General features: G+C 46.6%; 44 protein-coding genes, 1 tRNA gene, 2 rRNA genes and 1 riboswitch (1 of these 48 only partly in view). Of the genes, 32 read left to right on the top strand and 15 right to left on the bottom strand.

Annotated elements, in window-relative coordinates; genetic code table 11:
- The 12 genes from VRK_RS19410 (at position 1) to thiH (ending at position 13,554) form a co-directional block, all read left to right on the top strand.
- Positions 1 to 2,872 (top strand): 23S ribosomal RNA (locus VRK_RS19410).
- Between the two features lie 85 nt (positions 2,873 to 2,957).
- Positions 2,958 to 3,073: ribosomal RNA gene (gene rrf, locus VRK_RS19405) — 5S ribosomal RNA — on the top strand.
- 91 nt (positions 3,074 to 3,164) lie between these two features.
- Positions 3,165 to 3,241: transfer RNA gene (locus VRK_RS19400), tRNA-Asp, on the top strand.
- A gap of 397 nt (positions 3,242 to 3,638) precedes the next feature.
- Complete coding sequence (locus VRK_RS19395; RefSeq protein WP_059123141.1) at positions 3,639 to 5,039, top strand: MFS transporter; 1,401 nt, start codon at positions 3,639 to 3,641, stop codon at positions 5,037 to 5,039.
- 9 nt (positions 5,040 to 5,048) lie between these two features.
- On the top strand, positions 5,049 to 5,990 hold the full coding sequence (locus VRK_RS19390; protein WP_059123140.1) for a glycoside hydrolase family 43 protein: 942 nt from the start codon (positions 5,049 to 5,051) through the stop codon (positions 5,988 to 5,990).
- A gap of 446 nt (positions 5,991 to 6,436) precedes the next feature.
- Positions 6,437 to 6,820: a fluoride efflux transporter CrcB gene (gene crcB, locus VRK_RS19385; protein ID WP_059123139.1), complete on the top strand. Its 384-nt coding sequence runs from the start codon at positions 6,437 to 6,439 to the stop codon at positions 6,818 to 6,820.
- 44 nt (positions 6,821 to 6,864) lie between these two features.
- Positions 6,865 to 6,963, top strand: a riboswitch (TPP riboswitch).
- A 151-nt stretch (positions 6,964 to 7,114) separates the two neighbouring features.
- On the top strand, positions 7,115 to 9,076 hold the full coding sequence (thiC, locus tag VRK_RS19380; RefSeq protein WP_059123138.1) for a phosphomethylpyrimidine synthase ThiC: 1,962 nt from the start codon (positions 7,115 to 7,117) through the stop codon (positions 9,074 to 9,076).
- A gap of 1 nt (position 9,077) precedes the next feature.
- The gene (gene thiE, locus VRK_RS19375; protein ID WP_059123137.1) at positions 9,078 to 10,526 is read left to right on the top strand and encodes a thiamine phosphate synthase; all 1,449 of its coding nucleotides are present in this window, start codon (positions 9,078 to 9,080) and stop codon (positions 10,524 to 10,526) included.
- Entirely contained in the window at positions 10,510 to 11,412 is a 903-nt protein-coding gene (locus VRK_RS19370; RefSeq protein WP_059123136.1) for a HesA/MoeB/ThiF family protein, read from the top strand. Before thiE ends, VRK_RS19370 begins: the two co-directional genes overlap by 17 nt.
- Before the next feature lies 1 nt (position 11,413).
- Complete coding sequence (gene thiS / locus VRK_RS19365) at positions 11,414 to 11,620, top strand: sulfur carrier protein ThiS (protein WP_059123135.1); 207 nt, start codon at positions 11,414 to 11,416, stop codon at positions 11,618 to 11,620.
- A gap of 43 nt (positions 11,621 to 11,663) precedes the next feature.
- Positions 11,664 to 12,440: a thiazole synthase gene (locus VRK_RS19360; protein WP_059123236.1), complete on the top strand. Its 777-nt coding sequence runs from the start codon at positions 11,664 to 11,666 to the stop codon at positions 12,438 to 12,440.
- A gap of 1 nt (position 12,441) precedes the next feature.
- The gene (thiH, locus tag VRK_RS19355) at positions 12,442 to 13,554 is read left to right on the top strand and encodes a 2-iminoacetate synthase ThiH (RefSeq protein WP_059123134.1); all 1,113 of its coding nucleotides are present in this window, start codon (positions 12,442 to 12,444) and stop codon (positions 13,552 to 13,554) included.
- A 325-nt stretch (positions 13,555 to 13,879) separates the two neighbouring features.
- Here thiH and choV read toward each other — a convergent pair whose 3' ends face one another.
- From choV to VRK_RS19320, 7 genes are all read right to left on the bottom strand, one after another.
- Positions 13,880 to 15,094 carry a choline ABC transporter ATP-binding protein gene (gene choV, locus VRK_RS19350; RefSeq protein ID WP_059123133.1) on the bottom strand — a complete coding sequence of 405 codons (1,215 nt, stop codon included), beginning with the start codon at positions 15,092 to 15,094 and terminating at the stop codon, positions 13,880 to 13,882.
- A gap of 1 nt (position 15,095) precedes the next feature.
- Complete coding sequence (gene choW, locus VRK_RS19345; protein ID WP_059123132.1) at positions 15,096 to 15,944, bottom strand: choline ABC transporter permease subunit; 849 nt, start codon at positions 15,942 to 15,944, stop codon at positions 15,096 to 15,098.
- A gap of 73 nt (positions 15,945 to 16,017) precedes the next feature.
- Positions 16,018 to 16,974 (bottom strand): choline ABC transporter substrate-binding protein, encoded by a 957-nt coding sequence (locus tag VRK_RS19340; RefSeq protein ID WP_059123131.1) that lies wholly within the window; start codon positions 16,972 to 16,974, stop codon positions 16,018 to 16,020.
- Between the two features lie 24 nt (positions 16,975 to 16,998).
- Positions 16,999 to 18,702, bottom strand: a complete 1,704-nt coding sequence (gene betA / locus VRK_RS19335) for a choline dehydrogenase (protein ID WP_059123130.1) — start codon at positions 18,700 to 18,702, stop codon at positions 16,999 to 17,001.
- The gene (betB, locus tag VRK_RS19330) at positions 18,686 to 20,170 is read right to left on the bottom strand and encodes a betaine-aldehyde dehydrogenase (protein ID WP_059123129.1); all 1,485 of its coding nucleotides are present in this window, start codon (positions 20,168 to 20,170) and stop codon (positions 18,686 to 18,688) included. Before betB ends, betA begins: the two co-directional genes overlap by 17 nt.
- Positions 20,171 to 20,187: 17 nt before the next feature.
- Entirely contained in the window at positions 20,188 to 20,784 is a 597-nt protein-coding gene (betI, locus tag VRK_RS19325; RefSeq protein ID WP_059123128.1) for a transcriptional regulator BetI, read from the bottom strand.
- A gap of 319 nt (positions 20,785 to 21,103) precedes the next feature.
- Positions 21,104 to 22,888, bottom strand: coding sequence for an aminopeptidase P family protein (locus tag VRK_RS19320; RefSeq protein ID WP_059123127.1), 1,785 nt, complete (start codon positions 22,886 to 22,888; stop codon positions 21,104 to 21,106).
- 252 nt (positions 22,889 to 23,140) lie between these two features.
- Here VRK_RS19320 and tsrA point away from each other — a divergent pair, with 252 nt between their 5' ends.
- Positions 23,141 to 23,425 (top strand): H-NS-like global regulator TsrA, encoded by a 285-nt coding sequence (tsrA, locus tag VRK_RS19315; protein WP_059123126.1) that lies wholly within the window; start codon positions 23,141 to 23,143, stop codon positions 23,423 to 23,425.
- A 45-nt stretch (positions 23,426 to 23,470) separates the two neighbouring features.
- Here the strand turns inward: tsrA and asnC are convergent, their stop codons facing one another.
- Entirely contained in the window at positions 23,471 to 23,935 is a 465-nt protein-coding gene (gene asnC / locus VRK_RS19310; protein ID WP_038185337.1) for a transcriptional regulator AsnC, read from the bottom strand.
- 258 nt (positions 23,936 to 24,193) lie between these two features.
- Here asnC and VRK_RS19305 point away from each other — a divergent pair, with 258 nt between their 5' ends.
- Together VRK_RS19305 and VRK_RS21175 are read left to right on the top strand one after the other, a co-directional pair.
- A complete protein-coding gene (locus tag VRK_RS19305) occupies positions 24,194 to 24,928 on the top strand; it encodes a class I SAM-dependent methyltransferase (protein ID WP_197413197.1) in 735 nt (244 codons plus the stop codon).
- Between the two features lie 117 nt (positions 24,929 to 25,045).
- Positions 25,046 to 25,408, top strand: a complete 363-nt coding sequence (locus VRK_RS21175) for a hypothetical protein (protein ID WP_157372041.1) — start codon at positions 25,046 to 25,048, stop codon at positions 25,406 to 25,408.
- Between the two features lie 118 nt (positions 25,409 to 25,526).
- On the opposite strand, the gene VRK_RS19300 is transcribed toward VRK_RS21175, so the two are convergent.
- Positions 25,527 to 26,405 carry a carboxylate/amino acid/amine transporter gene (locus VRK_RS19300; RefSeq protein WP_059123124.1) on the bottom strand — a complete coding sequence of 293 codons (879 nt, stop codon included), beginning with the start codon at positions 26,403 to 26,405 and terminating at the stop codon, positions 25,527 to 25,529.
- 58 nt (positions 26,406 to 26,463) lie between these two features.
- The gene (gene uspA, locus VRK_RS19295; protein WP_059123123.1) at positions 26,464 to 26,889 is read right to left on the bottom strand and encodes a universal stress protein UspA; all 426 of its coding nucleotides are present in this window, start codon (positions 26,887 to 26,889) and stop codon (positions 26,464 to 26,466) included.
- A 158-nt stretch (positions 26,890 to 27,047) separates the two neighbouring features.
- On the opposite strand from uspA, the gene ftnA reads away from it, so the two are divergent.
- The 3 genes from ftnA to VRK_RS19280 all read left to right on the top strand — a co-directional run bounded on the left by ftnA (position 27,048) and on the right by VRK_RS19280 (position 29,309).
- Complete coding sequence (gene ftnA, locus VRK_RS19290) at positions 27,048 to 27,575, top strand: non-heme ferritin (RefSeq protein WP_059123122.1); 528 nt, start codon at positions 27,048 to 27,050, stop codon at positions 27,573 to 27,575.
- A 67-nt stretch (positions 27,576 to 27,642) separates the two neighbouring features.
- On the top strand, positions 27,643 to 27,966 hold the full coding sequence (gene uspB / locus VRK_RS19285; RefSeq protein WP_059123121.1) for a universal stress protein UspB: 324 nt from the start codon (positions 27,643 to 27,645) through the stop codon (positions 27,964 to 27,966).
- Between the two features lie 155 nt (positions 27,967 to 28,121).
- Positions 28,122 to 29,309, top strand: coding sequence for a BaiN/RdsA family NAD(P)/FAD-dependent oxidoreductase (locus VRK_RS19280; RefSeq protein WP_059123120.1), 1,188 nt, complete (start codon positions 28,122 to 28,124; stop codon positions 29,307 to 29,309).
- A gap of 66 nt (positions 29,310 to 29,375) precedes the next feature.
- Here VRK_RS19280 and VRK_RS19275 read toward each other — a convergent pair whose 3' ends face one another.
- Complete coding sequence (locus VRK_RS19275; protein WP_231735831.1) at positions 29,376 to 29,834, bottom strand: nuclear transport factor 2 family protein; 459 nt, start codon at positions 29,832 to 29,834, stop codon at positions 29,376 to 29,378.
- 571 nt (positions 29,835 to 30,405) lie between these two features.
- Here VRK_RS19275 and VRK_RS19265 point away from each other — a divergent pair.
- The 3 genes from VRK_RS19265 to VRK_RS19255 all read left to right on the top strand — a co-directional run bounded on the left by VRK_RS19265 (position 30,406) and on the right by VRK_RS19255 (position 38,602).
- Complete coding sequence (locus tag VRK_RS19265; RefSeq protein ID WP_059123117.1) at positions 30,406 to 30,732, top strand: hypothetical protein; 327 nt, start codon at positions 30,406 to 30,408, stop codon at positions 30,730 to 30,732.
- A 38-nt stretch (positions 30,733 to 30,770) separates the two neighbouring features.
- The gene (locus VRK_RS19260; RefSeq protein ID WP_197413194.1) at positions 30,771 to 38,120 is read left to right on the top strand and encodes an RHS repeat-associated core domain-containing protein; all 7,350 of its coding nucleotides are present in this window, start codon (positions 30,771 to 30,773) and stop codon (positions 38,118 to 38,120) included.
- A gap of 125 nt (positions 38,121 to 38,245) precedes the next feature.
- On the top strand, positions 38,246 to 38,602 hold the full coding sequence (locus VRK_RS19255; protein ID WP_157372039.1) for a hypothetical protein: 357 nt from the start codon (positions 38,246 to 38,248) through the stop codon (positions 38,600 to 38,602).
- A 145-nt stretch (positions 38,603 to 38,747) separates the two neighbouring features.
- Here VRK_RS19255 and VRK_RS19250 read toward each other — a convergent pair whose 3' ends face one another.
- The 4 genes from VRK_RS19250 to VRK_RS19235 form a co-directional block, all read right to left on the bottom strand.
- A complete protein-coding gene (locus VRK_RS19250; protein ID WP_231735830.1) occupies positions 38,748 to 39,176 on the bottom strand; it encodes a TM2 domain-containing protein in 429 nt (142 codons plus the stop codon).
- Entirely contained in the window at positions 39,176 to 39,400 is a 225-nt protein-coding gene (gene yidD, locus VRK_RS19245) for a membrane protein insertion efficiency factor YidD (RefSeq protein ID WP_059123113.1), read from the bottom strand. Before yidD ends, VRK_RS19250 begins: the two co-directional genes overlap by 1 nt.
- A 1-nt stretch (position 39,401) precedes the next feature.
- On the bottom strand, positions 39,402 to 39,617 hold the full coding sequence (locus tag VRK_RS19240) for a DUF4177 domain-containing protein (RefSeq protein WP_038185369.1): 216 nt from the start codon (positions 39,615 to 39,617) through the stop codon (positions 39,402 to 39,404).
- Positions 39,618 to 39,802: 185 nt separating this feature from the next.
- Positions 39,803 to 40,453 carry a Rossmann-fold NAD(P)-binding domain-containing protein gene (locus tag VRK_RS19235; RefSeq protein ID WP_059123112.1) on the bottom strand — a complete coding sequence of 217 codons (651 nt, stop codon included), beginning with the start codon at positions 40,451 to 40,453 and terminating at the stop codon, positions 39,803 to 39,805.
- A gap of 326 nt (positions 40,454 to 40,779) precedes the next feature.
- Between VRK_RS19235 and VRK_RS19230 the strand changes: the two genes are divergently transcribed.
- The 11 genes from VRK_RS19230 to VRK_RS19185 all read left to right on the top strand — a co-directional run.
- Positions 40,780 to 41,352: a Pvc16 family protein gene (locus VRK_RS19230; protein ID WP_059123111.1), complete on the top strand. Its 573-nt coding sequence runs from the start codon at positions 40,780 to 40,782 to the stop codon at positions 41,350 to 41,352.
- The gene (locus VRK_RS19225) at positions 41,352 to 42,176 is read left to right on the top strand and encodes a hypothetical protein (protein ID WP_059123110.1); all 825 of its coding nucleotides are present in this window, start codon (positions 41,352 to 41,354) and stop codon (positions 42,174 to 42,176) included. The genes VRK_RS19230 and VRK_RS19225 overlap by 1 nt, the downstream gene beginning before the upstream one ends.
- 250 nt (positions 42,177 to 42,426) lie before the next feature.
- Positions 42,427 to 44,007, top strand: a complete 1,581-nt coding sequence (locus tag VRK_RS19220; protein ID WP_197413193.1) for a phage tail sheath family protein — start codon at positions 42,427 to 42,429, stop codon at positions 44,005 to 44,007.
- A 122-nt stretch (positions 44,008 to 44,129) separates the two neighbouring features.
- Positions 44,130 to 44,594, top strand: coding sequence for a phage tail protein (locus VRK_RS19215; RefSeq protein WP_059123109.1), 465 nt, complete (start codon positions 44,130 to 44,132; stop codon positions 44,592 to 44,594).
- Between the two features lie 72 nt (positions 44,595 to 44,666).
- The gene (locus VRK_RS19210) at positions 44,667 to 45,143 is read left to right on the top strand and encodes a phage tail protein (RefSeq protein ID WP_059123108.1); all 477 of its coding nucleotides are present in this window, start codon (positions 44,667 to 44,669) and stop codon (positions 45,141 to 45,143) included.
- A gap of 11 nt (positions 45,144 to 45,154) precedes the next feature.
- Positions 45,155 to 45,328 carry a DUF5908 family protein gene (locus tag VRK_RS21170; protein WP_157372037.1) on the top strand — a complete coding sequence of 58 codons (174 nt, stop codon included), beginning with the start codon at positions 45,155 to 45,157 and terminating at the stop codon, positions 45,326 to 45,328.
- A gap of 38 nt (positions 45,329 to 45,366) precedes the next feature.
- Positions 45,367 to 46,041 (top strand): CIS tube protein, encoded by a 675-nt coding sequence (locus VRK_RS19205; RefSeq protein ID WP_197413192.1) that lies wholly within the window; start codon positions 45,367 to 45,369, stop codon positions 46,039 to 46,041.
- Complete coding sequence (gene vgrG / locus VRK_RS19200; protein ID WP_059123106.1) at positions 46,038 to 47,825, top strand: type VI secretion system tip protein VgrG; 1,788 nt, start codon at positions 46,038 to 46,040, stop codon at positions 47,823 to 47,825. Before VRK_RS19205 ends, vgrG begins: the two co-directional genes overlap by 4 nt.
- Before the next feature lie 85 nt (positions 47,826 to 47,910).
- Positions 47,911 to 48,210 (top strand): PAAR domain-containing protein, encoded by a 300-nt coding sequence (locus VRK_RS19195; RefSeq protein WP_059123105.1) that lies wholly within the window; start codon positions 47,911 to 47,913, stop codon positions 48,208 to 48,210.
- Between the two features lie 2 nt (positions 48,211 to 48,212).
- Positions 48,213 to 48,650 carry a GPW/gp25 family protein gene (locus VRK_RS19190; protein WP_059123104.1) on the top strand — a complete coding sequence of 146 codons (438 nt, stop codon included), beginning with the start codon at positions 48,213 to 48,215 and terminating at the stop codon, positions 48,648 to 48,650.
- A protein-coding gene (locus VRK_RS19185; RefSeq protein WP_059123103.1) for a baseplate J/gp47 family protein crosses the window boundary here: on the top strand, positions 48,634 to 49,745 show its 5' end (the start). The gene runs 2,803 nt beyond the window's last position; 1,112 of the gene's 3,915 nt are visible here — the first part of the coding sequence; its start codon is at positions 48,634 to 48,636; its stop codon lies beyond the right edge, outside the window. Before VRK_RS19190 ends, VRK_RS19185 begins: the two co-directional genes overlap by 17 nt.

Here is a 49,745-nt window from a genome sequence, read left to right as displayed (position 1 = left end):
CGTACACGGTGGATGCCTTGGCAGTCAGAGGCGATGAAGGACGTACTAACTTGCGATAAGCGTAGATGAGGCAGTAAGAGCCACTTGAGTCTGCGATTTCCGAATGGGGAAACCCAACTGCAGCAGCAGTTATCATTAACTGAATTCATAGGTTAATGAGGCGAACCGGGAGAACTGAAACATCTAAGTACCCCGAGGAAAAGAAATCAATCGAGATTCCGAAAGTAGCGGCGAGCGAAATCGGACTAGCCCTTAAGCTTTTACAGCGTTAGGTGAAGTGTCTGGAAAGGCACGCGAGAGAGGGTGATAGCCCCGTAACCGAAGGCGTTGTTTAAGTGAAAACGAGTAAGGCGGGACACGTGATATCCTGTCTGAAGATGGGGGGACCATCCTCCAAGGCTAAATACTCCTGACTGACCGATAGTGAACCAGTACCGTGAGGGAAAGGCGAAAAGAACCCCTGTGAGGGGAGTGAAATAGAACCTGAAACCGTGTACGTACAAGCAGTAGGAGCCTCTTTTATGGGGTGACTGCGTACCTTTTGTATAATGGGTCAGCGACTTATATTCAGTGGCAAGGTTAACCGATTAGGGGAGCCGTAGCGAAAGCGAGTGTTAACTGCGCGTTTAGTCTCTGGATATAGACCCGAAACCGAGTGATCTAGCCATGGGCAGGTTGAAGGTTGAGTAACATCAACTGGAGGACCGAACCGACTAATGTTGAAAAATTAGCGGATGACTTGTGGCTAGGGGTGAAAGGCCAATCAAACTCGGAGATAGCTGGTTCTCCCCGAAAGCTATTTAGGTAGCGCCTCGGACGAATACTACTGGGGGTAGAGCACTGTTAAGGCTAGGGGGTCATCCCGACTTACCAACCCTTTGCAAACTCCGAATACCAGTAAGTACTATCCAGACACACGGCGGGTGCTAACGTCCGTCGTGGAGAGGGAAACAACCCAGACCGCCAGCTAAGGTCCCAAATTACAGCTAAGTGGGAAACGATGTGGGAAGGCTCAGACAGCTAGGATGTTGGCTTAGAAGCAGCCATCATTTAAAGAAAGCGTAATAGCTCACTAGTCGAGTCGGCCTGCGCGGAAGATGTAACGGGGCTAAGCTGTAAACCGAAGCTGCGGCAATATGATTTATCATATTGGGTAGGGGAGCGTTCTGTAAGCCGTTGAAGGTGGATTGTAAAGTCTGCTGGAGGTATCAGAAGTGCGAATGCTGACATGAGTAACGACAAGGGGGGTGAAAAACCTCCCCGCCGGAAGACCAAGGGTTCCTGTCCAACGTTAATCGGGGCAGGGTGAGTCGACCCCTAAGGCGAGGCCGAAAGGCGTAGTCGATGGGAAACGGGTTAATATTCCCGTACTTGTTGTGAATGCGATGGGGGGACGGAGAAGGCTAGGTGGGCCTGGCGACGGTTGTCCAGGTTCAAGTGCGTAGGCTGTAGAGTTAGGCAAATCCGGCTCTACGATAGGCTGAGACACGATGTCGAGTCACTACGGTGATGAAGTCATTGATGCCATGCTTCCGGGAAAAGCCTCTAAGCTTCAGTTCACAAGAAATCGTACCCCAAACCGACACAGGTGGTCGGGTAGAGAATACCAAGGCGCTTGAGAGAACTCGGGTGAAGGAACTAGGCAAAATGGTACCGTAACTTCGGGAGAAGGTACGCTCTTGCTGGTGAAGTCCCTTGCGGATGGAGCTGATGAGAGTCGCAGATACCAGGTGGCTGCAACTGTTTATTAAAAACACAGCACTGTGCAAAATCGTAAGATGACGTATACGGTGTGACGCCTGCCCGGTGCCGGAAGGTTAATTGATGGGGTTAGCTTAGGCGAAGCTCTTGATCGAAGCCCCGGTAAACGGCGGCCGTAACTATAACGGTCCTAAGGTAGCGAAATTCCTTGTCGGGTAAGTTCCGACCTGCACGAATGGCGTAATGATGGCCACGCTGTCTCCACCCGAGACTCAGTGAAATTGAAATCGCTGTGAAGATGCAGTGTACCCGCGGCTAGACGGAAAGACCCCGTGAACCTTTACTACAGCTTGGCACTGAACATTGAGCCTACATGTGTAGGATAGGTGGGAGGCTTTGAAGCAGTCACGCTAGTGATTGTGGAGCCGACCTTGAAATACCACCCTTGTATGTTTGATGTTCTAACTTGGCCCCGTTATCCGGGGTGAGGACAGTGCCTGGTGGGTAGTTTGACTGGGGCGGTCTCCTCCCAAAGAGTAACGGAGGAGCACGAAGGTGGGCTAATCACGGTTGGACATCGTGAGGTTAGTGCAATGGCATAAGCCCGCTTAACTGCGAGAGTGACGGCTCGAGCAGGTGCGAAAGCAGGTCATAGTGATCCGGTGGTTCTGAATGGAAGGGCCAATCGCTCAACGGATAAAAGGTACTCCGGGGATAACAGGCTGATACCGCCCAAGAGTTCATATCGACGGCGGTGTTTGGCACCTCGATGTCGGCTCATCACATCCTGGGGCTGAAGTCGGTCCCAAGGGTATGGCTGTTCGCCATTTAAAGTGGTACGCGAGCTGGGTTTAGAACGTCGTGAGACAGTTCGGTCCCTATCTGCCGTGGGCGTTGGAGAATTGAAAGGGGCTGCTCCTAGTACGAGAGGACCGGAGTGGACGAACCTCTGGTGTTCGGGTTGTGATGCCAATCGCATTGCCCGGTAGCTAAGTTCGGGATCGATAACCGCTGAAAGCATCTAAGCGGGAAGCGAGCCTTGAGATGAGTTCTCCCTGGCAGTTTAACTGTCCTGAAGGGTTGTTCGAGACTAGAACGTTGATAGGCAGGGTGTGTAAGCGCTGTGAGGCGTTGAGCTAACCTGTACTAATTGCCCGTGAGACTTAACCATACAACACCGAAGGGGTTTTGTGGCTCAGTAGGAATAATTTGATTGTGTAGAGAACAAAAACAGCTTTCCGAATTTTAAGAATTTGCTTGGCGACGATAGCGTTTTGGACCCACCTGATTCCATGCCGAACTCAGTCGTGAAACGAAACAGCGCCGATGGTAGTGTGGGGTCTCCCCATGTGAGAGTAGGACATCGCCAGGCTTGCTTCCTTGTTTTCAGATTTTGAAAAATCTGAAGGCAAAACTAAATAAAGCATTTAATAAATAAGACTTTATCTAGTAAAAAATTTAGTGGAGCGGTAGTTCAGTTGGTTAGAATACCGGCCTGTCACGCCGGGGGTCGCGGGTTCGAGTCCCGTCCGCTCCGCCACTGATTTGAAGACCTCAGCAGCAATGCTGGGGTTTTTTCGTATCTGGCGGAGAGATTGATTCCGGTTTGTTTATTTAAAAATATCGTTTTATTCCAATTATTGAGCCTCAGTCGAAAGACTGGGGCTTTTTGCGTTTAGATGATGGCTTAGCCGTTCTATAGAAGAGGATTACATAGAGGCTGGCACATTACTGCTGAAGCCAAGAACACTATTTCAATAACAATAATGATATAAAAAGATTCGTTTTAGTAAGAATAGCTATATCGATGGACATATCCGCTGATTTATAGAATCTGCATATTATGCAGCTGATAGCATTCATTATTCAGATAATAATTCGGGGTCGAAATGACGAAGATACCTGATTTTATTTCTATCTGAACGAGGTCTATGACTATGTATAAGTTCAAACTCTCTGTGCTTGAGAAAGTTGGATTTGGCTCAGGGGATATGGCTGTTAATGTGGTGATTTCATCAATGATGCTGATTATCACATTTTTTTATACCGATATCTTTGGCCTTAAAGCCAGTGATCTGGCGATGTTATTCATTGTTGTTCGTTTGATTGATGCGGTGACCGACCCTATCATGGGGATGATTACGGATAAAGTGAATACCCGTTGGGGGCGCTATCGTCCTTATATGCTGTTTTTATCAATCCCCTTTGGCATTTCAGTGTTCTTAACCTTTAGTACGCCAGATTTGGATTACAACGGGAAATTAGCCTATGCCTATGCGACCTATATTTTTGTGACGGTGATGTTTACCGCTGTCACGATTCCGTATATTTCTTTAATCAGTGTGCTTACCGATGATCCGAAAGAGAAGCTATCAGCCAACGGATATCGGCTATTCTTTGCCAAAATTGCTGCGTTTCTGGTGACCATTATTGTTCCCTTACTCTCTGAAAGGTGGGGGAGTGAAAATATTCAATTAGGCTATCAGTATGCGATGGGATTAATGGCTTTCATGGGGACACTGTTGTTCTTATTTTGCTATTTTACGACGACGGAGCGTATCGACTATGTCATCGATAAAAAACCATTTACTCAGCAACTGAAATCTCTCATCAGCAATGATCAGTGGGTCATTTTATGTATGGTTTGTATCACCGGTACGGTTGGTTACACCGTGCGAGGGTCGGTTGCTGCGTATTATGCCAAATATTATCTGGGAGGAGATGCTGCGACGATTTCTGCATTCCTTGCGACAGGGGTTATCGCTGCGATTCTGGCGATGGTGGCGTCAACTTGGATAACGAAATACTACTGTAAGATTAAACTATTCCGTTACAGTCAGATTGCTGTGATGATCCTGAGCGCTGTGCTCTATTTTTCTGTCGGGCCGTCTGATTTCGTCCTCGCTTTTTTTCTCTATTTCCTGCTTTCTTTCATTGTTGATTTACACGCGCCTGTTTTCTGGTCAGCGATTGCTGAAGCGGTTGATTATGGTGAATTTAAATTGGGTCAACGAGTCTCTGGTTTATCGTTTGGCGGTATTTCATTCTGTCAAAAATTTGGAATGGGGATTGCCGGTGCGATTGTCGGATGGTTACTGACTTTCTTTGATTATGCACCGAATCAGGCACAGTCGAGCTTTACATTAACTGGGATTGCTTTAATGCTCACCCTCATTCCCGGTATATTCCATCTGCTCATGGGGCTTTTGATGTTCAGATATAAAGTGACAGACAGCTATTACACCGTAATGATTCATCAAGGGGCAGACAGCAAAGCGATGAGTGATGGTATCGATCATGTGCATGATAAAACACCGCTATCTGTTCCGGCAAAATGAGGTTATTCCATGGTATTTAAGATAAAAAACCCAGTTATTGAACAGCGAGCCGATCCACATGTCTATCTTCATCATGATGGATACTATTATTTCACGGCATCGGTCCCTGAATATGATCGTATTGAGCTGAGAAGAGCAAAAACGCTGGCCGGTCTGGCAGAAACGAATGAAGTCGTGACGGTTTGGCACAAGCCGGATCATGGCCCTTACTCCGACTTAATCTGGGCACCGGAGATCCACGCGATTGACGGTAGTTGGTATATCTACTTTGCTGCCGCGCCCAGCCGGGAAATAAAGGATGGTTTATTTCAGCATCGCATGTATGCCATTCATTGTGCTGGGGAAAACCCGCTGGCGCAACCATGGACGTTTTGTGGACAGATCGATTCTGGCATCGATTCATTTTGTCTCGATGCAACGACATTTGAACACCGAGGAACGCGGTATTATGTCTGGGCACAGAAAGAACAAACGATAGCCGGTAATTCCAATTTATACATTGCTGAAATGTTGTCACCGACAACACTAAAATTACCCGCCAGTCGTTTATCGATACCTGAGTTTGATTGGGAAACTCAAGGTTTCATGGTTAATGAAGGCCCGTACATCCTGATTAGTCACGGAAAAGTCTGGCTGACATATTCTGCCAGTGCGACCGATGAACGTTATTGTATGGGGCTTTTGCAAGCTGATGAGGATACAGATTTACTTGACCCTGCAAATTGGTACAAATCGCCACAGCCGGTTTTTGTGACCAACGCCGACGAAGGTGTTTTTGGTCCCGGACACAGCTGCTTTACCAAAGATGAGCAGGGCAATGATATTTTGGTGTATCACGCCCGTGATTATACGGAGATTGAAGGTGACCCGTTATGGGATCCCAACCGTCATACCCGTATGAAACAGATTTTCTGGGAAGGGGATCAGCTTATACTGGGTCAGGCTGAATAGGAATTTGATGTCTTAAATCTCAGCTTGGAATCACAGAGTCAATTACTCTGACGGAACGATACTCTCTCTTCTATAAGGTTGAGGAATGAATGAGTTTGGTAAACGATAAATGCCAAGCATTGTCCTCAACCGTTTCACTCCCAACTGAATTTATATTTTTGATCTTCTTCATGTCACACAGTACCATCATTATTCTATTCATCTCCCTGAACAGCGGATATTGAAGCAAGTGCTACTCTATACCGATACTCGTATGAGCTGGGTGCCCGTATCAGACATGAACCATAATATGATACTTGATGGGTATGTAAAATCGGATTAAGTGAAGGATTTTGACATAAAGTGACTCCTGTAACTTTTTCATTGTGTGAATTTGTATGACCTTTGATACTCGTATTTTTTAATTAAGAAAGGTTGTATTTGGGGATTTTTTTGAGGAAATGATGATGAGTCAGTTCTCTATTCTGGGCTTTATTGCTTTTGGGGGCGCTTTTGGTGCTTGCTCCCGGTATTTGATTTCAGAACTTTGTGTGTTTCTGTTCGGTAAAGGTTTTCCTTATGGAACCCTGACCGTAAATATTTTAGGCTCATTTGTGATGGGGCTTTTAATTGCGGCTATTCAGGGACAATTGATTTCCGTTGAACCATGGCGTCAAATCATTGGGTTAGGATTCTTAGGCGCTTTGACGACTTTTTCTACTTTCTCTATGGATAACGTTTTATTGATGCAGCAAGGCGCATTTATTAAGTTTGGTCTCAATATCCTGTTGAACGTTACTTTGAGTATTTCTGCTGCGTGGGTTGGTTTTCAACTGATCACAAAGAGTTAAATATTTTTTTTACTTTGTTTAATAAAATCCATTCTCTATAATGTTGATACTTGTCGGAGTGCCAAAAGGCTGAGACCGTTCATTCGGGATCCGTTGAACCTGATCAGGTTAATACCTGCGAAGGGAACAAGAGAGAATATTCAGGCTATATTACATTTCACCACAGCCTCTCTATTGTCCGAAAATCTTTCTGTATGTCGCTTTTCCTCATCACGCGATAATCGATTTTCACCTCTTGTCTATGCGTCCTTCCGTCAAGCATTTATTTCTTAACCATTTACTGGAGAAAAATGCATGTCGAGCCGTAAACAATCCAGACTGGAAGCAAAGCAGTTTATTGAAAATATCCAGTCAACACCTTATCCCAATTCAAGCAAAATTTATCTACAGGGTTCGCGGGAAGATATCCGGGTACCGATGCGAGCTATCCAGCTTGCCGATAGCCTGGTCGGTCACTCGAAGGATAGCCCTGTCTATGAACCTAACGAACCGATTTGTGTCTACGATACTTCAGGCGTGTATACCGACCCGCACTATACAATCGATGTGTATCGAGGATTACCGGCCTTGAGACAGCCATGGATCGAAGAGCGGTCTGACACAGCAATGCTGGAGCAGATGACCTCTGATTATGCGCGTGAGCGTTTGGCGGATACAACGCTCGACTCTTTGCGATACGGTCATTTACCGCTCATTCGTAAAGCTCTGCCCGGTCATTGTGTCACCCAGCTTCATTATGCCCGGCGTGGCATCGTGACGCCTGAAATGGAGTTTATTGCGATTCGTGAGAATATGCAGCGTCAGCAGTATCGTGATGAGCAATTGAACTTACAGCATCCCGGAGAAAGTTTCGGTGCCCATATGCCGGAAGTTATCACCGCTGAATTTGTCCGACGCGAGGTCGCAGAAGGGCGAGCGATTATTCCGGCAAATATCAACCATCCCGAATCTGAGCCGATGATTATCGGGCGTAACTTTTTAGTCAAAGTGAATGCCAATATTGGTAATTCATCCGTTACATCCTCGATTGAAGAGGAAGTTGAGAAGTTAGTTTGGTCTACCCGCTGGGGTGCTGATACGGTGATGGATCTCTCCACTGGGCGCAATATACATGAAACGAGAGAATGGATTCTACGCAATAGTCCGGTTCCTATCGGTACTGTACCGATGTACCAAGCTCTGGAAAAAGTTAATGGCGTTGCCGAAAATCTGACTTGGGAGGTCATGCGTGACACGTTGATTGAGCAGGCGGAGCAGGGGGTCGATTACTTTACGATTCATGCCGGTGTACTGTTGCGCTATGTCCCTATGACCGCTAAGCGGGTGACGGGAATTGTTTCCCGCGGTGGTTCTATCATCGCGAAATGGTGTCTGGCACATCATGAAGAAAACTTTCTGTATACCCATTTCCGGGACATTTGTGAGATCTGTGCCCAGTATGATGTCTCACTCTCTTTAGGGGATGGACTCCGGCCCGGCTCCGTGGCTGATGCCAATGACGAAGCCCAATTCTCTGAACTCAGAACTCTCGGAGAACTGACCAAAATTGCATGGGAATATGATGTTCAGGTCATGATTGAAGGCCCCGGACATGTGCCAATGCATTTAGTCAAAGAGAATATGGAAGAGCAACTACGGCATTGCTCGGAAGCACCGTTCTATACCTTAGGCCCGCTGACAACCGATATTGCGCCCGGATACGACCACATTACCTCTGGGATTGGTGCGGCTATGATCGGTTGGTACGGCTGTGCGATGCTTTGTTATGTCACCCCTAAAGAACATCTTGGTCTGCCGAATAAAGAAGATGTGAAAACGGGATTAATTACCTACAAGCTTGCTGCCCATGCTGCTGATTTAGCGAAAGGGCATCCCGGTGCTCAAGTCAGAGATAATGCTTTATCGAAAGCACGGTTTGAATTCCGTTGGGAAGACCAGTTTAATCTGTCTTTAGATCCGGTCACGGCCCGCACTTACCATGATCAAACGCTGCCTCAAGAATCGGGAAAAGTCGCTCATTTCTGTTCAATGTGCGGTCCTAAATTCTGCTCAATGAAGATCTCTCAGGAAGTTCGTGAGTATGCAAAAGCGCAACAGGATAGTCACTCCGAGCATGATCATTCTGTAAATATTCAGATGGTAACCAACCCGTCAGATGATGAACGATTGGCAGGTATGAAACAAAAATCTCAGGAGTTTAAAGCGCAAGGTTCAGCACTATATCGCTTAGCTCAGGATGCTGATCAGGAGGAGTAGGATGATTGGGCTAAGTATCGCAGAGGTCTTTTGCACGACCGATCTGCTCGCATCGGTGAAGGTCAACCTTCACCGGGTGTTAAATATGGCACAGTCGGTAGGACTTGCCGGGCCGGAGCAGAATTTCTTGTTTGATGCTGACTCGCATCACCGTGGATTGTACGTTCGTTTAAAGCAAGATGAGCTGAGAAATAAAAGCGTCGTACTAATGGCTGTTGAGCAGCAGCAAATGATGACTTTTGCCCAGCAGCAAGATATTCAGCAGCACTATCATATAAGCTATTGTGAGCAAATCCATGGTTGTGAACTCATGGGTGATGGTGATCATCTGTGGGCTCAACAAGATGAACAACAGGCAAAGGCAAAAGCGGGAATGGCCGCTCATATTGTTGTCGCGTCTTCACCACAACCAGATGCGCCACACTCTGAATTATGGCGGGTGGGGAATGAGGTTCGTTCGCTTTCCTCTGCTACGTTTTCCACGGTGTTAGCGCCGGAAGTTTTAGATTCTGAAACGACTCGCTCTGATGACTCTCAACATGCATTTGTTGCGAAGCATTTAGCCTGGTTGATTGGCGCTCTGGTTTTAGACTTTCCGCTTGAAGATGCTCTGATCATTGCTCGGGCTTCCATGAATGTTTCACGTGAAACATGGCCCCGAGATGGGCATGCATTTCCGGTTGTCTCTTCAGTCAGTGGGCTATCGGTGTCTGACTCACATCAACCTTTGTCTGATTCACATCAACTGACACAGCGATCTCAATTTAAAGCCGTTCATATTGAAGATTTGTCACTCTACCCGGTAGTTGATGATGTGATATGGGTAGATAAATTACTCCGGTTAGGGGTGAAGACGATTCAGTTACGGATTAAAAATCCACATCAGCCTGACCTTGAGCAGCAAATTAAACAAGCGGTCTCGCTGGGGAGAACATATCAAGCACAAGTTTTCATTAATGATTATTGGCAACTGGCGATTCAATATCAGGCTTTTGGTGTTCATCTGGGACAAGAAGATTTACACACCGCCGATATTCAGGCGCTGCATCATGCTGGCATTTGTTTAGGTATTTCAACTCATGGTTACTGGGAAATTCTCAAGGCACAACAACTTCATCCAAGTTATATCGCCCTAGGACATATTTTCCCGACCACGACCAAACAGATGCCTTCTCAACCGCAAGGGCTTGCTCGGCTACGGCTTTATCAACAGCTCGTCGATTCTATTGCACGGGCTCATCAGCTGGCGATTCCAACGGTTGCAATTGGCGGGATAGATTTAAATAACGCCGCAACTGTTTTAGAACAGGGCGTCTCAAGTCTAGCGGTGGTTCGTGCTGTGACACAAGCGGCAAACACCGCGAGTGCCGTTGATGCTTTTCAGCAGTTGTTTCTATCGAGGAAAGAACAATCTCAGTCAGGGAGGAAGGGCCATGTCGTTACTCGATGATGATGCATTTCTTCGCTATCAGAGACAGATTGCTTTGCCAGACATTGGTGAAATCGGCCAATGTGAACTGAACAAAAAGCATGTACTGATGATTGGCTGTGGTGGATTAGGGACAAATGTTTCACTGTATCTTGCCGGTGCGGGCATCGGTTCGATAGTTCTGGTGGATCATGATACGGTTGAGATGAGTAATTTGCATCGACAAATTGCTTATCGGGAAGCGGATGTCGGTACACAAAAAGTATGTGCGCTTGCCAGCCAACTACGCGCACTTAATCATCAGTGTCGGATCAGAACCGTTGATAAAAAACTGGACGATAAACAACTTCAGCTTGAGGTGATGTTAGCTGATGTGGTGATCGATTGTAGTGACAACTTTCCGACCCGCCATCAAATCAATCGTATCTGTTATCAACAAAAGACAACTCTCGTCTCTGCATCCGCGATTGGCTGGGACGGGCAGTTATCCGTTCATCGCTTTTCAAAAGATGCACCCTGTTATCGTTGCTTAGTTGGTGATACCGGAGATCATCACCCTAAGCGATGCCATGAGTCTGGTGTATTGGGTCCGACTGTCGGAACGATGGCCTCGCTTCAGGCACTTCAGGTGATTCAAGTATTACTCAGGGATATCCATCCGAACTCATCTTTTACAACCAACCAATCTTTACACTCACAATCTTTAAATTCGCGATCTTTACATACTTCTTTACATACAAATGAACAATTGACCCCGAGTGGCAGCATGGCTGAGTTTTTTCATTTTGATGGACGAAGGATGCGGCTGAAATCATTGCGCTATGAAAAAGATCATCATTGCCCGGTGTGTGGTGACTCAGTTGGTGAGTGTGATATTGGAGATAGTCATAGTAAGAAAGGTGGATGAGATGAATATACAAATAACACTGAATGAAACCGTTTATACATTTCCTGCTGGTATCACGTTAGTACAAGTGATCAGCCAGCTTCATTTACCTGAACAGGGGTGTGTTTTTGCACTGAATGAGCAAGTGATGGCGAAAAGCCGATGGTCACAAGTGATGCTCAATGATGGTGATCAGATTTCGCTCTTTCAGGTCATTGCCGGAGGTTAAGTAGATGGCAATTCAAACACTGCGCAACAATGGAGCATCAGATATGAATACCCCCCTAAAAATTGCAGACAGAATATTCGGTTCCCGTTTATTCACCGGCACCGGTAAATTTGCCAGTGCGGAGATGATGGTGAAAGCGATTCAAGCATCCGGTTCAGAAATGACGACAATGGCTTTAAAACGGATCGATCTGCAACATGCAAATGATAATATTCTAGTGCCTTTGCAGACACTCGACTTACATTTTCTGCCTAATACTTCCGGAGCGAAGACAGCAAAAGAGGCGATATTTGCCGCGCATTTAACACGAGAAGCGCTGGAAACCCATTGGATTAAACTCGAAATTCATCCTGATCCCAAATATTTGCTGCCGGATCCGATTGAAACACTGCGTGCCGCAGAGCAATTGGTAAACGATGGCTTTATAGTTTTGCCTTATTGTCATGCGGACCCGGTTTTATGCAAACGCCTTGAAGAGGTCGGGTGCGCAGCGGTTATGCCGCTTGGGGCACCGATTGGTTCAAATCAGGGATTAGCCACTGAATCTTTTCTGGAAATCATTATTGAACAAGCCAAGGTTCCCGTGGTGGTTGATGCCGGGATTGGGCTACCATCTCATGCGGCTCAGGCGATGGAAATGGGGGCAGATGCAGTGTTGGTGAACACGGCAATTGCCAGTGCAGCCGATCCGCTGATGATGGCAAAAGCATTTAAGTTGGCGGTTGAATCCGGACGTATTGCCTATGAAGCGGGCAGGGGTGTTGCATCATCTCATGCGGTGGGAACCAGTCCGCTCACTCAATTTTTAGGGGAGGTGTGAGATGAGTTTTCTCGACGTTTTCCATCAATTCAACTGGGACGATGTGCGTCTTTCGTTGTATAGCAAAACATCAGCTGATGTGGTGCGTGCATTGGGGAAAACCAAACGGTCATTGGAAGATTTTAAAGCGTTGATTTCTCCGGCGGCAGAACCTTTTCTTGAGCAGATGGCCCAGCAGTCCATGGCGCTGACCAGAAAACGGTTCGGTAATACGGTGGGATTTTATATCCCGCTATACCTGTCTAACCTTTGCTCTAATTCATGTACCTACTGCGGTTTTTCAATGGAGAATCGGCTCAAGCGAAAAATACTGAATCATCAGGATATCGAGGCCGAGATTGCTGCGATTAAACAGATGAAATTTGACAGTATTCTGTTGGTGACTGGTGAACATGAGACGAAAGTTGGACTATCGTATTTCGAACAAGTGATCCCTCAGATTAAACAGCATTTTAACTATCTGGCAATGGAAGTTCAGCCTCTGGATGAAGCAGCGTATGTCAGGCTGAAAGCATTAGGGTTGGATGGCGTGATGGTTTATCAGGAGACCTATCATCCTTCAACCTACGCACAGCATCATCTGCGGGGCAACAAGACCGACTTTGAATATCGCTTATTGACACCGGATCGGCTTGGTAGAGCGGGTATTGATAAAATTGGTTTGGGTGCTTTAATCGGGTTAGATGACTGGCGAACGGATATTTTTCACGTCGCTCTGCATCTTGCCTACCTGGAAAAAACATACTGGAAGTCTCGTTATTCGATTTCTTTTCCGCGTTTACGGCCATGTGCCGGTGGTGTTGAGCCTGTTTCTATCATGACGGATAGACAACTGGTGCAAACGATCTGTGCATTTCGTCTGTTTAACCCTGAAGTTGAATTATCACTTTCGACCCGGGAATCACCGAGTTTCAGAGATAATGTAGTGCCACTTGGTATTACAGCTATCTCTGCGGGGTCCAAAACACAGCCGGGAGGGTACGCCGTTCAATCAACAGCGCTAGAGCAGTTTAGTATTGACGATGATCGCTCAGTTGAAGAGGTGGAGCAGGCGGTTATATTTAGAGGATTGGAGCCAGTATGGCATGACTGGCACTCGGTTTTTTCCGGTTAAGAAGTTTAATCCGAAGCCCATTATTAATTATTAGATGCCCATCAATAACTGTTAGCACACTATAAATACTAAATTTTAGAAAGACTAAGTTTTCGGAGATGTAGACTTAGTTCTCTCAGTCCAATGTTTCACGTGAAACATTAGTGCGCGCTCATCTATTTTATTGAATATTTGTGAGTAAACAGAAGCAAGAAGAAGAGAAGACTTATCTTCATGATGAGATCAAGCCTTCTCTTCTTGTTTCTTTATTTCTTTATTTATCTTGTCTGAGACACATTTGCGGTGTCAAAAATATCGAAACAGCAGTGTTTAGATTAATCTATGCCTATGCTGCTTTGGTAGCCTCATTATATTTACCAAGCAGAGCATGATAGAAATTGTCATCACTGAGAATGCCAACAAACTGACCATCCTCAACTAAAATAACCGGATGACCGGTATGGTAGCGAATTTCAATCGCATCACGCATTTCTATATCGGGTGAAACCAGAATAATGGTATTTTTATCCAATGAGGAGATGTCAAGGTTCTTATTCCATTCGATAGTCTTGAGTGACTCTGAGCCTTGAACGACCAGTTTACCGTTTTGCTCTTCCAGCCATAGATCATTTTGTTGGCAAACCTGCCAGCGTCCTGCCTGATGTGTCAGTTCATCAACTGGCTTCATCAGAGAACGACCCTTAAGTACATTCAATGGATTTGTATGGGCAACAAATTCACGGACATAGTCCGTTTTGGGTTGCAGAACAATCTCTTCCGGACGACTGTGTTGAATCAGCTCCCCTGATTCCATAATCGCAATGCGATTACCAATTTTTAATGCTTCATCTAAATCATGACTGACAAACAAAATCGTTTTATTTAATTTTTCCTGTAAGGTCAGCAATTCATCTTGAAGCTGGGTCCGGATGAGTGGATCAAGTGCTGAGAAAGGCTCGTCCATTAACAAAATATCGCTATCCATTGCAAAAGCCCGTGCGAGACCAACACGTTGCTGCATCCCTCCGGAGAGTTCATGAGGAAACTGGTTTTCCCATTCTGCTAAGCCGACCATTTCTAGTTGTTCTCGCGCATGTTCACGGCGCTCTTTTTTGGAGATCCCTTGCATTTCAAGACCGAAGGCGACGTTATCAACCACGGATAACCATGGCATCAGTGCAAACTTTTGGAACACCATCGAAACACGCTGTGTCCGAAGATGACGTAATGTTTCACGGTTACAATTGGCAACATCAACAAAATCTTGACCGTGTTTTACTTTCAGGGATCCTCTGGTGATTTGATTGAGTCCGTTAACGGCTCGCAGTAAACTTGATTTCCCGGAACCGGACAATCCCATTAACACGCAGATTTCACCTTCTTTCACCTTGAGGCTGACGTTATTCACGCCAACGACTAATCCGGTTTCATCAATAATTTCTTGACGCGTTTTGCCTTGATCGAGGAGGGCCGTTGCTTTTTTAGGGTGACGGCCAAAAACCACATCCAAGTTTTCAATTGCAATCGCATCTGCTGCTTCATGTTCTACAAATTGATTCATCTTATTGCTCCTTGGCCTGATTCGGCGTTTTGCACAGTCGATCAAGGATGATGGCAACCAATACAATGGCTAGGCCAGCTTCAAATCCTTGCGAAATATTCACGGTATTCAGGGCCCGTACGACAGGTTTTCCCAGACCGTCTGCACCAACCAAGGCTGCAATCACAACCATAGAGAGCGATAACATGATGCACTGCGTCACACCAGCCATAATGCTGGCCATCGCTGCCGGTAATTCAACTTTAAACAATAGTTTCATATTGCTGGCACCAAATGCTCTACCTGCTTCGACTAATTCTTCCGGAACACGAACGATTCCCAGATAGGTCAGGCGAATCGGGGATGCGATCGCAAAAATGATCGTCGAGATTAAGCCGGGAACTACACCAAGGCCAAACAAGACGAGGGTCGGAATTAAGTAAACAAATGTCGGCACGGTTTGCATCAGATCTAAAATAGGGCGAATCACGGTATATAACCAAGGGCGATGAGCCGCCATAATACCAATCGGAACACCCATTAAGACTGAAATCCCGGTTGCGGAAAAGACCAGTACAAAGGTTTCCAGCATTTCTTGCCAGTATCCGAGGTTAAGAATGAGCAAGAGAGAGGCGACAATAAAAATCACCAAGGATATCCGGCGATGGAGCCACCAAGCCAGTGCAGCTGTGAGCAAAATAGGAAGAAACGGTGGCATGGATTGGAAAAAATCGACCAGAAACATAATCACTGTTTCAAGGGTATACGAAATCGCATCAAAAAAACCGGACGCATGAATCGTGAGCCAGTCCACGAATGACTCGATCCATTGACCGAGTGGAATTTTATAATCTGTAATGAAATTATTCACAATAATTTACCAATTTACCTCACCGGCGCAGATTCAACTGCACCGGTCATTGAGTATTGTATGAATGGATAGGTTATGAATTAGAATTTAAGTATTGAACAACAGCCGCTTTACCGGGTTTGCCATCCACGGTTGTTACGCCTTCAAGCCATTGATCTAAAACATCTAAATTTGATTTCAACCAAGACTTTGCTGCCTGTTGCGGTTTCATATTTTGGTTGAGGATGTCATCCATAACTCGGTTTTCCATTGGTAGACTAAACTGTAAATTTTTCAGTAGGTTACCGATATTCGGGCATTCTGTGGTATATCCCTTGCGAACGTTGGTATAGATTGTCGCACCACCATAGTTCGGTCCGAAATAGTCGTCACCACCATCGAGATAAGCCATTTTAAAGTTCGCATTCATCGGATGTGGAGCCCAGCCGAGAAAGACAATCCACTGATGACGACGGATGGCTCGTGACACCTGTGATATCATGCCAGCTTCACTGGATTCGACCAGATCAAAGTCTTTCAACTGAAACGCATTAGTATCGATCATCTTTTGAATCAGTCGGTTACCATCGTTGCCCGGTTCAATACCGTAGATGCGATCTCTGAATTTATCCGCATATTTCACAATATCAGCAAAGCTGTGTACGCCTGCATCATAGACATATTGAGGGACGGCAAGGGTATATTTTGCACCGCTTAAGTTGACCCGAACCTGTTCGACACTGCCGTTAGACAGATATTTCTTAATGTCGCCTTCCATGGTTGGCATCCAGTTACCGAGAAAGACATCGATGTTGCCACTTGCCATCGAAGAATACGTTACTGGAACGGAGAGCAGGTCGGTTTTGGTCTGATAACCCAGACCATGCAATACCTCAGTTGTGACTGCGGTTGTTGACGTGATGTCTGTCCATCCCACATCGGAAAAATGGACAGTATCACACGTGTCTGCAGCATAGCTTTGCGAAGCGCAAGATAGACCGAGGCTAAGTGCCGCAATTTTCGTTATAAGAGGCCATTTTCTGAAATTCATAGTATTTCCTTTTTGTTCATCATTTCATTTCTGTACGGATACAGAAGCGAGTTGAGGCTGAGTCGTCCGTTGTTCTGTCTGCCAGTCTTTCGCAATCCATACCGGCGCGTCGGAGCTGGGGAGCGGGGTTTTGCCTAAAATAAAATCAGCAGCTCGTTCTGCAACCATCATCGTTGGTGCATTCAAGTTGCCGTTGGTAATCGTAGGGAAAATAGAAGAATCAACGATACGTAACTGGTCAATACCGATAACTTTGCACTGAGAATCGACGACCGCCATTGGGTCTTCAATCCTTCCCATTTTACAGGAGCAGGATGGGTGATAAGCGCTTTCGACATTTTCTCTGACCCATTGATCAATTGCTGCATCACTTTCAACATCAATGCCGGGTTGGATTTCATCACCACGATAAGCGGCTAATGCCGGTTGGGACATGATCTCTCTGGTCAGGCGGATACAGTCGCGCCAGTCCTGTTGATCTTGTTCTGTAGACAGATAATTAAATGTAATTTCTGGTTTTACGTGCGGATCAGCCGCCGTAATCCGGATGGTTCCGCGGCTTTCTGGTTTGTTGGGGCCAACGTGAACCTGAAAACCATGTCCGGTAAAAGCAGCCTGACCGTCATAACGCATCGCTGCAGGAAGGAAGTGATACTGGATATTCGGCCATTTCAGTCCGGCTCTGGAACGAATAAAGGCACAGGACTCAAAATGGTTGGTTGCACCGAGTCCTTGATGGGTCAGAATCCACTGTGTCCCAATCAATCCTTTACTGATCAGGCCTAACTTACTGTTGAGCGTGATTGGCTGTTTACATTGATACTGAAAATAGACTTCAAGGTGATCCTGAAGGTTTTCGCCAACGCCTGCGAGTTCATGATTGACTTCGACGCCAGCGGCTTCTAAGACTTCTCTCGGACCGATTCCGGAACATTGAAGAAGCTGTACCGAACCGACCGAACCGGCAGATGAAATCACTTCTACATTGGCATAAGCGTTTTTGACGGAGCCTTGATGCTCAAATTCAACACCGATTGCTTTTTTGCCGTCGAGCAGAATTTTTCTCGCCACAACATGCTTCAACAATGTCAGATTAGAGCGCTTTAATGCGCGCTTCAGATACGCATTCGCGGTTGAGGCCCGGACACCGTGATCTACGGTCATATGCATCGGGCCGAAACCTTCTTGCTGATAGCCGTTATAGTCAATCGTTTCTGGGTAACCTGCCTCGACACCAGCCTGAATAAATGCACTGTAGAGTGGGTTGAGTTTCATCTCGTTGCCGTTACACGTTGCTACCGGACCATCTTGACCTCGGTAGCGATCTCCGCCGCCTGACCAGGATTCGGTGCGTCTGAAATAGGGCAGGCAATTGGCATAATTCCAGCCGGTTGCACCGTGAGCTTCCCATTCATCGAAGTCACAGGCATGACCACGCACGTAAACCATGCCGTTGATAGACGAGCTGCCACCAAGCACTTTACCGCGTGGACAGTGAAGTCGGCGGCCATCCAGCCCCTTTTCCGGGACGGTTTCAAACTGCCAGGCATATTTGGGCGTATTCATCGGGTAAGAGAGTGCCGTTGGCATTTGAATGAAGATACTTTTGTCACTGCCTCCCGCTTCGAGAAGCAGGACATTGTATTCTCCTGATTCCGTTAATCGATCGGCCAGTATACAACCGGCAGATCCGGCACCGACAATGATATAATCAAACTGCTGTTTCATCTGTTGGCTCCTGATACGGGTAAGGGCTTTCAAAGTTTCCTAACTCGATAAAGACACTTTTGGTTTGTGTGTAGTGAGTCAGTGTCTCAAGGCCATTCTCCCGGCCAATCCCAGAGTTTTTATATCCACCGACAGGCATTTCCGCCGGCGAGTTACCCCAGGTATTGATCCAGCAGATACCGGCCTGAAGCTGATGAATGATGCGGTGAGCGCGGGAAATATCCCGGGTGAATACCCCGGCTGCGAGTCCATAAGACGTATCATTTGCCCGTTGAATCACATCGGCTTCGTTCGAGAATTTCATCACCGCCATGACTGGGCCGAAGATTTCATGCTGAACCAGTGCCATGCTTTCATCGCAGTCATAAAAGACGGTCGGGGCAACAAAGTTACCTTTGTCCAAACCGTTCTCTGTCACTTGGAAACCACCGGTCAGGAGCTTCGCGCCACTGTTACGGGCTTCATCAATGGCAGCCATCACCTGATGACAATGTTTTTTGGAAATCAGTGCACCCACTTGTGTTTTTATGTCCATTGGATCACCGATAATCAATTGCTCTGTGCGGGATTTGAGCTGTGTTAAGAAATCATCGTAGATGGACTCATGAACAAAGACGCGTGTGCCATTGGTACAGACTTCACCCTGAGTGTAGAAATTGGCGACCATTGCCGCCGATACTGCTTGATCAAGTGGGGCATCGCCGAAAATCAGTAACGGTGACTTACCCCCCAGTTCCATCGTGACGGACTTGAGTGTCTGAGCGCTGTTTGCCATCACTTTTTTGCCCGTTTCGACCTCACCGGTGAAAGAGACCTTGGCAATGTCAGGGTGAGATGTCAGTTGCTCTCCAACCTGACCATCACCCTGAACAATATTGAATACGCCATCGGGAATGCCCGCTTCGGTATAAATCTCAGCGAGCTCAAGGGCTGTCAGTGGTGTTTCTTCTGAAGGTTTGAAAATCATTGCATTGCCGGCTGCAAGTGCCGGTGCGGATTTCCACATGGCAATCTGGATTGGATAGTTCCAGGCACCGATACCGGCACAGATACCAAGGGGTTCCTGACGGGTGTAGAAGAACTGATTTTGTGTCAGTGGTTGTTGTGTGCCGACTAAGGTCGGTGCCAGTCCGGCATAGTATTCGATGACATCTGCACCGGTGACGATATCGACTTCAAGCGCTTCTTGTAATGGTTTGCCGGTATCGAGCACTTCCAACTTGGCTAGTTCATCATTTTTTTCGCGGAGAATTTCAACGGCTTTGAGCAGAATACGACTGCGCTCTACAGCGGTCATGGCTGACCAGCGTGCAAAGCCCTGTTTGGCTGATTCTACGGCATCTTGAATATCTTGTGTTGAGGCTTGTTCGAGTTCAGCAAGCACTTCTCCCGTTGCTGGATTCAACGAAGTAAATGTTTTTCCGGAAGTGGCGCTACATCGCTTTCCATGTATATACAGTGATTTCATTTTGAGGCCTAACCTAGTTACAAGTTGTTGTAATATATGATCTGTTTGTCCAGATAATCGTTAATAATTGTTCTGGCAAGCGCTGCATCAATCCCTCTTGGATTCAATGCTCCTCGCAGCCAGATGCCATCAATGAGCGCGGCAATCCCGTGAGCAACAGATAAAGCTTGAGATTGAGGGATTAATGTTTTTAATTCGATTTTAAGGTGTGAAATTAAACGTTTCTCATTCACACGCTGAAGTCTGTAGAGCTGGGGGTCATGCATGGAGTAGGACCAGAAAGCCAGCCAAGTTTTAACCACTTCACTTTCAGTCTGAAATCCGTTGAAGTTGCCATCAATAATGGCATTAATCCGTTCGTAATGGGCATGGCGCGGAAGCTGTTTTAAAGCGGCGGTAATCACCCGGGAATGCTCACGTAAAATGGCGCGCATCGTTTCTTCGAGTAATCCTTGCTTACCACCGAAATAATGATTGATGATTCCAGCGGAAACGCCTGCTTCTTTGCTGATTAGCGAGATACTTGCCCCGTGTAGTCCGACTCGTTCAATCACATTCATCGTTGCCTGAACAAGTTGCGGTTTACGGATATCTGGCATGCCGACCTTAGGCATAGCGACTCCATGTTTTTTTGATTGAACGTTTAATTAACAAAAAAACTAACACAAAAAATGATTTGATTTCAAATCTTTTTTTAATCGAATTTTCATCAAAAAGTTAGTAATAGTGATAATTTTTCCTTTAAAACAATAGGTTGTAATTGTTAATTTGTTTAGTGATCTAATAGGTTTTTGGTTGTATCTGATAAACTATTTAGTGGTCTAATAGATGTTTTTACAGGTGTCAATTTTGCGCCTTACGGATGCGCATATGGTGAAAACCAGCCGATAAGGTCGGCTGGTTTGTCTTAAAGGGGATAAGAGGAAGTGATGTTTAGATGAGGGGTTGAGTTGCTTGTTTGAGCCACTCTTTTACGGCACCGCTGACCAGTGGTGAAACATCATCCCAGACTTTCTGATGATAAGTATTGAGCCACTGAATTTCGGTATCGTTGAGTAATGACAAATCGATTGCACGTTGGTCGATCGGGCAACGTGTTAAAGATTCAAATCCCAACACATTAAAATCACCTTGGGTTTCTACCGGAGTAACCAATTCCAGGTTTTCGATACGAATCCCAAATTGGTCTGCACGGTAATAGCCCGGTTCATTGGAAACGACCATTCCCGGCAGTAAGGCGACAGTATTCGGTGCTTTACTGATGCGCTGTGGTCCTTCATGAACATTGAGACAGTGACCGACACCGTGACCGGTACCATGATCGAAGTCGTAGCCGTGAGCCCATAAGTGCTGACGTGCCAGTGCATCAAGCTGATGTCCGGATGTTCCCCGTGGAAAACGAGCGCTTGCCAGTGCGATATGACCTTTTAGAACCAGTGTAAATTGCTGTTTCATCAAAGGAGATGGGGTACCAATTGCGATGGTTCGGGTAATATCTGTCGTGCCATCGGTATACTGACCACCGGAATCAACCAGATAGAAACTGTCCGGCGTTAGTTGCCCGGGAGCCGGCTGATTGAGGTGATTATAATGGCACATTGCTGCATTGCTTCCGGCTGCGGAAATGGTGCTAAAGCTGAAGTCGAGCAAGGTTGGATCTTGTTGTCTGAATTCAGCCAATTGATCGGATAATGTCGCTTCATTGTGCATATTACCTTGAGCAACTTCCTGATCTAACCAAGATAAGAACTTCGCCATTGCTGCGCCATCGCGAATGTGGCAGGCTTTCATTCCTGCGATTTCACTGGCGTTTTTCGCAGCTTTCGGTAGCATACAAGGATCGGCACCGTGGATGATGGATACGCCTGCATTTTGTAATGTCAGGTTGAACCAAGCGTTGCAGGTGTCGGGGTCCAGTAAAATTTGCTTTCCTTGTAAGTTTGTCAGTGAGTGCTCAAGTGTCTCTGGTGGACAAATTCTGACGCCCGGTCCGACGTGGTGTTCAAATTCTTCAATCACCCGTTGTGGGTCGATGAAAAGATCAATACTGGCATCGTCATAGATAATGGCATGAGTCAGCAGTACCGGGAGGCAGGCAATATCCTGTCCGCGAATATTGAGTAACCAGCAGATCGAGTCTGATTGTGTTAATAGTGCACAATGTGCTTGTTTTTTTCTAAGTATTTCGGCAATGATTTGTCGTTTATCTTCACTGCTCTGGCCGGATTGTTTGATGTCCATTAACCACATTTTTGAAAAAAATGGCACTGGACGGTTCAGCCACAACAGATCAATTGGGTTATCCTGAAGCGGACACAGTGTGAATTTCCCCGAGATTTTCTGTTGTGTATGTGTTACCCATAGACTTCGATGAAGACGCGGATCGAATCCGACTTTACTGCTTGGGGAAAGATGGTCTATTATCCAATCGAGAAATGGTTCTTCAATCAGATGGTGATATTCAAATATTGAGTCTGGCACTTGTTTGGTGACTTGGACTGTATAGCGACCATCAACAAAGATTGATGCATGCTCTTGGGTAACGACGGCAACGCCCGCAGAACCAGTAAAGCCTGTCAGCCATTGTAGGCGTTCATTGTGGACGGGTAGATACTCTCCCAGATATTCGTCCTCATGAGGAACAATCAGCGCATCAAGTTGGTTTTCTTTTAGCCAGCTTCTTATATTTGATATACGTTCAGATATATGACCTTGCATCTGTTGTTATCCTTTTTGTAGTAGATAGTAAATGCTACTCGTGAGTTAGTTATGTTGAAATAAGCTACGCTTTTTTTGCTTGGCTCGCAATTTTGTATGATAAGTATCATTATTCATATAGGACATCGGATGTGATGTTCTATATGAATAAATGGCAACCAATCGTTAGCGAAACGGATTATTATTTATAGTTCGCTCCCGATTATTATTTAGGCATATCTTTAACATTATAATATTTTTTGGAAATCACATATGTCGATGACAACTTATGAAATGGCTCGAATTTTAGAGCAACTTGATGAAACACCTGAGAAGGTTATGTTTGGAAAGTTGCTCAGTGAATTGGGCAACCAGAGTAGCGAGCGCATTCGCAGTGCCGCTAAACAAGTACCTGTTCCTGTATTGCGTGACTTGGTTTATCAATTTGAACAAGTGATTGAATCCCGCAAATATGAGCAAGTCGAATCAATGGCAAAGAATTTAGCGGCTCAAGGTATTTCAGCTGAAGAGCTACTGAACTATCTAAGTAAAAAATAGCATCATTTAAAGTCAATTATATTTATCCGGTTTTTATACTGTTGATCACGGGATGACGTTTCGATTGATGGGGTTTTGTAATGAAATTAATGTTTCAGTAGATTGGACCTCATCAATACTTTGCAGTTTGTCGATGAGTACGTATTGAAGTTCTTCAATCGAGTGACACATTAATTTTGCAAATATATTGTATGCTCCCGTCGTATAATAGGCTTCGACAACTTCATCGAGCGCATTCAGTTTTTCTAAGGCTGAATGATAGTCTCTTGCGGCATTCAAATTGATACCAATAAAACAGCAGACATCGTAGCCCAGCTTTTTTGTGTTCACGACAACTTCCGTTTTTTGGATAATATCTGCGTTTTTCATTTTTTCGATGCGAACGTGGATCGTTGCCGGGCTGACATTAAATTGCTTTGCCATTTCTGCGTATGGCGTTCGGGCATCATCCATTAAAATTTTTAGGATGGCACGATCCAAATCGTCTAGCTTGGCCGTATTGGGATGCATGGTTATTCCTTGTTTGAGCTTTTATGTTTTTATAGGAAATAGACTCAGATCACCTCGGAATGTCTTTCGTGACGTGCTGAGGTTTAGAGGTTAAATCGATATTACAGTCCTATCATATCAGGCTATTCTATCACTCAAATAGTCAAATGATGTATACCGTCAAGTCGATTTCATGGGTATTGCCACAGCGGTGACCAGAGGAACATGTCTTTTTTACCACTACAGTTGTTAACAGAGTCCCTTGATGGACAATCAACCATGGATGCGATTGCTGAGCGATGGCAGCTTGAACATTCCGCAGCCAGCCCCTTTGCTTTAGTGCTTACCGAAGAACGTTTGGAACTGCGTCAGCTGGATGACCCCAAATTGGGCGCTATCTACGTTGATTTTGTGGGTGGTGCTGTTGCTCACCGACGTAAATTCGGGGGTGGTAAAGGGCAGGCAATTGCGAAAGCGGTCGGGCTCAACAAAGGTGTAACGCCAGTTGTTCTGGATGCTACGGCCGGACTGGGCCGCGATGCGTTTGTTCTGGCGTCTTTAGGATGTCAGGTTCTGATGGTAGAACGTCACCCTGTGGTTGCAGCTTTATTGGAAGATGGGCTGAGACGTGCACGTGCTGATGCCGAGATCGGTGCGTGGGTGAGTGAGCGGATGACGCTATTGCATGAGAGTAGTCACCGGGCACTGGGTCATCTTGAGCACCATATCCGGCCGGATGTCGTTTATCTGGATCCGATGTATCCTCATCCGGTGAATAAAAAGAAAACGGCATTGGTGAAGAAAGAGATGCGAGTGTTTCAATCTTTGGTCGGGGCTGATGACGATGCCGATGCGTTGTTAATACCAGCGCTGCATTTGGCGAAAAAGCGAGTGGTGGTCAAGCGTCCCGACTATGCGCCGTGGCTCAATGAACAGCGACCGACCATGACCATTGAAACCAAGAAAAACCGGTTTGATGTTTACGTGAATGCAGCGATGGATGAGAAAGCATAGCCTGTTCAACCTCTGGCAATGTGGAATGACCGTTTTGGCTGATGATTTTACTTGATTCCCGGATGATTGCTTTGTATATCTAATTAAGAATAATTATTATTTTTATTGGGATAAAGCATGAGCAAGCGCCTGTGTAAATTTGATCGACGTGAAATCCGGCACACACTGGGAGACATTCATCATTTGGTGAGTGCACCAAAGTTTTTATGTCTTTCTTGCGCGAGAAGCGCAAACCAACGCTTTAGCTTATGCAAGCCTGTTGAGCTTACCACATCTCACCAATCTATAACTTCGGAAAAGTTACCATTACGGCTGAATATGATGATGCCGATGTGGGATAAAAAAGCGCTCAAACAATTCAAGAAACAGCATAAAGACAAGAAAGCCCGTAAGCAGATTAAAAAATTAATCCGGCAGCAAAAGCAATTGCGTAAAGAGTCCGGAAAAATTCAGAAAAGGCTGGAAAAGATAGCTTGTTGATGTTTTGTAAGTGATTACTTACTTTTGTTTTGGGTCTTATCGAACTGTAATCAGGATAGGGAAAGATGAGCACAGAACATATTTCCCTATTTTTTGATACATTTTTCGCGATGCGTTTTTAGAGCGATGAGTACTGCTGTGTCACTTTGCGTTTGACCCAAGTTTCATTGATCCAGAGCGACAACATAATGATTGCACCACCGAGAATCAGTTTCGGTAGATTGGCATCTCGGTTCCAGATTAAGATATTCACGATCAGGCCGGCCGGTACCAGCGCATTGTTCATAATCGCCAGCGCACCGGCATTGACCAGACAAGCCCCTTTATTCCACATAAAATATCCCACACCTGAAGCAATCAACCCCAGATAGACTAATATTCCCCATTGCAGAGTAGTGGTTGGTAGCTTATCCGAATGACCAAAGAGCAGAAACGCAATGGTTGCGACAATCAGAGCACCGAGATAGAAATAACCAAATACAGTGTGTTGAGAGAGTTTGGTTTCACTATTCTCCATCAAATATTTGTAACTGACCTGACCGATAGCAAAGCAAATATTTGCCCCCTGAACGACTAAAAAACCCAGTAGAAAGTCTTCCTGAACATCTGTTTGTTTGATGACGAGCGTCCCTAAAACCGCCACGATAGCTGTGACGAGATACCAAGGTGAAAAACGGCCTTTGAGCAGATCATAAATCAACGTGACGTATATCGGAGTAAATACCGTAAATAGCAGCACCTCAGGGACACTGAGCAACAAAAAGGATTGGTAGTAGAAGCAATACATCAAACCAAGCTGAATACCACCGATTGCCATCAGTTTGATGATCAGCGATTTAGACACTTGCCGGAATTTCAGAAAAGGTAAAAACACCATACTCGCAAGCGCGATGCGCATGAGGACGGAGAACCAAGAATCAACCTGACCGGCAAGATAGACACCGATCAGGCTGAACGAAAAAGCCCATAACAGGGTAATCGCAGAAAGATAAGCCATATGATAATTTCAAAATGATCAATAATGGCCCAGAGTCTAGCGAAGTTTTCCCCGTACGTCAGTCTTTGAGTGGCACTACCAACATATCAACCGGAGAACAGTTGATGAGGAGTTTGGTAGAGGAAAGCAGTTTGCTCCAGAAATCCTGATGATGCCCACAGACAACCAAATCGATTTCATACTCCTTAATCGTTTCACAAATTTCATGGCCTAAATCACCACTGCCAACCAAGGTATGATGAATCGGATAATTGGCATGTGCTGCAATTTCTTGCAAATGCTTTTGTGACATTTCCATGGATTGATGCTGTGTCTCTGCCAGATTGATATCGATCAGCCCGGTGTACAGTTCGGCATAATTCACATCAATATGAATAAAAGACAATTTTGCTCCGAGAGGTTTTGCCAATGCAACAGCTTTATCTACTAAAACTCGGCTTTCCTCAGATAAATCGACTGTGACTAAGATATGTTTATAGCTCATTGTACCGTCTCCGTTTCATATCTGATGGTTTCACTTTAGCATCGCCCTGAAAAAAAAATTGTCGTAATGATCTCAGTTCCACTTCTCTGCCAGAAGATGATAAAGTGTTGAAGGTGTTATATTTCAATCAATATGAGCGTATATCAGGAGACAAGGTTATGCTAGCACAGGCTATGGTTGATCAACTAAATGATCAAATTAATCTCGAATTTTTCTCATCCAATCTATACTTACAAATGAGTGCTTGGTGTGAAGATAAAGGCTTTGAAGGTGCAGCAATGTTTCTTCGTTCTCATGCTCAAGAAGAAATGCAGCACATGCAGCGTCTGTTTACTTATGTGAGTGAGACAGGTGCGCTGCCGATTCTCGGTGCGATTGATGCGCCCAAACATGACTATAAGAGTTTAGGGGAGGTTTTCCGCGAAACATATGAACATGAGCAAATGATAACGCAAAAAATTAACAAGTTGGCCCATGTAGCATTCACATCCCAAGATTACTCGACCTTTAATTTTCTTCAGTGGTATGTTGCCGAGCAGCACGAAGAAGAAAAACTGTTTAAAGGGATTTTAGACAAGTTAGAGCTGGTTGGTGAAGATGGTAAAGCCCTGTTTTTCATCGACAAAGATTTAGCAGACATGGTAAATGAAGGTTCATCTTCCGTTATGGATTCTCAAGCCGGGTAATCTCAGAAATATCACTGCTGATTGTCTTTTTTCTTTGAGATCCAAGTGAAGATGTAGGGAGGAAAAGATGATCAGCGAAGATACGATCTTATTTGCACTCATGGGAGTGACACTGGTTAATGTTGCGCGGTACCTAACAGCGCTTCGGGCATTGATTTATATCATGCGTGAAGCCCATCCTCTCTTGTATCAGCAAGTAGACGGTCCCGGATTTTTCACCACTCACGGTAATATGAATAAACAGGTCCGTTTATTTCATTACATCAAAAGTAAAGAGTACCTCCATCATCATGATTCAGTATTTACCGGCAAATGTGAACGGGTGAGACAGCTCTTTATACTCTCATCTTCTCTTGTCGGAATCACGATGATAACCACGCTTATTTTGTAGAGAGAGATTCAACGTCGGGCGCTTGATTGGTAAAATGGCTCGCTTGACGTTAGAATCAGCTTTCAATCGACGAAGGATGTGCTGACTGGCACATCCTTTTTTCGTGTCTTTGATGTTTATAGCGATCGCTTTTGTTAGGTGTTGGTGAGATAAAAATGAGTAAACAGGTTGATGTCGTGGTGATCGGAGCCGGAGCCGCAGGGCTGATGTGTGCTGCGCAGGCTGGTAAACGAGGGCGACGCGTCTTGGTTGTCGATCACGGTAAAAAACCGGGGCGAAAAATCCTGATTTCCGGTGGGGGGCGCTGCAACTTCACCAACTATGATGTCTCTGCGAATCATTATCTCTGCCGCAATCCACATTTTGTTAAATCTGCGCTATCTCAATATACCAACTGGGATTTCATCTCTTTGGTCAGCGAATACGGGATTGCGTTTGAAGAACGCGATCACGGGCAATTGTTCTGCCTTGATAGTGCTAAGGATATTGTTAATTTACTGCTCAAAGAGTGTGACTTACCCAATATTGAACAGCGTTATCAGGTCGATATTCAGATCATTGAGAAAACGGAAGCCGGTTTTCGCCTTCACGCTGGGCAGGAAATCATCGAGTGCCAGTCGCTGGTGGTTGCAACCGGAGGGTTGTCGATGCCAAAACTCGGGGCAACACCTTTTGGCTATCAAATTGCGGAACAGTTTGGTTTGCAGATCATTCCGACTAGGGCAGCATTAGTGCCTTTTACACTCCATAAAGAAGAAAAAGATTTGTTTGCCGAATTATCGGGGATTGCAGTGCCTGCGGTTCTCACCGCTGAAAATGGCACCGCATTTAAAGAAGCGCTGCTTTTTACGCACCGCGGACTCTCCGGACCGGCCGTGTTACAACTGTCTTCCTATTGGCAGCCGGGGGAGAAAGTCACGGTGAATTTAGTACCCGATGAAGATATCGAGCAATTGCTGAATCGTTCCTGTGTCAAACACCCCAACCAAAGTGTGAAAAATACCCTTGCGAAGGTGTTACCTAAACGCTTGGTTGAAGTCTTGATTGAGCGAGGTGAGCTGGTGGATAAGCCGCTCAAGCAGCTCAACAGTAAAGAAATGGCCGCACTGGTTGAAACATTGACGCACTGGCAAATTTTACCCAACGGCACGGAAGGCTACCGCACCGCAGAAGTGACTCAGGGTGGGGTCGATACCGATGCACTTTCTTCGAAAACCATGGCATGTAAATCCGTTCCCGGCCTGTTCTTTATCGGTGAAGTGATGGATGTCACTGGCTGGCTGGGCGGATATAACTTCCAGTGGTGCTGGTCGTCCGGTTGGGTTGCCGGCCAGTGGGTGTGATTGTTGTGCATATACCGAAGAACTCTAAAATGGTATGCCCCTGTTTAAGGGATGGTTACATATGCGTTACTTTCCCTCTGACAGCACAGCAATTCTTTCCAAATCTCGGCTCGGAAAATCAGGATCGACATAAACATACATACGACTTATTATTTTTCCATTAAACTCAAATACACTACAAAAACGACCAGTGGACACATTGTTGTCCGGCCAAGGGGTACCATCACTCATGACTCCTCCCTCTTGTCCTTCAACAATGACTTTGTTTCCAGCCGTTGTGATTTGAAAGCCGTCTATATCGTGCCAGATACTTATCAACGAGCTACCAATTCTATTGCCAAACGCCACTAAGGCATCTTTTCCTTTCGCCTGTCCAAATTTAGGAAAGAAAAAATCAACATCCTCTGAGAATAGATCCAGATAACTCGGATCACCTGCATCTACTTTCTCGAAATACTTAATGACTAGCTCAACTAAATCGTCTTTTTTCATCATTGTTCCTACATCCATATTCGTTTTACGCACAACAGTGTCTTTTCAGCAGATATTATCTTTATGATTTTTCAGAAAATAAAGACACAATGACAGTAACATACTGTGCCGCTCATGACCAAAATGGACATGAGTTATTTTGTAAAAATCTCTCTGGAAATAAACAGCTCGAATAGCATGGTCAATCTTGACTGCTTTTTCATTCGGGTTGTGTCAAAAGATCATCTCTTTGATTTAATTGTTTTTAATCTGGATGATTATGGACCATTTAGTCAGCTCAGCCGTTTTTTGATCTGAAATAGCCAGGAAGTTTTTAGGATGATCGAATGACACGAACCTGCTTCAATTATGCTATACAGCCATCTGTGTTTTCATCATATGAAAAGGGCAAACTTTATTGTTCCTGAACAGATGTAAAACATGACAAACATTGCCAACCTAAATCATTGTTTCATCTCAGATACCTTGCTCATCCGGCGGCTTATCGGATAAAAGCAAATATTTTTGTGACCTAATTAACCTTTTTGCATATGCGCGCTAATGATTATCGCAATAAAGTTGTATTTTATCCGCGAATTTGGCTTCAGGTACTGATCAATTATTCATGATAAACCATAAAACAACGGTGATTCGCTGGGTATTAGCACTTTTATTGCTGGTTGCAGTTATTGCCAGTATCAACCTTTTGTTACCCAAACGCTCTGTTGTTGAGTTGGGTCATCCGCTCCCCGAAAAAAATCATACCTTACCGCCAAATACGGAAACACTGACCGTAGAAAAATTAAATCATCAGGTTCAGGTGAAACAGTTACGGCAGGCGCTGATTCATGAGCAGCCGTTATCAGCGACTGAGACTCTATCCGACCAAGATATTGATCAGAAAATTGAATCACTTGAGCACGAGTTACAACAGTTAAGCCAAGAAAAGTAGCGCTGTATTTGCTGTATTAAATGTTAAGTGGGTTAAGTATGAATAAACGGATTGGCCTCTTGTTAGGTCTGGGTCTTTTTGTGTCTGCGTTACACGCACAATCTGCCCCTATCACTGAAACAGTCGGTACTTTGCCGGGAGAGCTCAGTGTTCACCAAGGAATTGCCTCTTATCAGATTCCGATTGAATTACCGGAAGGCCGTGGCGGCAATACACCGCAATTGGCGATTCAGTATTCCAGTCAGGGTGCAACAAATTCAGCATTGGGTGTCGGTTTTAATATTGCCGGCCTCTCTTCTATTTATCGCTGTGGCAGTCAGTGGTTTACCGATGAGCAATTTCGTCCGGTTGAAAATAGCCGACTGGATAATTTCTGCATGGATGGCAATCGGCTGATTGTTGCAGATGGCGTTCGTGGTGAAGATGGTTCGGTTTATTTTTTACAGCAAGATGATTTTACCCGTGTCTCACTGAGCGGTAATGCATTAGCGTCAGACAGCGTTTTTATTTCCCAGAGTAAGAGCGGTGAACGGATGACCTATCGTTATCATCCGCAAAGTCGTGCCTGGTTGCTGAGTGAAGTGACCAATACATTACGCAAGAATCCAATCAAATACAGCTATACGACCCATGGTGAAATCTCTCAGGTCGATTATGATATTTATTCACTCGCATTTGTTTACGAACCGATGGCAAATGCTCAATTTAAATTGTCTCGCTTCAGTCAAGGTGGGGAGACAGATGAATCCGGTGAACGATTATCGCGGATTGAATTAAAGACGAGTGGTCAACTGGCCAATTATTATCAGTTCACTTATCAAGCGACAACGGGTGAACAAAGTTCTTCAATTGATGCGCATACCGTTCGCGCAATTCAATATTGTGACCGGGATAGTTTGTGTTTACCTAAAACTCAATTCAACTGGCATTTAATCCCCAAACCCACTCAGCAAAACGTTTATTTTAACCAGCAAGTGGTCAGCAGCAATATTGGTAACTGGGGCAATAACAGTATTCCTAAGTCTTGGAAGAATCAGCCTCGGTCATGGTGGGTTGACTTAGACGGAGACGGTGCGCTTGATCTGTGTAAAACCGCCGCTGGTGGACTGCACTGTCATTTGAGTATCGCCGGTGACAACAAAAGCGTTGCGTATCCGCTGACCAAATGGGGAGACAGTGATGCCCACTGGTGGCTGGATCTCAATGGGAATAGCAAAAGCGAATTCTGTCGTAATGATAATGACCAGCTGATTTGTACCGAATTCTCCCCAAATAGCCAACAAACAACTCAGACTTACCCGTTACCGGCGCTTGGTTCGAAAGAGAATCGGTGGTGGGTCGATACCAATGGAGACGGTTATCCTGAATTCTGTCGTCGCATCGATGATGACTTGGTCTGTAGTCAACTGAAAAAAGAGAACGAGACAACTTATACGTGGCAGGAGACTATCCGTCTCAACCACTTGGTTTGGGAGTCGAATAGTGACATCGACTGGGTTGATCTCGACGGCAACGGTAGTCAGGATTTCTGCCGCATCGGTGCAAAGCTGGTCAAATGTACGTTATTGAATGGCAGCGAGGTGAAAGGTGAACGAGTCCGGGTGTTCTCGTTGGCTGATATTGGCAGTAAAGATAAGCGCTGGTGGGTTGATATCAATGGTGACGGAGCAATGGATCTGTGCCGGGCAACCAAAAATGAAGCCGGTCAGGAGAAGAACCTGACCTGTTCTTATGGGACTCACGGTGATGTGTCCGGCTTAAGCAATGATCTGGTTTTGGTCGGTGGGCCGGACTGGAATGGCAACTGGGGAGATGCGAATAAACGCTGGTGGCAGGATCTCAATCAGGACGGTGTGATTGATTTTTGTCGTGGCAGCGGCTCTCAGGTGTTCTGTACCAATATCAACAAAGAAAATTATCAGTTTAAAGTCGATTCATGGGGCAGTACCCAACGCTGGTGGGCCGATCTGAATCACGATGGTCAACTCGATTACTGTAGCGATAAAAGTGGCTTGCTAGTCTGTAAGACGGCTGAAAATCTGATAAACCGGGCTTTATTGCTGTCTAAGGTAACTAACGGTCTGGGTCATACATCACAGGTATGGTTTGGTGCTTACGGGCAACATACGGATCGAGCCGCTATTGAACCGGCGAGCTTACCCAAACAAAATCTTTCGCTGGCTCATCCGGTTGCTTATCGGCTGGACAGTGAGAATGGCAGCGGAACCACCAGTTATGTGTTTCAATATGGGCCGTATCAATATGATACACAAGGCGAAGGTTCCGGCGGTTTTGAGTGGATTAAACAACGTGAATTCGTTAACGGGAAAAACCAACGCAACCGGTATATCGAGTTTTACACTAAGTTTCCTTACAGTCAGAATCAAAAACATCGCCAAGCCTTTCTTGGGAATGACGATACGCTGGATGAGAACTGTAGTGTCTGTGGTGAGGAGAACTTCTGGAACTTCCGCCATCTGACACTGTTGAATGAGTCTGATACCCGCTATGAGCACCGCTCGGTGACACGGCAGGGATTGGAACGACCCAAGTCTCAGGAGCAGATTCGACAGGCAGCCGCAGCGCTCGCGCAGCCCTATGAATTGATCAAATATCAAGATAAAACTTATGCCAAAAAGCCGGATACCGCGTTGCTGATTCCGGGGCCGGTCATTATCTCGATCATCCAACCGAACGATCAATATTATTTAGTTGAAAATCTAGCGTCGGTTCCTGAACTGGCACAGGGATCGCAGGCAGTCTTGTCTCCCGTGGATGATGCGCTGAAACAGACACTGGCGACACAGCAGAAAAGATTAACAACCCATCTCATTGCCCACGATCAGTATCAGCAACTGGTGAGTAATACACCACAGGTCACCGAGCATCGTAGTTATCAGGTTTATGTGCAGCAGCAGCGTGATAAAAGCTATGATCTGGATAAAAACCTTCTGATGACGACGACAGTCAGCCATGAGCAGGTTGATGACTATGGCAATATTGGTAAAACAACCACGCTGACACAGGGGCTCAATCCGGTTACCGGAGCCACAGATACTTACCGCAAGGTTGTTGAAAATCAGTTTAGTAATCATGTTTCTTCTTGGTTGCTGGGGTTGTTGACCCGCTCGCAGACCACCCAGATTCATACTGACGGCAGTCAAATCAGTCATGTTGCTGAATTCAGTTATGATCCGCTGACCGGGAAAGTTGTGAAGGAAGTCAGCGATCCCGGTGATGCACTGGCTGTCACCAAAACATACCGCTATAACAGCGAAGGGTTTGTTGAATCCGAGACAATCACGGCACAACAAAATGGTGCTCAGGTCAGTCAGGAATCACAACATAGCCTGATGTATTCACAAAACCTAACCACGTCAACCAACACCAATCCATTGGGACATCAAAGCCGAACCGTCAGAGACCGTTTAAACGGAGTCATGACCAACTGGGATCCGAACGGGCTTGAATCGCGTGTTTATCTCGATGGTTTAGGGCGCAAAACCGAGTCTTGGCAGCAGGCTGAAACCGGGTTTATTAAAACTCAGTATCGGTATCTGCCGGCATCCGATAATCGCTGTGGGGTCAAACCGTCTGATGCGGTTTATTGTGTAGTTTCTGAGACGCCGGGGCAGGCGACACAGGTTGCTTTTTACGACATGTTGCAACGTAAGGTTCGTGATGCACACCGGGCGCTGAATGGTAAATGGGTTCTGGTGAATCATCAGTATACCCCGTTGGGACAGGTGAGTGCGGTCACTCGTCCTTATTACGTCGGTGATGTCCCACAGTATACGTATACCCGTTATGATCAGTTGGGGCGCATTCATACCGTTTCTCAGCCGGGACCGGCAGGGAAAGACCTGAGTTGGGTGTCTTACCAGTATCAACCATTCGTCACCACAAAAATTGATGCCAAAGGCAGAAAAGAGTCCACCTATCTCAACGTGATGGGATGGGCGATTCAGAAGCTAGAGCCCGCAGGTGGCAGTCTCACCAAAGAATATTATGCCGATGGATCGCTGAAGTCGGTGATCAGTGCAACCGGGAATATGAGCGAGTCTCGCTACAATGTACAAGGGAAAGAAATCTACCGTAGTGATCCGGATTTAGGTGTCCGGACTTATGTTTACGATGGATTTGGCAACCTCCTGAGTCAGACGGATGCCAAAGGTCAGCACACGACGATGAAGTATGATGCGTTGGGGCGGATGATCGAGAGTAACGAAGAGACCATCACAGCAACCGCGCAGGGCGAGCAGAAACAGATTCGCACCACACAATGGCATTATGACTCGGTGGCAACGGCAACCGGTACCCGTCAATGGAATGGGGCATTGCTGCAAAGTGAAGTTGAAGGCGAATTGATCAAGAACTTTTATGTGGATGCCGTCGGCAGAGCCAGCAAAGAAGAGTTGATTACCGAAGAGCAAACACTTAGTCGTAGTTTTGAGTATAACAACCTTGGCCAGTTGATTGCCGAGCATCGGCCGAATCAGTTTACGCTCAACTATCAACGGGATGCGCAAACGGGGATTAATACCGAAATTTGGGGCGATATCAGTCAGGCTCAGATTCACTTTAGTGCAGAGGAATATGATCGTGTGATTCGGCCATTGATTGATCAGGCGCTCGCCCGGGCCGGTGATTATCTGCGTAAAGCCAAAGAGCTTAGAAGACAACAACATTTTTATCAGTCTCGGGAAGAGGAATATCTGGCGCTGAAAGACCATGTGATTTCTGCGGATGGTGTAGCGGAGAATGAGCAGTTTGCGCAGCAAATGTACGCTGAGCTCCATGGCCGGGCGCTGGAAGCATTTTATGATGAGCATGGGGAACGTTATTTCAAAGTGCCGAGCCGGACCATCTTGATCAACCCACCGGTCACGATTACCGTGGTTCAGCAACCGAAATTCCACCTCAAGCTAGAGGGCAACCTGTTACGCAAAGTGAGCTTAGCGGAATGGGCAAGCGTTCAATCTGGCTTAATTGCCGCCAATCAGATTGCTTATTACGGCCATTATGCGGACAACAACGGTGCCGGGTTAGTGAGTTTTACATTAGATCGGGACGACCCCTTATACGACCAGCGAGTCCGGGAGATGTTTGGTCGTCTGACAGTGTTAGCTGATGATATCGGCCGTCTCGAATATGTTGCCGATCACACCCACCGCAAAGCAACCAGCTACTTACAGGCGGCTAACCAACTGGTTCAACTGGTCAAACAGGTCAAACTGGTTTCGCAACGCTACCGGAATTTAGGCGAAGAAAGCGGCACTGAATCTCTATTGTTACAGTCGTTAAAAGATGCGGCTCCGGCTCAAGGCAAGCTCAGCTACTGGAAGCTCAGTGATCTCGATGCGGAAGGGCGTATCGCTGCCGAAATCTACGGTAATGGCCTGACCAACCAGTACGACTATCAGGAAGACAGTGGTCAGTTGCTCAATATCACGACACTTCAGGGCAACCAGTCTATTCGCTCTCTGCACTATACCTATGATCGGATGGATAATGTCACGTCCCGTTACGATGCCATCAATAATATTCGTGAAGAATACTATTATGACCAGCAGGATCGATTGATCACCAACCGCCTCACCGGTACCAACCATCAGCATCAGGATAATCCGTTGTTTAATAAGGATTATACCGTCAGGTATAACGCGGAAGGCAACATTACCTATAAATCAGATGTTGGTCGTTATTTCTATGCTGATCCCGATCATGCACACGCGGTCACTCGCGCCGGTAACAATACCTATACCTATGATGCCAACGGCAACATGCTTACTGGTGGCGGGCGGACCATTGACTGGAATGGGTTCAATAAACCTGAGCGGATTACATCGGGTGAGCAGTGGGTTGAGTTCAGGTACGATTCGGCTCGTCAGCGCTACTTTAAACAGAATCATCAGGGTGAGAAAACGTGGTATCTGGGCAAAGTGTATGAGCGAGTTGAAGGTACGGACGGCAATATCCAGCATAAGCAGTTTATCTATGTTGACGGCCGTCTGGTGGCGCTCAATGTTGATGTGACCAAAACCGATGGTCAAGGCAATGCGGCCTCGGTGGATCGTCAGATTCGTTACAGCCATAGTGATGCACTGCATTCCATCGACTTGATGACCGATATGTGGGGCAATGTTGTTGAGCGCAGAAACTATGATGCCTGGGGTAAAGTCCGGCCATTTGCCTGGCAGCAAGACACACAGAATGTCCCGCAGGCCTTGATGCAAAACCGGGGCTATACCGGTCACGAACAGCTCGAAGAAGTCGGACTGATTCACATGAATGCCCGGGTGTACGATGCCACGCTGGCGCGTTTCCTCAGTGCAGACACTTATATTCAGGCTCCTGATCATAGTCAGTCCTATAACCGCTATAGCTATGTAATGAATAACCCGATGAAGTATTACGACCCGTCGGGGCATTTCTGGAAAAAGATCAGAAAAGCAATCAGTAAAGGCCTGAAGAAAGTCACCCGGGAAGTGTTTAAAGGGGTGGCCAAGGTGAAATATCTGAACGCGGTGTTACAAACCGCTGCCTGTGTGGTGGGTGGCCCAGTGGGATGTGCCGGTTATGCTGCTGCATCGACACTGGGATATACCGGTTCATATAGCGGCGCATTTCGGGCCGGGGCATTTTCATATGCCGGCGCGAGAATTTATGGTGTCGGAAATCCGCTGAGTTCGGTGAAGGGAACGATTTCTTTTGTCACTTCTGCAACGTTAAGCCGTGAACAATCGACCATTGCCAATTTTGCCTTATATGGTTTGGGCGGCAGTTTTGGTCAGGTTGCTGCGAATGCTGTGGTGGAAGCGAAAAACTATTACTGGAAGACGCAGGTAGAGCACTATGCGAATAAGTTAGGTCTGAGCCTGTATGAAGCGAATATCTTACTCCAATTGAATTCAGAGCTTGGTTTGGCTGTCGCGGGTGATACGGTAAAAATTGATAACAAAGGTGTCCAGATTTATGGATTTACGACCCGGAATAAACATGGCATGTGGGGTGTTCTCTGGGATGTAAATGACACTATTCTTGGTTACCAAGGAGAAATCGACGCTGTTGGCCGGAGCTTTATTCGTCAGGCTGAAGGGCGGCGGATCGAGATCGGTCACAGCCTCGGTGCGTTGCGTTCAACCAATCTTGTGCGGCACGGCTACGCATCAAGTGCCCATGTGTATGCCTTACCCGCCACTAATATCGGTGGGCCGGGCGTCACGGTGACCAATGGAATACATGATGGCGTCAGTGGTGGTGTACTCGGCGGCATTTTTAATCCCGGTTCACTGATTCCCAGCCCTTACAGTAAGTTCAGTTTTTATCCGCCGATCTTCAGACTGGATAAAAATCATCCTTACTGTTCAGCGTATGGGAAATGCTAACCCTATGAATCTCTCGGTGGTACATCGAGCGTGTGCCGCCGCTACACTCACTAATCAATGAAATTTTGTAAAACAGGCCCAGCAGACATGCGACACAGTGGCCACTGATGATAAAGCAAGGAACTATGATGAAATTACCAAAAATACTACTGCTTGGCGGTCTGCTACTCTCTTCGACCGCATTTGCCGGTGCTTGGACGGAGCCGTTGACGGTCAATGATGTATCAGTGAGTTACACTGAAGGTCGATTTGGCAAAGCTCAGCTGAGAGTCACTTTTGATAAACCACCGGTCACCTCGGTATGTGCGGCAACAGAGAAACTGGCTGTCTATGATCCGGGAGACATCAATGCCTGGATTCAGACTTGGTCTTCGATGTTACTCACGGCACAAGCACAGAATAAGAAAGTGCAGATTTATATGACGAGTTGTCGTGCCAACAGCGTTCCGCTACTTTACGGTGTACGAGTGATTAATCAGTAACGGTTTTATTTACCTTGTCTTAGATAAAAGCTTTGAGTCACTGACTTGAAGCTTTTTTATTTGCATGCATGAGTGTTGATGTGATTAATGGGAAAACCTGAAGGTCAGTCACACCAGATGGAAAACTGATGTGACAGCTGTGCTCTCAATGGTGATCGCGATGCGGTGAACCGCTATGGATAATCTGCTCGTAAAGTTCTCTGGAGATAGCTTCGTTGTACTGACGGACGATTTTCTGCGAGAGGAATAATTGGGGCAGTTCATAGCCACATAAAGCAATCAGAATCAGGACGCCCAGTCCGCTGCCACCGAGAATAAAACTCAAGATAGCAATGATCAGCAGAACCAGTTCCGCGATAAACCGTTTATATCTGCCCAGATACAGATGGTGCACACCACCGAGAAAGAAATAGTTGAGTACCGCGTAATTATCGGGGTCTTTGATGAGCTTGGACTGCTCATGATAAAAGGCTTTTCTTTCGGCATCAGACAGCGCATTGATCTGTTTTCGCAGCTGCTCTTCTCTGGTTTCGAGTTGTTCTTGGGGCTCAAGCCAGCTCATCAGGGAACTCATTATGGCACCTCGTCATCAATTTTTTCGACCAAATCCGGCTGATTACAACGTTTGATGCGGGCAAGTCCGAGTTTCCACCCTTTTCGTGCGCCGTATTTCTCAATGCATTGTTTGGTGTATTCCGAGCAGGTTGGTTCGAAGTTACATTCAATATTGAGTAATTGTTTAGAGCCGCCTTTACGTTGGTAAAGGCGGATCAAATGCAGAGAAATAAACTTCAGCAAATTAGCGGCCTAACGTCAGCAGAATCGCTTCACGTTTCCAGAACAGCATAAAGCGTTTCTGTTCAATGACCTGAAAGACAACTTGCCAGCCATCGGCGGCATACTTGTTCAGATCGGCTTCCATTTTTTGCACAGGCAAGCCGCTTGAGCCAAGTAAAATTGTACCGCAACCACCTTCTACGATGTGAACCACTTTATATTCTTTGTATTGAGCCATGTTGATTACCAACCTATTTAATAGAAAGCGGAATGTTATCTAAAGACTATTAATTTATCAACAACTAACATTATGATTTATAAGTTTTAATTAGGTTCATCTCTGTTATTCATGTCTTGTTTGCCATATTTTTATCCGGATTGAGTATTATTCCACTCAAGCTGTTCATGACGGGGGAGAGTGCATCATGCGGTCTGCATCTCACCTGAGCGTAAAATAATTGTCCGGTCAGCGGTGGGAACATGATTCAGGAGTGCCCGCGCCACTTTTTGTGCCTCAATAGGACGGTAGTTCTGTGGGATGAGTGGCCTGACAGCTTGACTGACATATTTTGTAAGCGTTTCACTCAGACGCGCCGGTTGTCCCAGTGCTTGCCGATCTCCCAGTAACATCGATGGGCGGGCGATGACCAGGCCCTCCGGAGACAGTGTCGTTAAAGCTTGTTCCAGTTCGCCTTTGACGCGATTGTAGAAAAACAGTGACTTTGGATTGGCTGCCATGGCACTGACCAGCCCGATGCGTTGTGCGCCCGCAGCAAGGGCAGCTTGCGCGACCGCTAAATTGATCGCCAAATCAACCGCCCGAAATGCAGCTTGGCTACCGGCTTGATGCATGGTTGTCCCGACCGCCAGATAGACTTCGTTGATTGCAGGCAAGGGGGGAATCAGTTGAAAATCAACCTGATGTTCCAATAGTTTCGGGTGGCTGACTTTTACGGGTTGACGACATAACACATGAACTTCTCCGATCGACGGATCATCAAGCGCGTTGCGTAAAATCGAATGACCCACCAGACCTGATGCCCCTGCAATTGCGATGTGACGTTGGCCTGTCATCTGTCCCTCCTTTGTTATGACGTCTGTTTCAGTCAATGATTTTGAGTCAGTCAACCCCTGAATCTGAGTGTAGAAGCAATCAAAGCATGGTTCCATCAACTGATGGTGAGATAGCAAAAAAGTAAACACAAATTTGAAAAAGCGTAGCACTGTGCTAGGTTTCATAAGTGAAGTTTATACATTGATTCTTCGTCGATTTCAGTGTTCTGACTCTTTAGTAGATGTAGTAGATGCTTTCACCTCAATCGGCATATTTAAGCATATTCTTGGGGAATATGCCGCCATGATCACGTGACGTATTCTCCATCTTGAATAAGGATGTTCAAGTGATTGATGAAGCATTGAACTATGTCAGGACGGTCTTGAGCCGACAACTGAGCCATCAATTTGGTGTCGATGGTGAGCCGGTAATTTTGAATCATCTGGTGGAATCCGGCGGGGCGGTGCCGCTCAGTAATCAGAATAAAATGGTGCTGACACTCATCAATCTTGAGCATGAAACCGCGAAGCAGTTTTATGGCGGGATTCGCCCTGATTATTCGACCAAGACGGCTCAGCAAGTTCAGCCGGCGATCCGCTTTAATCTCGATATCCTGATGACCGCTCACTTTGACGTCTATGGTGAAGCGCTCAAATTTCTATCGGCAACCATCGCTTTCTTTCAAGCGCACCCCACCATGACCGCTCAGTTATTTCCTGACATGCCTTCATCTCTGGATCAACTTCAGTTTGAAATTGAAAACTCTCCTTACGAACGCACCCATAACTTATGGAGTGCACTCGGGGCTAAATATCAGCCTTCAATTATCTATAAGGTTCGGCATGTGACGGTTCAGGCCGATCAAATTACAGGTGAAGCTGCCCGGGTTCAGCAAACGGATAATGAGGCGACGCCCTGATGTTTATGCTGTTCTCGTTGCAACTTCAGCATCAGTATTTCCGCCAAAGCCAGTGGTTGAATGCGCGGTTGATTCCGGATACGCCAACCCGGGGCTGGATGTCCCGTTTTCAGCTGCAACTGACATCCAATCTCAATTGTTGGTCAATGTATGGATTTGCGACCTCGGGACGACCTGCTGTTTTAGACGGGTTAACGCTGTTGGCCGATGGCCACCCTTTGCGGTTTTGGATCTGCCAGCCGCTGGACAACTTTGTCCTGCTGACTGCGTTACCGACCGACTGGCAGGGATTGTTGCATTACGATAACCGGCAGATTGTCGCCGGGTGTCAAGATGAAGCGCAGCCAGCTTCGGTCAATCTTGTGATGGGACATGTGCCTTTTGATCATGCACCGGATGGTGCGGTGGCTGAAGTGCTGTTTTATCCGGCGGCGCTGACAACGTATGCGCACTATACGATCTCATTACAGAGCCGCACTTCTCGCTGGGAATACCGAATGATTCAACGGGGCCAACTGAAACTTCATCAGCCGCAAGTGATTGATGAATCCGGAACGTTTGAGTTTCCGGCACCCACCCGCTATGAGACAGCGACCGGAGAATTGGGTTGGCGGATGAGTAGTGGTTCACAGTGTTTGCCGTTGGCTCAGGTTCCGTCACAACGGTTTAAGCTCATCGACAAACAAGTTATTGATGCTCAGACCGGTCAGTCGATTCAACGGACAATTCTGCCCGCTTTACCGACTCCGGGCACCGATCAGTTTCACGTGGAACAAGCGCAAGAGAAGGGGGATCTGGTTTCAGTCATGTATGTCTATCTTTGAGTCGTTTGTTGTTCGGGATGTCATCATCAGGTAACCCGTCAGTACAGGAAAACAGGTTGTTTTGATCAAAGCATCTGTATCTTTGGATACAGGTTTACAGCAAAGGCGACAGCAGTATTTAGTTTCGGCCGATGTTGGTGGTGCTCTCTTGACCGGATAAAGAATGACCGGGCGAAAAATTGCTGTGCCGTTATGACAGAGCAGGAGAGCGGAAACATTTTCACTACATGAACGAAAGGCGAACCATGACATGATAACGTCCAATATCAAAACACCGGGAGTGTACATTGATGAAGTCAATGCATTTCCGAATTCAGTGGTGCCGGTGGCAACTGCCGTACCCGCGTTTATTGGCTATACCCCGGCAGCTGAATATCAGGGGAAATCTTATTATAACCGGCCGCAAAAAATTACATCGTTTGCTGAATTTCAAGCTATCTACATGAAGCCAAACCCAGCGCCGCCGGCCGATCCCTCAGCTCAATATAGCCCCGAATATTATTTGGTTGAGCAAAAAGAACAGCCGGCCAAAGGGGATTACCTGATGATCAGCGGGAGTTATTATTCGATTGTCCCGGATCCGAATACCATTTATTACCTCTACAACAGCATTCGCCTGTTTTTTCAAAATGGCGGCGGAGACTGTTACATCGTTTCGGTGGGAACTTATGGCCAACCGAGCGGTAAACCGGGGGATGTCGGTGCCCAGATTGTCAATCCGAACGTTCAGTTGGCCGATTTGAAACGGGGACTGGCACTGCTGAAAAACGAGCAGGAACCAACCATGTATATCTGCCCGGAAGCAACTCTGCTCTCCGTGGATAATAACGGTACTTTGATGCAGGAAATGTTATTACAGGCGGAAGAGATGCAAACCGCGGTCTGTCTGTTTGACATCATTGGCGGCAACGCGCCTGATCCGATCATGTATACCAATGATATCGAAACATTTCGCAATAATACCGGCAGTAACGGGCTGAAGTTTGGGGCTGCTTACTATCCGTTTATCGGCACGACGATTATGCAGAATGCCGATATCAACTTTACCAATCTGTTTGGCGGCGATACCAAACAGCTGAGTGCATTGCTCAATCCGCCTGCTGCACCGAACGCTGCCGTTGAGCAAATTATTGGCATGATTGAGAAACCGCCGGCCAATCCGCTGACTCATTCACAACTGAATTCTGCGTTGCTGAATGCGTCGAAAACGTACAGTCAAATCATCAAACATGTATTGTCCGATGCCAATATATTACCACCGAGTGGTGGTATGGCCGGGGTATATACCGTCAATGACAATGAAAATGGTGTCTGGCACGCCCCTGCGAACACCAGCATTGTCGGTGCTGCCCATCTGCCGATTCGTCTGACTGATTCTCAGCAGGCTGATCTGAATGTGGATGCGGTCTCCGGTAAATCGATCAATGCGATTCGTTTTTTCAATGGTCAGGGCATTTTGGTGTGGGGAGCAAGAACGCTCGATGGCAATAGTCAGGACTGGCGCTACGTTTCCGTGCGTCGCACCATGACGTTCTTAGAGCAGTCGGTCAAATTAGCCGCCCGTGCCTATGTTTTCGAACCGAATACTGCCAACACGTGGGCTGCGGTGAAAAGTGAGATCAGTAGTTTTCTGACCAATATCTGGAAAGAAGGCGGCCTGCAGGGAGCCAAAGCATCCGATGCCTTTCAGGTCAGTTGTGGGTTGGGATCAACCATGACCGCAGAAGACATTCTCAATGGATTCCTGAAAGTGACGGTTCTTGTCGCGGTTGTTCGTCCGGCAGAATTTATTGTGATCACCTTTGAGCAGGAAATGGCGAAGTCTGGCTAAGCCAGTTTGTCTTTACATGGCTGATGTCGGCTTCAGCAGACACGGTTCATGACGAAATGCTTGTGATTGAATCGATCGGTCAGTGAACTGATCGGGACTGAATAAATATAAGGGGAAACATCATGGCAGATGACGGCAGCAAAGAAGGCAGCACATGGCCCATGCCGAAATTCCGGTTCGAAGTTGATTTGGGCTCGGAACTCAAAGGTGTCGCATTTCAGGAAGTATCCGGGATGGATAAGGAAGTACAGGTGATTGAATATCGTCACAGCAACAGCACGTTATTCTCGACGATCAAAATGCCGGGTATCGCGAAATACAACAATGTCACCATGAAGCGGGGAGTATTTGTCAATGACAACAACTTCTGGAAATGGATGGACGAAATCAAGATGAACACCATTAAGCGGCGAACCGTACTGATCAAACTGCTTGATGAGAATGGTGCGGTGACGATGCAGTGGCAACTGAATAATGCATGGCCGACCAAAATCACCGGGACTGACCTGAAATCGGATGCCAATGAAGTTGCGGTCGATACGCTGGAAATTGCGCATGAGCAGTTGATCGTCACGAATGGTTCATAAAGAAAGTGATGCATAAAGCTATGGTTTATAAGGACATGGTTCACAAGGAGATGAATACGGAATGGCACTACGATGACTGATTCTCTTCAGACCAGTTTTTATTTTCGGGTTTCCGTTCCCGGCACGAGCAGTAGTGATGTTGCCTTTCAGGAAGTATCGGGGCTCAGCAAAGAACTGGGGACGGAAGATGTGGTATGCGGTGGCGAAAACCGGTTTAAGTACCGGCTTCCCACCGTCGCCACGTTTCAGAATCTGGTTTTAAAACGGGGGATCACCTCTGCGGAATCCTCACTGATTGATTGGGTGAAAGATACGCTGGATAACGGGCTGGCGACTGCGATTCAAACCAAAGACATCAAAGTTCAGTTATTGAATGAAAACGGTGATGTCAGCATGAGCTGGAGTTTTGTTTGCGCCTATCCGGTGAAGTGGTCTGGCAGCGATCTGAAAGCTCAGGAGAGCGAAGTGTTTATCGAAACACTGGAATTTGCTTACCAATATTTCGAGATCGATGACAGCCGGGAATCACAGATAGGTTTGTTTAGTTAGGGAGAATATCTATGCCGGTAGAAATACGGGAATTGGTCATCAAAACCGAGATTCGGAGCCAGCCGGAAGAATTAGTGCAGGACACCATGAGTGAACAGCAGTTGCATGCGCTGAAACAGCACATCATTCAGGAGTGTCTGAAGCAGCTGCGCCATTACACTCGAAACTCGCCATTGGAGCGGTGAAGTCAAATGAAGAAACCGGATAACCCTGAGGCGAATGAATGAGTGGATTGAAGAAAATGCGGATCGTTGCCTACAGCGACGAAAAATTCTCCAGCAAAGCAGGAGAATACGTGGTGATGTTGAATCCGGAATCGCTCAAGATTGATCGGGGTGTGAATTATAACGAGGAGCAGGCACCCGATGCCGGGAAAAGCTCACCGAAATATCGTTCAACACCGGGAGAACGGCTAAGTTTTGATCTGGTGATTGACTGTAGTGGTGTGGTAGATAGTTCCCGGACGAATATGCCGCAGGAAATCAAACAGCTCAAAAATGTTGTCTATGATTACCAGGGCAGTATTCACCGTCCTAACTATGTTGCGGTTTATTGGGGGCAGGGGTTGTCATTCAAAGGTGTTCTGACCGGTATGGATACCAGCTATACCTATTTCAAGCCTGATGGTACGGCACTGCGGGCCAAAATCTCTTTGCGTTTTACTTCTTACCTCGATCCGGCCACCGCCGCACAGGAAGAAGATAAACAGTCACCGGATCTGACGCATTTGGTGTCAGTCGTCGATGGTGACAGCCTGCCGCAGATCAGCCAACAGATTTATCGTCATCCGAACCTTTATGTGCAACTGGCAGCGTTTAATCAACTGGATAAATTTCGTCACCTGTCCGCGGGAAGCCAGATTGTGGTGCCACCTTTAAAACGCGGAGGTGAGTCATGAGCAGTGAGCCAAATGGTGCTGTAGCGACGATGGAGATTACAACCAATGGCAGTTCCATCCCCGGTGATTATCAGGTGCATCGTATTCAGGTGCAGCAGCATCTGAACCGCATTGGCCGGGCAACGTTAGAAATACTCGATGGTAATCCTTCGGCAGAAACCTTTCAGATCAGTGCATCGGATACCTTTGTCCCCGGTGCTGAGATCGTCATTAACCTCGGTTATGAAGGCACCAATAAACAGGTTTTCTCCGGTATTGTGACCAAGCAGTCACTTCATGTGAATCCGGGGATGGGACCGATGTTACGGGTGGAGTGTCGGGATAAGGCCATTCAAATGACCGTCGGGCGCAAAAGTTCGGCCTATCAGAATCAGACCGACAGTGAGGTGATGTCAACGCTGATCGGTCAGTACAGTGGGTTGAGTGCCGATGTGACCGGCACCTCCGTCACGCTGCCGGAATTGGTTCAATACTACACCAGTGATTGGGATTTTCTGCTGAGCCGGGCTGAAGTCAACAGTCTGGTCGTGTCAACCGATAGTGGCAAAGTCTCGGTTTTCTCTCCGACGGCACAAACCAGCGCGGTTCTTACTGTGACCTATGGCGATAATCTCTATCATTTTAATGCACAGCTAGATGCAGTTACCCAACTGGCGAGCGTGAAGTCCAGTGCCTGGGATTATAAAAATCAGAAACTGATTTCTGAATCAGCCAGTAATAACCTGAGCGGGCCGGGTAACCTGAGCAGTAAGACTTTGTCGCAAGTGGTGGGACTGTCTGACTTTGAGTTGCAGACCACTGCCGCCGTTGCTGAAGATAATCTGACCCAGTGGGCAAAAGCTCAAATGCTGAAAAGCGAACTGGCGAAAATTACCGGAGAAGTCCGTTTTCAGGGTGATGCCAGTGTCTCCGTCGGTCATTATCTGACCATTGATGGTATGGGCAGTCGTTTTGACGGTGACCACTTCGTCTCTGGTATTGAACACGACTATGCCGATGGGAACTGGTTTACCACCGCTGATGTCGGCCTCTCTCCGTTCTGGTTTGTGCAAGAACACGATGTGATGGCACCGCCAGCCGCCGGATTGTTACCGGGGATTGACGGGCTGTTCAATGCCACCGTGAAACAGATCGATCAGGATCCGGATAATGCTTATCGGGTTCTGATTGAGCTGCCGTTGTTCAATGATAGCGGGAAAGGTTTGTGGGCACGTCTGACTAATTTCTACGCCAGTAGCGGGTTTGGTGCTTTCTTTTTGCCGGAAGTCGGGGATGAAGTCATCGTCGGTTTTCTCAATCAGGACCCGCGTTTTCCGGTCATTCTGGGCAGTGTGTACAGTGAGAACCGTAAACCATACAGCGAGCTTTCTCCGAATGCGGAGAATACGAAGAAAGCGATTGTGACCAAAAGTGAGCTACGCATTGTGTTCGATGACCAGAACAGTGTCATGACGATAACCACCAAAAACAACAATGTCATCACGCTCAGTGATCAAGACCAGAAAATCTCAATTCAGGATCAGAACAGTAATTCACTGGTGATGTCCTCGTCCGGCATTGAGATGAAAAGTCCGGCCAGTATTACCATTCAGGCGGATCAGAATGTCACGATTAAAGGACAAACCGGGGTCACTGTCGAAGCCTCGGCAGGGGATGTCAAAGTTTCCGGCATGAACGTCAATGCCAGTGCCGATATGCAGTTTAGCGCCAAAGGGAGTGCCACCGCCGAGGTTCAGGGAGGTGCTGAACTGACGCTCAAAGGCGGCATTATCATGATTAACTGATGGTTTGAAACAACGGTGCTGATCAATCAATGCCTGTGATCAACAGTCGGTGATTCAGCACAACATGACTCACAAGGAGTAAGCCATGCCACCTGCAGCAAGATTGACGGATTTTCATCAATGCCCAATGGTGACGCCCGGTATTCCACCGGTACCTCATGTCGGTGGGCCGATCACCGGTCCGGGATGTCCGACGGTTCTGATCGGCGGGCTGCCGGCTGCACGTATCGGTGACATGCTGGTATGTGTGGGCCCACCGGATACGATTGTGGCGGGTTCAGCAACGGTTTTAATCGGTGGGATGCCTGCGGCCCGGATCGGTGACTCGACCGCGCACGGCGGCAGTATCGTGTTGGGCGACTTTACGGTGATGATCGGAGGCTAATCATGGAAAATAATCAGTTTCTCGGTCGTGGTTGGCAGTTTCCTCCTGAGTTTTCTTCTGCCAACCATCAAGTGATGATGAATGAGAGTGAGGCCAATATTAATCAGTCGATTAATCTGGTGTTACAGACTTATCGGGGAGAACGGAGCTTACTGCCGGACTTTGGCAGTGATTTGCATCATTTTCTGTTTCGTAACCGTGACGCGACACTGAAGGATGAAATTGCTCTGTCCGTCCGGCAAACACTGCTCCACGACGAGCCGAGAATCCATGTCGATCAAGTTGAGGTGCTCTATCTGGCGGAAGTCGATGAACTGGTCGTGATTCAGGTGGATTACACCATCCGCAAAACCAATACCCGACATAATCATGTTTTTCCGTTTTCCTTACTCGAAGGAACCAATTTAACGGTGGGATCGAACGGTGCAGAGCCACGTTGATACAGATGCACTGTTACGTGATATCAGTGCCAGACTTGACCCCAATCGTATTCTGGTTGATGACCGGAGTCTGAGGGATCGGCTGGCCTTTATTGCCTCACTTGCGGAGCTGATAGTGTTCTACGATGAACACAATCAACCAACTGGTAACTGGCGAGCCCTTGTTATCAAAGACCCGGTGATTTTGTTGGCAGTGATCAGTAAAACGTCCTACCAGCAGCTCGATGCCCGTTTCAGCCGCATTCAGCCATCTTTTCGTTTGATCAGACAGCAGATGTCGCAACCGGAAGGGGCTGGTGAGTCAGCATCGCCCGATTGGCCTGAACGGGTGCGGAATACGGTCAGTCAGTTGCTGAGTGTGTTGGATAAAATGTTTCAGTCACTCGAAGGCTGGATGACCGTGATGACGGCGGGGAAAAAAGATTATCATCTGCGTCAGTTTCTCGAACAGAAAATTCGTCATTCACTGGCACCGGCATTGTCGCAGCGGATTGCAGTCCAGAATTATCTGGCAACCATGATGAAGTCCTGTGTGGCACCGGTGGCTGCACAAGCTTTTCGTCATTGGTTACCGTTATGGAAATCGTCTGCCGGAGTCAATACACGGTTTGATTCCGTGCCCGAAGCGATGGATCTGCTGGAGCAGCTCTATCAACAGGTCTTTTCCTGCTATGTGCAAGTGATTACGTCAGCCCGTCAGGCGTTTGAGCAGTTATGCGAGCAACCGTGTGATTTTCCGGATACGGCACTTTTGATGACCTTCCACCGCTTACTGATGTATTCCCAACAGGGCTTGAATCAGTACAGCCAGCAACATCTGCAATTCTATTATCAGGATATTTTGCACCAGCAGGTAAGAGGAGCGCTGCCCGATCGGGCCTATCTTTGTCTGACGCCGGCACCGGGACATACCAGCCTGACGTTACCGGCCGGAACTCAATTCGTCGGGGGACGTTATGCCGATAGCACACCGATTCTGTTTGCATCGATACGTTCCTGTGAGGTGAATACGGCACAGTTGGGACGATTGTTCAGCAGCAGTTATCGTCTGACCGGCGATGTGTCTTCGCTAAATGAGATGCAGCAACACGATTC

It is taken from the genome of Vibrio sp. MEBiC08052, assembly GCF_001506075.1.
Taxonomy (GTDB): domain Bacteria; phylum Pseudomonadota; class Gammaproteobacteria; order Enterobacterales; family Vibrionaceae; genus Vibrio.
The sequence above is the reverse complement of the archived record's forward strand: the minus strand, read 5'-3'. Positions and strand labels throughout refer to the sequence as shown.

Excerpts from the sequence above, each read along its gene's own strand:
- crcB (WP_059123139.1), top strand. The coding sequence starts at position 6,437 with ATGAGTCAGTTCTCTATTCTGGGCTTTATTGCTTTTGGGGGCGCTTTT.
- VRK_RS19390 (WP_059123140.1), top strand. The coding sequence starts at position 5,049 with ATGGTATTTAAGATAAAAAACCCAGTTATTGAACAGCGAGCCGATCCA.
- uspB (WP_059123121.1), top strand. The coding sequence starts at position 27,643 with ATGATCAGCGAAGATACGATCTTATTTGCACTCATGGGAGTGACACTG.
- VRK_RS19265 (WP_059123117.1), top strand. The coding sequence starts at position 30,406 with ATGATAAACCATAAAACAACGGTGATTCGCTGGGTATTAGCACTTTTA.
- VRK_RS19300 (WP_059123124.1), bottom strand. The coding sequence starts at position 26,405 with ATGGCTTATCTTTCTGCGATTACCCTGTTATGGGCTTTTTCGTTCAGC.
- VRK_RS19235 (WP_059123112.1), bottom strand. The coding sequence starts at position 40,453 with ATGACAGGCCAACGTCACATCGCAATTGCAGGGGCATCAGGTCTGGTG.
- choV (WP_059123133.1), bottom strand. The coding sequence starts at position 15,094 with ATGAATCAATTTGTAGAACATGAAGCAGCAGATGCGATTGCAATTGAA.
- betI (WP_059123128.1), bottom strand. The coding sequence starts at position 20,784 with ATGCCTAAGGTCGGCATGCCAGATATCCGTAAACCGCAACTTGTTCAG.
- VRK_RS19215 (WP_059123109.1), top strand. The coding sequence starts at position 44,130 with ATGGCAGATGACGGCAGCAAAGAAGGCAGCACATGGCCCATGCCGAAA.
- VRK_RS19360 (WP_059123236.1), top strand. The coding sequence starts at position 11,664 with ATGAATACCCCCCTAAAAATTGCAGACAGAATATTCGGTTCCCGTTTA.
- vgrG (WP_059123106.1), top strand. The coding sequence starts at position 46,038 with ATGAGCAGTGAGCCAAATGGTGCTGTAGCGACGATGGAGATTACAACC.
- thiH (WP_059123134.1), top strand. The coding sequence starts at position 12,442 with ATGAGTTTTCTCGACGTTTTCCATCAATTCAACTGGGACGATGTGCGT.
- betA (WP_059123130.1), bottom strand. The coding sequence starts at position 18,702 with ATGAAACAGCAGTTTGATTATATCATTGTCGGTGCCGGATCTGCCGGT.
- VRK_RS19320 (WP_059123127.1), bottom strand. The coding sequence starts at position 22,888 with ATGCAAGGTCATATATCTGAACGTATATCAAATATAAGAAGCTGGCTA.
- betB (WP_059123129.1), bottom strand. The coding sequence starts at position 20,170 with ATGAAATCACTGTATATACATGGAAAGCGATGTAGCGCCACTTCCGGA.
- VRK_RS19190 (WP_059123104.1), top strand. The coding sequence starts at position 48,213 with ATGGAAAATAATCAGTTTCTCGGTCGTGGTTGGCAGTTTCCTCCTGAG.
- VRK_RS19255 (WP_157372039.1), top strand. The coding sequence starts at position 38,246 with ATGATGAAATTACCAAAAATACTACTGCTTGGCGGTCTGCTACTCTCT.
- VRK_RS19225 (WP_059123110.1), top strand. The coding sequence starts at position 41,352 with ATGTTTATGCTGTTCTCGTTGCAACTTCAGCATCAGTATTTCCGCCAA.
- VRK_RS19260 (WP_197413194.1), top strand. The coding sequence starts at position 30,771 with ATGAATAAACGGATTGGCCTCTTGTTAGGTCTGGGTCTTTTTGTGTCT.
- VRK_RS19305 (WP_197413197.1), top strand. The coding sequence starts at position 24,194 with ATGGATGCGATTGCTGAGCGATGGCAGCTTGAACATTCCGCAGCCAGC.
- thiE (WP_059123137.1), top strand. The coding sequence starts at position 9,078 with ATGATTGGGCTAAGTATCGCAGAGGTCTTTTGCACGACCGATCTGCTC.
- VRK_RS19340 (WP_059123131.1), bottom strand. The coding sequence starts at position 16,974 with ATGAATTTCAGAAAATGGCCTCTTATAACGAAAATTGCGGCACTTAGC.
- VRK_RS21170 (WP_157372037.1), top strand. The coding sequence starts at position 45,155 with ATGCCGGTAGAAATACGGGAATTGGTCATCAAAACCGAGATTCGGAGC.
- ftnA (WP_059123122.1), top strand. The coding sequence starts at position 27,048 with ATGCTAGCACAGGCTATGGTTGATCAACTAAATGATCAAATTAATCTC.
- tsrA (WP_059123126.1), top strand. The coding sequence starts at position 23,141 with ATGTCGATGACAACTTATGAAATGGCTCGAATTTTAGAGCAACTTGAT.
- VRK_RS19280 (WP_059123120.1), top strand. The coding sequence starts at position 28,122 with ATGAGTAAACAGGTTGATGTCGTGGTGATCGGAGCCGGAGCCGCAGGG.
- thiC (WP_059123138.1), top strand. The coding sequence starts at position 7,115 with ATGTCGAGCCGTAAACAATCCAGACTGGAAGCAAAGCAGTTTATTGAA.
- VRK_RS19195 (WP_059123105.1), top strand. The coding sequence starts at position 47,911 with ATGCCACCTGCAGCAAGATTGACGGATTTTCATCAATGCCCAATGGTG.
- VRK_RS19250 (WP_231735830.1), bottom strand. The coding sequence starts at position 39,176 with ATGAGTTCCCTGATGAGCTGGCTTGAGCCCCAAGAACAACTCGAAACC.
- uspA (WP_059123123.1), bottom strand. The coding sequence starts at position 26,889 with ATGAGCTATAAACATATCTTAGTCACAGTCGATTTATCTGAGGAAAGC.
- VRK_RS19210 (WP_059123108.1), top strand. The coding sequence starts at position 44,667 with ATGACTGATTCTCTTCAGACCAGTTTTTATTTTCGGGTTTCCGTTCCC.
- VRK_RS21175 (WP_157372041.1), top strand. The coding sequence starts at position 25,046 with ATGAGCAAGCGCCTGTGTAAATTTGATCGACGTGAAATCCGGCACACA.
- VRK_RS19240 (WP_038185369.1), bottom strand. The coding sequence starts at position 39,617 with ATGGCTCAATACAAAGAATATAAAGTGGTTCACATCGTAGAAGGTGGT.
- VRK_RS19395 (WP_059123141.1), top strand. The coding sequence starts at position 3,639 with ATGTATAAGTTCAAACTCTCTGTGCTTGAGAAAGTTGGATTTGGCTCA.
- asnC (WP_038185337.1), bottom strand. The coding sequence starts at position 23,935 with ATGCATCCCAATACGGCCAAGCTAGACGATTTGGATCGTGCCATCCTA.
- VRK_RS19370 (WP_059123136.1), top strand. The coding sequence starts at position 10,510 with ATGTCGTTACTCGATGATGATGCATTTCTTCGCTATCAGAGACAGATT.
- VRK_RS19220 (WP_197413193.1), top strand. The coding sequence starts at position 42,427 with ATGATAACGTCCAATATCAAAACACCGGGAGTGTACATTGATGAAGTC.
- thiS (WP_059123135.1), top strand. The coding sequence starts at position 11,414 with ATGAATATACAAATAACACTGAATGAAACCGTTTATACATTTCCTGCT.
- VRK_RS19205 (WP_197413192.1), top strand. The coding sequence starts at position 45,367 with ATGAGTGGATTGAAGAAAATGCGGATCGTTGCCTACAGCGACGAAAAA.